Source organism: Pseudarthrobacter raffinosi (assembly GCF_023913835.1).
In the GTDB taxonomy this organism is placed as follows: domain Bacteria; phylum Actinomycetota; class Actinomycetes; order Actinomycetales; family Micrococcaceae; genus Arthrobacter; species Arthrobacter raffinosi.
The window spans coordinates 1-57,671 of the sequence record NZ_JAMXBG010000020.1; the positions used below are offsets into that span (position 1 = coordinate 1).

General features: G+C 65.5%; 49 protein-coding genes, 1 tRNA gene, 2 pseudogenes and 4 riboswitches (1 of these 56 running past the window's edge). Of the genes and pseudogenes, 31 read left to right on the forward strand and 21 right to left on the reverse strand.

The window, feature by feature from the left end; all coding sequences use genetic code 11:
* Positions 1-194: 194 nt before the first annotated feature.
* The 4 genes from NG697_RS17110 to NG697_RS17125 all read right to left on the reverse strand — a co-directional run bounded on the left by NG697_RS17110 (position 195) and on the right by NG697_RS17125 (position 5,380).
* Entirely contained in the window at positions 195-1,616 is a 1,422-nt protein-coding gene (locus NG697_RS17110) for a DUF4032 domain-containing protein (RefSeq protein WP_141139534.1), read from the reverse strand.
* A 124-nt stretch (positions 1,617-1,740) separates the two neighbouring features.
* A complete protein-coding gene (locus NG697_RS17115) occupies positions 1,741-2,823 on the reverse strand; it encodes an ABC transporter ATP-binding protein (RefSeq protein ID WP_056346563.1) in 1,083 nt (360 codons plus the stop codon).
* Between the two features lie 234 nt (positions 2,824-3,057).
* Complete coding sequence (gene otsB, locus NG697_RS17120) at positions 3,058-3,888, reverse strand: trehalose-phosphatase (RefSeq protein WP_252603758.1); 831 nt, start codon at positions 3,886-3,888, stop codon at positions 3,058-3,060.
* The gene (locus tag NG697_RS17125; protein WP_305884356.1) at positions 3,878-5,380 is read right to left on the reverse strand and encodes an alpha,alpha-trehalose-phosphate synthase (UDP-forming); all 1,503 of its coding nucleotides are present in this window, start codon (positions 5,378-5,380) and stop codon (positions 3,878-3,880) included. Before NG697_RS17125 ends, otsB begins: the two co-directional genes overlap by 11 nt.
* A gap of 179 nt (positions 5,381-5,559) precedes the next feature.
* Here NG697_RS17125 and NG697_RS17130 point away from each other — a divergent pair, with 179 nt between their 5' ends.
* The 4 genes and pseudogenes from NG697_RS17130 (at position 5,560) to NG697_RS17145 (ending at position 9,699) form a co-directional block, all read left to right on the forward strand.
* On the forward strand, positions 5,560-6,450 hold the full coding sequence (locus NG697_RS17130; RefSeq protein ID WP_252614758.1) for a DsbA family protein: 891 nt from the start codon (positions 5,560-5,562) through the stop codon (positions 6,448-6,450).
* Between the two features lie 151 nt (positions 6,451-6,601).
* A tRNA-Thr gene (locus NG697_RS17135) sits at positions 6,602-6,678 on the forward strand.
* 543 nt (positions 6,679-7,221) lie between these two features.
* Positions 7,222-8,267: pseudogene (locus tag NG697_RS17140) on the forward strand (SDR family oxidoreductase).
* Positions 8,268-8,472: 205 nt separating this feature from the next.
* Positions 8,473-9,699 (forward strand): glycosyl hydrolase, encoded by a 1,227-nt coding sequence (locus tag NG697_RS17145; RefSeq protein WP_252611427.1) that lies wholly within the window; start codon positions 8,473-8,475, stop codon positions 9,697-9,699.
* Positions 9,700-9,707: 8 nt separating this feature from the next.
* On the opposite strand, the gene NG697_RS17150 is transcribed toward NG697_RS17145, so the two are convergent.
* The 3 genes from NG697_RS17150 to NG697_RS17160 form a co-directional block, all read right to left on the reverse strand.
* The gene (locus NG697_RS17150; RefSeq protein ID WP_252603415.1) at positions 9,708-9,869 is read right to left on the reverse strand and encodes an LPXTG cell wall anchor domain-containing protein; all 162 of its coding nucleotides are present in this window, start codon (positions 9,867-9,869) and stop codon (positions 9,708-9,710) included.
* A gap of 11 nt (positions 9,870-9,880) precedes the next feature.
* A complete protein-coding gene (locus tag NG697_RS17155; RefSeq protein ID WP_252603418.1) occupies positions 9,881-11,071 on the reverse strand; it encodes a glycosyltransferase family 2 protein in 1,191 nt (396 codons plus the stop codon).
* Between the two features lie 64 nt (positions 11,072-11,135).
* Complete coding sequence (locus NG697_RS17160; RefSeq protein ID WP_252611425.1) at positions 11,136-11,312, reverse strand: hypothetical protein; 177 nt, start codon at positions 11,310-11,312, stop codon at positions 11,136-11,138.
* A gap of 88 nt (positions 11,313-11,400) precedes the next feature.
* Between NG697_RS17160 and NG697_RS17165 the strand changes: the two genes are divergently transcribed.
* Positions 11,401-11,703 (forward strand): DUF4193 domain-containing protein, encoded by a 303-nt coding sequence (locus NG697_RS17165; protein ID WP_104063859.1) that lies wholly within the window; start codon positions 11,401-11,403, stop codon positions 11,701-11,703.
* A 236-nt stretch (positions 11,704-11,939) separates the two neighbouring features.
* The gene (locus NG697_RS17170; RefSeq protein ID WP_252611421.1) at positions 11,940-12,488 is read left to right on the forward strand and encodes an AMIN-like domain-containing (lipo)protein; all 549 of its coding nucleotides are present in this window, start codon (positions 11,940-11,942) and stop codon (positions 12,486-12,488) included.
* A 112-nt stretch (positions 12,489-12,600) separates the two neighbouring features.
* On the opposite strand, the gene NG697_RS17175 is transcribed toward NG697_RS17170, so the two are convergent.
* Genes NG697_RS17175 through NG697_RS17185 form a run of 3 tightly spaced genes read right to left on the reverse strand, consistent with a single transcriptional unit; the run spans position 12,601 to position 16,338 of the window.
* Positions 12,601-14,163 (reverse strand): APC family permease, encoded by a 1,563-nt coding sequence (locus tag NG697_RS17175; RefSeq protein WP_252614760.1) that lies wholly within the window; start codon positions 14,161-14,163, stop codon positions 12,601-12,603.
* A gap of 13 nt (positions 14,164-14,176) precedes the next feature.
* Positions 14,177-15,202 (reverse strand): agmatine deiminase family protein, encoded by a 1,026-nt coding sequence (locus tag NG697_RS17180; protein WP_252614762.1) that lies wholly within the window; start codon positions 15,200-15,202, stop codon positions 14,177-14,179.
* On the reverse strand, positions 15,199-16,338 hold the full coding sequence (locus NG697_RS17185) for a nitrilase-related carbon-nitrogen hydrolase (protein WP_252614764.1): 1,140 nt from the start codon (positions 16,336-16,338) through the stop codon (positions 15,199-15,201). The genes NG697_RS17180 and NG697_RS17185 overlap by 4 nt, the downstream gene beginning before the upstream one ends.
* Before the next feature lie 212 nt (positions 16,339-16,550).
* Here NG697_RS17185 and NG697_RS17190 point away from each other — a divergent pair, with 212 nt between their 5' ends.
* Complete coding sequence (locus NG697_RS17190) at positions 16,551-17,030, forward strand: Dps family protein (RefSeq protein ID WP_252611414.1); 480 nt, start codon at positions 16,551-16,553, stop codon at positions 17,028-17,030.
* A 97-nt stretch (positions 17,031-17,127) separates the two neighbouring features.
* Here NG697_RS17190 and NG697_RS17195 read toward each other — a convergent pair whose 3' ends face one another.
* A complete protein-coding gene (locus tag NG697_RS17195) occupies positions 17,128-18,666 on the reverse strand; it encodes an MFS transporter (RefSeq protein ID WP_252611438.1) in 1,539 nt (512 codons plus the stop codon).
* 115 nt (positions 18,667-18,781) lie between these two features.
* Between NG697_RS17195 and NG697_RS17200 the strand changes: the two genes are divergently transcribed.
* The 5 genes from NG697_RS17200 to NG697_RS17220 all read left to right on the forward strand — a co-directional run bounded on the left by NG697_RS17200 (position 18,782) and on the right by NG697_RS17220 (position 26,847).
* Positions 18,782-19,321: a TetR/AcrR family transcriptional regulator gene (locus NG697_RS17200; RefSeq protein WP_252603436.1), complete on the forward strand. Its 540-nt coding sequence runs from the start codon at positions 18,782-18,784 to the stop codon at positions 19,319-19,321.
* Between the two features lie 180 nt (positions 19,322-19,501).
* Positions 19,502-19,599: riboswitch (glycine riboswitch) on the forward strand.
* A gap of 1 nt (position 19,600) precedes the next feature.
* Positions 19,601-19,746: riboswitch (glycine riboswitch) on the forward strand.
* A gap of 39 nt (positions 19,747-19,785) precedes the next feature.
* Positions 19,786-22,656 carry an aminomethyl-transferring glycine dehydrogenase gene (gene gcvP, locus NG697_RS17205; protein ID WP_256473060.1) on the forward strand — a complete coding sequence of 957 codons (2,871 nt, stop codon included), beginning with the start codon at positions 19,786-19,788 and terminating at the stop codon, positions 22,654-22,656.
* 187 nt (positions 22,657-22,843) lie between these two features.
* On the forward strand, positions 22,844-23,917 hold the full coding sequence (locus NG697_RS17210; protein WP_252614768.1) for a lipid II:glycine glycyltransferase FemX: 1,074 nt from the start codon (positions 22,844-22,846) through the stop codon (positions 23,915-23,917).
* A gap of 86 nt (positions 23,918-24,003) precedes the next feature.
* Positions 24,004-25,320 (forward strand): peptidoglycan bridge formation glycyltransferase FemA/FemB family protein, encoded by a 1,317-nt coding sequence (locus NG697_RS17215; protein WP_252614770.1) that lies wholly within the window; start codon positions 24,004-24,006, stop codon positions 25,318-25,320.
* Between the two features lie 39 nt (positions 25,321-25,359).
* On the forward strand, positions 25,360-26,847 hold the full coding sequence (locus NG697_RS17220) for a threonine/serine exporter family protein (protein ID WP_252611401.1): 1,488 nt from the start codon (positions 25,360-25,362) through the stop codon (positions 26,845-26,847).
* A gap of 22 nt (positions 26,848-26,869) precedes the next feature.
* Here NG697_RS17220 and NG697_RS17225 read toward each other — a convergent pair whose 3' ends face one another.
* Both NG697_RS17225 and NG697_RS17230 read right to left on the reverse strand, forming a co-directional pair.
* Positions 26,870-27,709 (reverse strand): siderophore-interacting protein, encoded by an 840-nt coding sequence (locus NG697_RS17225; protein ID WP_252614772.1) that lies wholly within the window; start codon positions 27,707-27,709, stop codon positions 26,870-26,872.
* Positions 27,710-27,723: 14 nt separating this feature from the next.
* The gene (locus NG697_RS17230; RefSeq protein ID WP_058929988.1) at positions 27,724-28,494 is read right to left on the reverse strand and encodes a uracil-DNA glycosylase; all 771 of its coding nucleotides are present in this window, start codon (positions 28,492-28,494) and stop codon (positions 27,724-27,726) included.
* 133 nt (positions 28,495-28,627) lie between these two features.
* On the opposite strand from NG697_RS17230, the gene NG697_RS17235 reads away from it, so the two are divergent.
* The 5 genes from NG697_RS17235 to groL all read left to right on the forward strand — a co-directional run bounded on the left by NG697_RS17235 (position 28,628) and on the right by groL (position 33,189).
* Positions 28,628-28,957: a DUF3263 domain-containing protein gene (locus tag NG697_RS17235; protein ID WP_374209945.1), complete on the forward strand. Its 330-nt coding sequence runs from the start codon at positions 28,628-28,630 to the stop codon at positions 28,955-28,957.
* Between the two features lie 51 nt (positions 28,958-29,008).
* Complete coding sequence (locus NG697_RS17240; protein WP_252611396.1) at positions 29,009-29,626, forward strand: LytR C-terminal domain-containing protein; 618 nt, start codon at positions 29,009-29,011, stop codon at positions 29,624-29,626.
* Positions 29,627-29,784: 158 nt separating this feature from the next.
* Complete coding sequence (locus tag NG697_RS17245; RefSeq protein ID WP_252602267.1) at positions 29,785-29,991, forward strand: cold-shock protein; 207 nt, start codon at positions 29,785-29,787, stop codon at positions 29,989-29,991.
* Between the two features lie 11 nt (positions 29,992-30,002).
* Entirely contained in the window at positions 30,003-31,268 is a 1,266-nt protein-coding gene (locus NG697_RS17250) for an ABC transporter substrate-binding protein (protein ID WP_252614774.1), read from the forward strand.
* Positions 31,269-31,560: 292 nt separating this feature from the next.
* Positions 31,561-33,189, forward strand: a complete 1,629-nt coding sequence (gene groL, locus NG697_RS17255; RefSeq protein WP_058929984.1) for a chaperonin GroEL — start codon at positions 31,561-31,563, stop codon at positions 33,187-33,189.
* A gap of 77 nt (positions 33,190-33,266) precedes the next feature.
* On the opposite strand, the pseudogene NG697_RS21425 reads toward groL, so the two are convergent.
* Positions 33,267-34,443, reverse strand: a pseudogene (locus NG697_RS21425) (ABC transporter substrate-binding protein).
* 210 nt (positions 34,444-34,653) lie between these two features.
* Here NG697_RS21425 and NG697_RS17275 point away from each other — a divergent pair.
* Positions 34,654-35,712, forward strand: coding sequence for an RNase H family protein (locus tag NG697_RS17275; protein WP_252614778.1), 1,059 nt, complete (start codon positions 34,654-34,656; stop codon positions 35,710-35,712).
* Between the two features lie 20 nt (positions 35,713-35,732).
* Here the strand turns inward: NG697_RS17275 and NG697_RS17280 are convergent, their stop codons facing one another.
* The 6 genes from NG697_RS17280 to NG697_RS17305 all read right to left on the reverse strand — a co-directional run bounded on the left by NG697_RS17280 (position 35,733) and on the right by NG697_RS17305 (position 42,897).
* Entirely contained in the window at positions 35,733-36,020 is a 288-nt protein-coding gene (locus NG697_RS17280) for a WXG100 family type VII secretion target (protein WP_058932786.1), read from the reverse strand.
* A gap of 109 nt (positions 36,021-36,129) precedes the next feature.
* Entirely contained in the window at positions 36,130-37,680 is a 1,551-nt protein-coding gene (locus NG697_RS17285; protein WP_252614780.1) for a sensor histidine kinase, read from the reverse strand.
* A 2-nt stretch (positions 37,681-37,682) separates the two neighbouring features.
* Positions 37,683-38,393 (reverse strand): response regulator transcription factor, encoded by a 711-nt coding sequence (locus NG697_RS17290; RefSeq protein WP_058929981.1) that lies wholly within the window; start codon positions 38,391-38,393, stop codon positions 37,683-37,685.
* A 113-nt stretch (positions 38,394-38,506) separates the two neighbouring features.
* The gene (locus NG697_RS17295) at positions 38,507-40,150 is read right to left on the reverse strand and encodes a DNA repair helicase XPB (RefSeq protein ID WP_252611387.1); all 1,644 of its coding nucleotides are present in this window, start codon (positions 40,148-40,150) and stop codon (positions 38,507-38,509) included.
* 13 nt (positions 40,151-40,163) lie between these two features.
* Complete coding sequence (locus tag NG697_RS17300; protein ID WP_252614782.1) at positions 40,164-42,653, reverse strand: helicase-associated domain-containing protein; 2,490 nt, start codon at positions 42,651-42,653, stop codon at positions 40,164-40,166.
* A gap of 10 nt (positions 42,654-42,663) precedes the next feature.
* On the reverse strand, positions 42,664-42,897 hold the full coding sequence (locus NG697_RS17305) for a hypothetical protein (protein WP_252614783.1): 234 nt from the start codon (positions 42,895-42,897) through the stop codon (positions 42,664-42,666).
* 246 nt (positions 42,898-43,143) lie between these two features.
* Between NG697_RS17305 and NG697_RS17310 the strand changes: the two genes are divergently transcribed.
* The 3 genes from NG697_RS17310 to NG697_RS17320 are packed head-to-tail and all read left to right on the forward strand — an operon-like array spanning position 43,144 to position 45,471.
* Positions 43,144-43,527: a cold-shock protein gene (locus NG697_RS17310; protein WP_056347308.1), complete on the forward strand. Its 384-nt coding sequence runs from the start codon at positions 43,144-43,146 to the stop codon at positions 43,525-43,527.
* Between the two features lie 9 nt (positions 43,528-43,536).
* A complete protein-coding gene (locus NG697_RS17315; protein ID WP_252602291.1) occupies positions 43,537-44,091 on the forward strand; it encodes a DUF3027 domain-containing protein in 555 nt (184 codons plus the stop codon).
* Positions 44,092-44,136: 45 nt separating this feature from the next.
* Positions 44,137-45,471: an MFS transporter gene (locus tag NG697_RS17320; protein ID WP_252614784.1), complete on the forward strand. Its 1,335-nt coding sequence runs from the start codon at positions 44,137-44,139 to the stop codon at positions 45,469-45,471.
* An 83-nt stretch (positions 45,472-45,554) separates the two neighbouring features.
* Here NG697_RS17320 and serC read toward each other — a convergent pair whose 3' ends face one another.
* Positions 45,555-46,685 (reverse strand): phosphoserine transaminase, encoded by a 1,131-nt coding sequence (gene serC / locus NG697_RS17325; RefSeq protein WP_252602297.1) that lies wholly within the window; start codon positions 46,683-46,685, stop codon positions 45,555-45,557.
* 277 nt (positions 46,686-46,962) lie between these two features.
* Here serC and NG697_RS17330 point away from each other — a divergent pair, with 277 nt between their 5' ends.
* The 10 genes from NG697_RS17330 to NG697_RS17375 form a co-directional block, all read left to right on the forward strand.
* Positions 46,963-47,658 carry an iron-dependent transcriptional repressor DtxR gene (locus NG697_RS17330; protein ID WP_252611379.1) on the forward strand — a complete coding sequence of 232 codons (696 nt, stop codon included), beginning with the start codon at positions 46,963-46,965 and terminating at the stop codon, positions 47,656-47,658.
* Positions 47,659-47,811: 153 nt separating this feature from the next.
* Positions 47,812-48,030, forward strand: a riboswitch (cyclic di-AMP (ydaO/yuaA leader).
* Positions 48,031-48,033: 3 nt separating this feature from the next.
* Entirely contained in the window at positions 48,034-48,858 is an 825-nt protein-coding gene (locus NG697_RS17335) for a M23 family metallopeptidase (protein ID WP_252614788.1), read from the forward strand.
* Positions 48,859-49,005: 147 nt separating this feature from the next.
* Positions 49,006-49,168: riboswitch (cyclic di-AMP (ydaO/yuaA leader) on the forward strand.
* A gap of 70 nt (positions 49,169-49,238) precedes the next feature.
* Complete coding sequence (locus NG697_RS17340) at positions 49,239-49,913, forward strand: C40 family peptidase (protein ID WP_252611436.1); 675 nt, start codon at positions 49,239-49,241, stop codon at positions 49,911-49,913.
* A 169-nt stretch (positions 49,914-50,082) separates the two neighbouring features.
* Entirely contained in the window at positions 50,083-50,829 is a 747-nt protein-coding gene (locus tag NG697_RS17345) for a C40 family peptidase (RefSeq protein WP_252602305.1), read from the forward strand.
* A gap of 236 nt (positions 50,830-51,065) precedes the next feature.
* The gene (locus tag NG697_RS17350) at positions 51,066-51,566 is read left to right on the forward strand and encodes an HNH endonuclease (protein ID WP_056346655.1); all 501 of its coding nucleotides are present in this window, start codon (positions 51,066-51,068) and stop codon (positions 51,564-51,566) included.
* Positions 51,567-51,628: 62 nt separating this feature from the next.
* A complete protein-coding gene (mobA, locus tag NG697_RS17355) occupies positions 51,629-52,339 on the forward strand; it encodes a molybdenum cofactor guanylyltransferase (protein ID WP_252614789.1) in 711 nt (236 codons plus the stop codon).
* Positions 52,336-52,629, forward strand: a complete 294-nt coding sequence (locus NG697_RS17360; RefSeq protein WP_252602308.1) for a DUF6457 domain-containing protein — start codon at positions 52,336-52,338, stop codon at positions 52,627-52,629. The genes mobA and NG697_RS17360 overlap by 4 nt, the downstream gene beginning before the upstream one ends.
* The gene (locus NG697_RS17365) at positions 52,595-54,031 is read left to right on the forward strand and encodes a molybdopterin molybdotransferase MoeA (protein ID WP_374209946.1); all 1,437 of its coding nucleotides are present in this window, start codon (positions 52,595-52,597) and stop codon (positions 54,029-54,031) included. The genes NG697_RS17360 and NG697_RS17365 overlap by 35 nt, the downstream gene beginning before the upstream one ends.
* A gap of 126 nt (positions 54,032-54,157) precedes the next feature.
* Positions 54,158-55,093 carry a formate dehydrogenase accessory sulfurtransferase FdhD gene (gene fdhD / locus NG697_RS17370; RefSeq protein ID WP_252611369.1) on the forward strand — a complete coding sequence of 312 codons (936 nt, stop codon included), beginning with the start codon at positions 54,158-54,160 and terminating at the stop codon, positions 55,091-55,093.
* A 139-nt stretch (positions 55,094-55,232) separates the two neighbouring features.
* Positions 55,233-57,671, forward strand: partial view of an alpha-mannosidase gene (locus tag NG697_RS17375; RefSeq protein WP_252614792.1) — the 5' portion only. The gene runs 597 nt beyond the window's last position; 2,439 of the gene's 3,036 nt are visible here — the first part of the coding sequence; its start codon is at positions 55,233-55,235; its stop codon lies off the right edge, out of view.

The following is a 57,671-nucleotide window of genomic DNA, read 5'->3' on the forward strand; positions in this document are numbered from 1 at the left end:
CGACCCCGGCCCACCCTCAACCTCGAAACCCCAGCCAACCGGCTGAACCAGCTGCTACAAGCGGCATAACCACCCAGCGTTGCTTCCACCAGTTGACTTTGCCGCGCTCATAACGACAGTTACTGCTACCTAGTTGGGGGTGTGTTAACACAGTTGTGCTGCCACCGCGGCCCGGCACCGGCTCCCGGTCCGCGTCAGTCGTCGACGTCAGGGTACTCTTCGATGGATTCGTCGGCGCCATAGCGGGAGGACTCCTCGGTTTCCACTTCGAGGATCTTCAGCATCGCAGTATCCGGGTTAAGCATGATGGCGGCTTCGTCCCGGCGGTGGCGCAGGACGGACTCGATGTAGGACTGCACTGCCTCGGCGAGCGGAATGTGGCGGGCCTGCTCCTCGGACATGTACCAGCGGTGCTCCAGCACCTCGTGGACCGCCTCCGCCGGCTCCAGCTTGCGGGACAGGTCGCGGGGGATCGAACGCACGATCGGCTCGAAGACCTGGCTGACCCACAGGTGCGCGCTGTATTCCTCGTCCATCCCCGGGTTGTTGTCCGCCCGGAAGGAGTCCATGTCATTGAGCAGGCGCCGTGCCTGGTTCTCCTGGGCGTCCAGTCCGGTCAGCCGCAGCAGCCGGCGCTGGTGGTGTCCGGCGTCGACCACCTTGGGCTGGAGCTGGATGGTGGAACCGTTCTGGGTGGTCTTGATGGCGTATTCCTCGACGTCGAACCCGAGCTCGTTGAGCTTCCGGATCCGGGCGGCCACGCGCCAGCGTTCGCCGATCTCGAAGGATTCCTTCTCGGTCAGTTCCGTCCACAGGCGCCGGTAGCTCTCCATGATGAGTTCGCTGGTGGCCACCGGGTCCACCTTTTCCTCGATCAGGCCGCCGTCCAGGAGGTCCATCAGCTCGCCGGCGATGTTGACTCGGGCAATCTCGAGATCGTACTCGCGCTGGCCGGTGGAAAGATCGGGATACAGCTCGCCGGTTTCGGCGTCCACCAGGTAGGCGGCGAACGCGCCCGCGTCACGGCGGAAGAGCGTATTGGAGAGCGAGACGTCGCCCCAGTAGAAGCCGATGAGGTGCAGCCGCACCATCAGCAGGGCCTGAGCATCGATGAGCCTGGTCAGTGTGTCCTTGCGCAGCATCTGCGAGAACAGGGCCCGGTACGGCATGGAGAATTTCAGGTGGCGGGTGACCAGGACGGGGTTCAAGGGCCGCCCATCCAGGGTGGTCCGGCCTGTGATGACTGCTACCGGGACAACGCACGGGACGTCCAGGCGGGCCAGCTTGCGGAGCATGTGGTACTCGTGGCGGGCCACATGCTCGGACGTTTCCTTGATGGCGATGACGGAGCCGCCCAGGTGCGCGAAACGCACAATGTGCCGCGAGATGCCGCGGGGGAGCGCTGCCAGGTTCTCGGCCGGCCAGTCCTCCAGGGCGATGTGCCAGGGTAGGTCCAGGAGTTCGGGATCCGCGGACGCCGCCGTGATGTTCAGCGAGCTGGAAGCGGCAAGGACCTTGTCATCCTTGGCGCTCGCTGCCTCGAAGCGCGGCAGTTTGCCGACCTGCGCGTAGTCCGTGGGCTCGTCGTGCCACTGTGCACTGTTTTCGTCGGTCATGGATCAATTCTTTCGTACAGAGGGGCGGCTGGCCTAAACATCGGGCTTAAACGCCGACGGCGGCCCGTCCAGTCAGGAGGGCCGCCGTCGGTTAGATGTCGAAAGGCTCGATCATCGGTGGGGACTAGTCGCCCAGGCGCAGACCGGTCTTGGTGTCAAACAGGTGCACGTGGCCCGACTGCGGACGGACGTAGATGGTGTCGCCCTTCAGCGGGGGACGGCGGCCGTCGACGCGTGCCACGATGTCGTGGTCCTTGCCGTCCAGCGTCGTGTGGCCGTAGACGTAGGCGTCGGCACCGAGTTCTTCAACAACGTCGACCTCGACCTGGAGACCCTCACCGTGAGAGGCCTGCTCAAGGTCCTCGGGGCGGCTGCCCAGGGTGACGGTGCTGCCGTGGGCCTCTTCGAGAATGTTGCGCGGCACGGGGTAAACCGTTCCGCCGAACTGAACGCCGCCGTCGACCACGGGCAGTTCGAGCAGGTTCATGGCCGGGGAGCCGATGAAGCCGGCAACAAAGACGTTCTTGGGCTTGTCGTAGAGGTTGCGCGGGGTGTCAACCTGCATCAGCAGGCCGTCCTTCAGCACAGCCACGCGGTCACCCATGGTCATGGCCTCGACCTGGTCGTGGGTGACGTAAACGGTGGTGACGCCGAGGCGGCGGGTCAGGGATGCGATCTGCGTACGCGTCTGGACACGGAGCTTGGCGTCCAGGTTGGAAAGCGGCTCATCCATGAGGAACACCTGCGGGTTACGCACGATGGCGCGGCCCATGGCAACACGCTGGCGCTGGCCACCGGAGAGTGCCTTCGGCTTGCGGTCCAGGTACGGCTCGAGGTCAAGAAGCTTGGCGGCCTCACGGACACGCTCGGCGCGCTCTTCCTTGGAGACGCCGGCGATCTTCAGCGCAAAGCCCATGTTGTCTGCAACCGTCATGTGCGGGTACAGCGCGTAGTTCTGGAAAACCATCGCGATGTCGCGGTCCTTCGGCGGAACATCGGTGACATCGCGGTCGCCAATAAGAATCCGGCCGGCGTTAACGTCCTCAAGGCCTGCGAGCATGCGCAAGGAGGTGGACTTACCGCAACCGGAGGGTCCTACGAGGACCAGAAATTCGCCATCGGCGATTTCGATGTTGAGCTTGTCAACAGCGGGCTTCTCTGTGCCCGGGTACAGACGCGTAGCGTTATCAAAAGTAACTGTAGCCACAGTTATCAATCCCTTCACCGGCAGGTACGTGCCGGACGATCCGTTGTGAATGGTTCATGTAATTCAGTTATCCACGGCATTGCAGCCGTGTACTCCCCGGCCGAAGCCGAGGAGTATCACGTGACGCCGCACGGTTCCTGTGCGCCACATCACAACCAAGAGTATGTCAGACGATTGGCGTATTGGTGCAAATGTTACGGAGGTCACATGTGAGGTTGGACATGTCCCCGAGGTTCAGTCACTGCCGGGCTCTTCTTCGGCCACCACCAGGCTCCGTTCCTGCAGGAGCGCTTCGAGCAGTTCGGCCACGTGGGCCGGTGCTTCCACCCGGAACTCGGCCTGGGTGAAGTCCAGACCCACCTTGACGCCCACATCGCCGGATTCCAGGCGTGCCAGGGCGTCCTCGTCCGTGACGTCGTCGCCGGCGAAGAGGACCGCAGTGGCCCCGGTGATCTGGCGCAGGAACGTCAGGCCCTCGCCCTTGGAGGCGTTGACTACCGATGTTTCCAGGACGCGTTTCCCGTTCTTCAGGAAAACGCCCTTGCGGTCCTGGAGAACGGAACGGGCCGCAGCCACCGCGTCCTCGGCAACATCGTCCGTGGCCAGCCGGGTATGCAGGACGACGCCCGCGGGCTTATCTTCGAGGAGCGTGCCCGGTGCCTGCTCAACGATCTCCTCGAGGACGCCTCGGACTTCGGCCAGCAGCAGGCGCTGGGCCTCGTCCAGCGTCAGCTCCGCGGAGCCGGGGCCCAGCCACGCCTCGGCGCCATGGCTGCCGATCAGCAACGTGTCCACCGGGGGCGAGGCGACCGCGCGCAGGCTGGCGAGGGCCCTGCCTGAGAGGAGTGCCGTCGTCGTGCGTGGAAGGGCGGCGAGCCCGGCGAAAGCGGCGGCCGAGCGCGGAAGCGGGCGGGCGTCGTCGGCGCGGTCAACCAGCGGGGAAATGGTGCCGTCGAAATCCATGGCCACCAGCAGGTGTTCCGTCTGGGCGATGCGCCGGGCGGCCTGCCGGAGTTCAGGGGACAAGGTGAGCGGGCCCTTGGCGGGCCGGGCGTCAGGAGTCATCGCGCACAACTTTCTCGTTCAGGGCGGCCAGGAAGTCAGCTGACCAATGGTCGACGTCGTGTTCCAGGATCTGCTTGCGCATGGACCGCATGCGGCGCGCGGCGTCTTTGGGAGGCAAATCGACGGCCCGCATGATGGTGTCCTTGAGACCGTCGATATCGTGCGGGTTCATCAGGAGCGCCTGCTTGAGCTGGTCCGCGGCGCCGGCGAACTCGCTGAGGACCAGCGCGCCGTCGTTGTCCTTGCGGGCAGTGACGTATTCCTTGGCCACGAGGTTCATGCCGTCCCGCAGTGCAGTCACGAGCATGACGTCGGCGGCGAGGTACAGCGCCACCATCTCCTCCACGGGGTAGCTGTGGTGCAGGTAGCGGACCGCCGTGTTCTGGATGGTGTCGTAGGTGCCGTTGATGTGGCCGACCGTGCCTTCGATCTCCTCGCGCAGGAGGCGGTACTGCTCAACCCGTTCGCGGCTGGGGCTGGCAACCTGGATCAGCGTAGCGTCGCCGACCGTCAGCTTGCCTTCGTTCAGGAGTTCCTCGAACGCCTTGAGCCGGTGCCGGATGCCCTTGGTGTAATCGAGCCGGTCCACGCCAAGGAGGATGGTTTTGGGGTTGCCGAGATCCTGGCGGATCTGGCGTGCACGCTCGATGATCTCGGGGTTGTGGGCCAGCTCGTTGATCTGGGCTACGTCGATGGAAATGGGGAAGGCCTGGGCCCTGGCGATGTGCGTGATTTCGCCGTCCTTCCCCTTCACATGCACCTGCTGCTGCTTGACGCTGGCGCCGAGGAACCGGCGGGCGGAGCGCATGAAGTTGCCGGCGTCGCTGGGGCGCTGGAAGCCCACGAGGTCTGCACCCATCAGGCCGTCAATGATGGCATGCCGCCACGGCAGCTGGGCGAAGATTTCCGGCGGGGGGAAGGGGATGTGGTTGAAGAACCCGATCCGCAGGTCCGGCCGCGCTTGGCGCAGCAGCCGCGGCACCAGCTGCAGCTGGTAGTCCTGGACCCACACCGTGGCGCTCTGGCCGGCATGGCGTACGACGGCGTCGGCGAACCTTTGGTTGACCCTGCGGTAGGCGTCCCACCAGGTTCTGTGGAACTCCGGCGGGGCGATGACGTCGTGGTATAGGGGCCACAGGGTGGCGTTGGAGAAACCCTCGTAGTAGAGCTCAACGTCGTCGTTGCTCAGCTGGACGGGCACGAGGTCCATGCCGCCGTGGCTGAAAGGCTCGACGGTTTCGTCCGGGGCGCCGTGCCAACCCACCCACGCGCCGTCGGTCTTGGTCATCATGGGTGCGAGGGCAGTCACCAGGCCGCCGGGGGAGCGGCGCCAGCCGGAGCCGTCGTCGCCGCTCTCACCTGGCGCGCAGCGGTCAACGGGCAGCCTGTTGGAGACAACCATAAAATCGTACGTGGCGGCCGTGCTGTGGCTGCTCGCGGCGGCGCCGGTTGCAGGTACAGCTGTTGGCTTTTCTTGGACGGGTGTTTGCATTGCGGCCCCCTGGGGTTGCTTGTGCCTTTAAGCCACCTTAATAGGATGGAATCTTCGGGGCTATTCGTCCGTTGGTTATTCGGGCGGAATAGTTGAAAGCGCAAGCTCTCAGGTTTGTCCCCTAAAATGGTGGAGTCGCCACAGAGTGGTCCCCCTATGTCGATCGACCCAAGGAACACATGAGCCCCGCAAATGAAATACGTAAGTCCAAGGCTGAGCGAACCTCGGAGGCGCGCGAGAAGGCACGCCTGATCCGTGAGGCGCAGCTGACGAAGGACAAGCGCAACAAGCTGCTGATCGGCTGGGGCATTGTGGTGGCCGTGGTGGCCATCCTTGTGGTGGTGGGGCTGGTGCTGACCACAACGATGCGGCAGAACGCCCCGATCGCTGACCAGGGGCCGACGCCGGCCAACGGTAACGTCAACGGTGGCATCACCTTGCTGGCCAATACCGACGTCGCGAAGCTGGAAGCAGCCACCGTTGACGCAGCCTCCGTGGGGGAGCCCCCGAAAACCGCGCCGGCTGAAGTGGTTGCCCCCGGTGCCGAAGCTGAGGCCGGAAAGCCGGTCAAGGTGGTCCTGTACGTTGACTTCATCTGCCCGGTTTGCAAGAACTTCGAGGCACAGTACAACGAGCAGCTGACGACGCTGCGCAACGACGGCAAGATCACGGTGGAATACCGGGGGCTCGGGTTCCTGGACAACCGGTCCTCCACGAACTACTCCTCCCGTGCAGCCAACGCCGCCGCGTGTGTTGTGAATGAGTCTCCGGAGAAGTACGCGGAGTTTGTGGACTCGCTGTTCGCCAACCAGCCTGCCGAAGGTACCGCCGGTCTTTCTGACGACAAGCTCAAGACCATGGCCACGGACATCGGCGCCAAGAACATTGACACGTGCATCGACGAGAAGACCTACCGCCCGTACGTGAAGTTCACAACCAAGCAGGCCGCGGCGATCGGCGTCACCGGCACGCCCACGGTGTTTGTGGACGGCCAGCAGTGGGGCAAGGGTGCCAGCGCGCAGACCCCGTTCCCTGAGTTCCTGCAGGCAGCGATCACCGCGAAGGGCTAAGTCCTACCACCCAGAGGATCTGCTTCCGGATCGATTCCGGAAGCAGGTCCTTTGTGTTGGCTCCGGTTCGCCCTTGCCGGCGTTTTTACGAGCGGGCGGACTTGGGCTAACCTTATCTAGCGCCGTTGCGGCGCACGCCCCTCGGGGGCGCGCCTCCTTAGCTCAGTTGGCCAGAGCACCGCTCTTGTAAAGCGGGGGTCGTCAGTTCGAATCTGACAGGAGGCTCCAGTTGTGGCTTTGACCTGCGGTTTTAATCCGGAGCCCATGACGCGAACGCGCGGATTCCGTGCAGGATTTGGACGTTTTCCGTCGGTTCTAATGCGCCCGCGGGGCTTGGTAAATGGCCTGGCCTGCAGTCCTACCCCCGATGCCTCATGCGGACTGTCTTTAACCCGAGAGCTGAAAGGGAGGGCCGCCGGAGACAGGCTGGGAATCTGGCTCCAACCGCCCGGAGGTCTTTCCTGTTTCTCAAGCATCCCACTGGTACGCCACCGGAGACAGCGGCGCGGAGGCCGGGTCGACGTGGTCGGATACGCCGGGGTGTAGGGACCTCAGACCGGTTTCTTGCCGCGACGCAACCGCGCGCTCTCACCTAACTACCGCCCCCAAATCTCTGTTGAGTTGCTCTGCAGCAGCTCGGGTGGGAGGAATATCTGCTGGGAGGGGTGGCTTGTCGCTATTAGGCCGACGTCGGCTTGACTGCAGCCGGGCCTGTAGCCTGACGGCCTGACCGACGCGCGGGCATGAACAGCACACACCAGGAGGAGCGCCATGACTATCGGCACAGGAACAACAGCGGGCACGCAACGGACGGCTCTCGTAGTGGGAGCCACCGGCATCGCCGGGTCCGCCCTCGTCGACCGCCTGGCGGGCGAGGGGTGGGCCGTTCTTGCCCTGTCCCGCAGGCCCGGAGCGGAGCGCCCCGGGGTACGGTGGCTCTCCGCAGACCTGACCTCGGCGGCATCGTTGGTCAGTGTGCTCGGGCCGGAGAATCCCTCGCATGTTTTCTTCACGGCGTGGTCAAGGCGTGGCACCGAGGAGGANTTCGGGGCAAGGACGTAGCACATGTTGCGCTGATGACCGGTCTCAAGCACTACCTCGGACCCTTCGAGGCGTACGCAGCCGGAGAGATGGCCGACACGCCCTTCCATGAGGAGGAGCCGCGCCTGCCGGTGCGGAACTTTTACTACGCGCAAGAGGATGAACTCTGGGCCGCTGCGGCGGAGCAAGGGTTCACGTGGTCTGTGCACCGAGCGCACACGGTGATCGGGCACGCGGTGGGCAACGCCATGAACATGGGTCTCACTCTCGCCGCCCAGGCGACCCTTTGCCGGGAGAGCGGGGAGCCTTTCGTCTTTCCGGGATCCGAGACGCAATGGAACGGTCTGACCGACATGACGGAGGCCGGCCTGCTCGCCGAGCACATGCTCTGGGCATCCACCACACGGAAGGCCGCTAACGAGGCCTTCAACATCGTCAACGGCGACGTGTTCCGCTGGCGCTGGATGTGGCCGAAGCTCGCGGCCTACTTCGGCGTGGAGTGGGAGGGGTACGAGGGGGAGCCCCGTCCCCTCGAGCAGTCCATGTCAGGGCGGGAAGACCAGTGGAGGGAGCTTGCCGGGCGCCATCACCTCAGCGAACCGGAGTTGGATCGCGTGGCGTCCTGGTGGCACACGGACAGTGACCTTGGGCGCGGCATTGAGGTAGTGACAGACATGGGCAAGAGTCGGGATGCCGGGTTCACCGGCTACAGGCGGACGCTGGACGCCTTCATTGCGCTCTTCGACCGATACCGGGCCGACAACCTCATTCCCTGATCGTGACGCTTCCGAAGAGGCAAATCTCTTCTCCTGGCCGCGACCCAGGACGCGGGAACCACCAGAGGCCCGTGAGTTCTCTCAAAAAATTTTCGAAAAAATCCGCTCTGATCGGCGCCGAGCCCTTAGGATCAGGAAAGTGCCGGTAGGCACCACCTGACCGGCGGATTTCCAACCGCCTTGCCGATTGCGGGGACCGATCGCCATGCTCAGAACGTTGAAATCTATCGCGGCAGCGGTTGGCCTGGGTCTGGCTTTGGGACTGATGCCGGCCCAGGCCGCCCAGGCAGCGCCTGCCACAGGCCGGATTTCCCTCAGCCCGGCCACTGGTTTGGCAGGATCCGCCGTCACAGTCAGCGGAACGGGGTTCAAAGCCTCCACCGCGGGGACTGTGATTGCCGGTGCCACGACTTTTCCCTTCAAAACGGCGGCTTCGGGTGCTTTCAGTACTTCGATCACCATCCCTTCCGCAGCCAAGGGATCGTTGACCATCACGGCCAAGACCTCTTCCATCCAGGCCTCGTCCGTGTTCACTGTGACCGCACCGGTCCCGACGCTCCCTCCGGTCAGCACGGCCGCGCTTCGGTTCGGGGTCGCCACTGCCAGCGGCCCGCTGGCCAGCGGCGAACTGGATGAAGTGGCGCAGCTGTCCGGCGAAAGCCCGTCCACCATTCTCTTCTACAAGGACTTCCTCCAGGCGCCTCCCATCGCCGAGATGAACTCCGTCCGGGCACGAGGCGCCGTCCCGCTCATCACCTGGGAACCTTGGGCCTGGGGCGGTGGAACGGAACAGCCGGGCTACTCCCTGGACCGAATTGCCGCCGGCGACTTTGACGCCCACATCACGCAGTGGGGCCAGGCACTTACTGCCTGGGGCCAGCCGGTCCAGCTCAGATTCGCCCACGAGATGAACGGAAACTGGTACCCGTGGGCCGAAGGCGTAAACGGCAATCAGCCCGGTGACTACGTAAATGCCTGGCGCCATGTTCACGACATTGTTGCTGCCACCGGTGCCGGCAACGTGTCCTGGGTCTGGAGCCCGAATGTCCCCTACTACGGTTCCACCGATCTCGCAGGTCTCTTTCCCGGCGTCGGATATGTGGATGTTGTAGCCCTCGACGGGTACAACTGGGGCACTTCCGCCTCATGGAGCGGCTGGATATCGCCGCAGGATCTCTTCGCTCCGGGAATAGCCCAGCTGCGTGCCCTGGCACCAGGAGTTCCCATCCTGATCAGCGAGACAGCTTCCAGCGAAGCCGGAGGCAACAAGGCTGCCTGGAACACTGAGCTCGTGTCTTATCTGGCGGCCCAGCCCGATGTCGTGGGCTTCGTGTGGTTCCACCTCCAGAAAGAAACCGACTGGCGCATCAACAGCAGCGCCACCTCCGCCTCAGCGTTCAAGTCCGCATTGCAGGCGCGCCGGACTCCCTGACCCGGGACTCAGGGACGTGCCTTGTTGTCCCGGCGGACCAGCCCCAGCAGGGCCACACCTATGAGCATCACGCCCAGCGCGGTTAGCAGTGCAGACATGACGTCCAAGCCGGTGTGCGCCAGCCCGGTTGCGCCCAGAGCGGCTCCGGAAGCGGGAAGAGCGGTGTTCATTCCGTACATTGTTAGTTGATTTCCTCGGCTGTGTATTGCGCTTCCCAGCGGTCTATCCGCCGCCGGGTGATCTTTGCGGTCAGGACTGCGCACCAGGAGGCCAGGAACCAGCCGGACCGCAGCCACATGAACAATTCCTGCGGGAAGAACGTGGCTGCTATCAGGACGTCCTTCCAGTCGCGGTGCGGAATCCGAAGCGCCCGTTTGATGTCCAGCGCCACGAACAGGATTGGCACCAGCCACCAGAACAGGACGAAGTGAAACACTCCCAACGAGAGTGACAGGACAATTACTGCGATCCACAGCAGCTTCAGGAACACGCCCAGCAGACCCATGGCCTGCTGGCCCCAGTCACGCAGGGTCAGCCGGTTAATTCCAAGGTCCAGCAGGTCTTCGACGGTGCCGACCTGCCATTTCATCCGCTGGCCCCACAGTGCTTTGACTGTCTTCATCGAGTCGGTGTAGGCGCGGACGTCCGGGGATACCTGGCAGATAAAACCCAGTTCGCGGATGCGATAGGTCAGTTCGAAGTCCTCGACCTGCGAGGTGTAGACCCACGGCCCTTCCCGGTCGTCCCGGGCCGCGATCTGCCGGAGGACGGCGTTATTGATGGCGCAGCCGGTTCCTGCCAGAACGCTGGTACGGCCCCGTCTCAGGGCCGTATCGGTCCACGTGGCGAATTCAGCCTTCTGCAGCCGGCTCAGAAATCCGGGGTCCTGCATCGTGAACTTCGACGACGAGCCACCGATGAGCGCGCCCTTTTCGGCGCTGAACTCCCGGCACCAGGCTTCGACGGCGTTCGGGGGCAGGACCGTATCCGCGTCCAGGCAGATGACCACGTCGGCGTCGAATGCGTACTTTGCCCAGGCCCGGTTCAGGGCCTCGGATTTGCGGTGTTGCAATCGTGGAAGCTCCATCACGGACACGGGGTACTTCCGCGCTTCCCAGGCCGTTGAATCGGTGCAGCCGTTGGGGATGACCACGATGAGGTCCGCGGGACGGGACTGGAGCATCAGGCCATCGAGGGTTGCCCCGATCGAGCTGGCCTCGTTGTAAGCGGGCACCAGCACGACTACGCGCAGGCCAAGTGATGCGGGGGTAGCATCGGCCGCATCGGATGCGACGCGGGCTGCCCGCCGGGTGGGATCAATGATAGACGAGCGCGTCACGTCGGCCGGGGGCAGGGACAGTGCGGCATCCATGGCGGCCTCCTCGGGTGGATTTGCAGACTCCAGTGGCCCGCGAATCCATCCTGCAGGCGCCTTCTCAGATTTCGCCCCCGGATACCGTCAAGGTTGCATCAATACCTTCTGGCCGCTCCCTGGACAGTTCCAACACAAATGTCCAGTGCCATTCGGCGTAATCCGCGAAACCGTGCTTGTCGAGAAAAGTCTCTACCTCGTCTGTAGCGGGCGAAGCGACGAAATCTGTCTGGTTGGCCACACTGTTGCCCAAGTAGCGGCATAATGACCTAAACTGCTTCACTGAGGCGCCTGAAATGGTGCCGTGCAGCGACGAAAGTGAACACGCCATGGCTACCGATTACGACGCTCCACGCAAGACTGACGACGAGGCTTCCGCCGAGTCGCTGGAGGCCCTGCAGGCATCCCGCAGCGGCAGTGCCCAGACGGCAGTCATCGACGTCGACGAGACCGACACCGCCGAAGGCATCGACCTTCCCGGCGCCGATCTCTCCGGCGAAGAGCTGACGGTCATTGTGGTTCCCGAACAGTCCGATGAGTTCACCTGCTCATCCTGCTTCCTGGTCCGGCACCGGTCCCAGATTGCACGCGAAAAGAACGGCCTGAAGTACTGCATCGAGTGCGAAGGCTGAACGGCCGACGGCGGCACTCCGGTGAGGTGCGCCGGCGTCGTTATTATGCATAACGGCAGGGTGCAGAAACGGTGTTAATAGCGTATCGATGGCCCCGTAAAGTGCTTTAGAATTACGCCCGCGTGACCGGAACCAAGGCCGATTAACGGTTCCGCGCCGAAGCGGCAACAACCCTTTTGAGTGGCCTTGGAGACTCCTACGCTTGAGCTACCTAATCACTCGAAGGGTGGCCCACAATGAAAAAGATTCATACGTGGCTGACGGTCATTTTGATGGCTGTCGGATTGGGTTTCCTGGCTCCGGGGCCCGCCTCGGCAACCACATCGTATTGCGGACTCGTATGGGGATCGCTGGCTGAATCAGACCCGGCCATGAGCACCGCATCCGTCACCAACGTCCGGACAGGGCAGCATTACTGCTTTGACCGGATGGTGGTTGATCTCAACGGCCCTGTTGCCGGCTACACGGTTCAGTACGTTCCGACCGTGGTCCAGGACGGTTCAGGTTTTGAAATCCCGATGCGGGGTGGCGCATTCCTCCAGGTAACTGTGAACGCACCGTCCTATGACAGCAATTACAACGTCACCTACAGCCCGGCGGCAAAGGCCGAACTGTCCGACGTATCGGGATACCAGACCTTCCGGCAGGTGGCCTACGCGGGCAGCTTCGAAGGCTACACGAGCATCGGACTGGGTGTCCGTGCCCGGCTCCCGTTCCGGGTCTTCACCCTGGACGGCCCCGGATCCGGATCGCGCATGGTGGTGGATGTAGCGCACTTCTGGTGACCCGCGGTTCGCTGCTGAACCGCAGTTGAGACAAGATCAGGAAACCAAAACGGCGCCCTGCTCCGGAGACTTTCCGGGCAGGGCGCCGTGCTGTGTGCTGTGGGTGGGGCAACTACTCCGGGACCACAAGTGCAGGAGTGTCCCGGCGGATGGTTTCGCCGCGGAAGAACCCCGGGCGTAGGCGTGCCATGATCACCATCAGCACAGCCCCGAGCGCTAGGATCCCGATGCCCAGGACAAACACCAGCCCAACCCCGAAGACCTCCGAACCGCTGCCGAACTCCGGCGCCCAGCTGTCCATGGCTGTCTGCAGGAAAACCACAAACAATCCGACGCCGCCCGCTACCGGGCAGAGCAGCCGCAGCATGAAGTAGCGGACGCTGCTGAACACGCTGTTCCGGAAGTACCAGGCGCAGGCGATGGCGGTCAGGCCGTAGTAGAAGCAGATCATCAGGCCGAGGGCCAGGATGGTGTCGTTCAGGACGTTTTCGCTGATCACATGCATCACCGCATAGAACCCAGCGGACAGGATGCCCGCCGCCACTGTTGCGAAGCCCGGCGTCGAGAAACGCTTGCTGATGTGGCTGAACGGCGCAGGCAGCGCACCGTAGTGGGCCATGGCCAGCAGGCTGCGCGACGGAGACGTGAACGTGGACTGCAGGGACGCAGCGGAACTGGACAGCACCGCGAGCGACATCAGGATGGCGAACGGCCCCATGATCGGCGAGGCCAGCGCCGTGAAGAGGTTCTCGTGGTTCTCAGCGTTGTTCAGGCCAATCCCGGTATCGCCGACGCCGGCGAACATCATGGTGGAAATGGTCACCAGCAGGTAGATCCCCAGGACAACGACGGCGGTGAGGGTGCCCGCCAGTCCAGCCGTCTTTTTGCCGTTGGCGGTTTCCTCATTCACCGTCAGGCAGACGTCCCAGCCCCAGTAGACAAAGATCGACAGCGAGATGCCGGCAGCGATCTGCCCGAACGTCTCGATCCTGGTGACGTCGAACCACTCCCAGCTGAACGGGATGGCCGTTTCCGACGTGGACCAGTTCGCGAACGCCATGCCCACGAAAAGCCCCAGGACCAGCAGCTGGAATCCGACGAGTCCGTACTGGACCAGCTTGGTGGTGTGCAGGCCGCGGTAGCTCACCCACACGGCGAGGGCCACGAACACGAAGCACGTCAGGACGTTCAACGGCTTATTGGCCGCGAGGTCCGCGAGTTCAGGCGCACCCGTCAGCTGCGACAGGAAGAGATAAAAGAAGTCGACGGCCACGCCCGCCAGGTTGGACAGGACGATGATGTTGGCGGCCAGCAGTCCCCAGCCGCCCATCCAGCCCACCCAGGGGCCAAACGCTTTGGTGACCCAGGTGAACGTGGTGCCGCTGTCCGGGGAATCGGCGTTGAGTTCCCGGTAGGCGAGTGACACCAGGATCATGGGGATGAACCCGATCAGGAAAATGACGGGCAGCTGGAGCCCCGCCTCATTAACCGTGGGGCCCAGGGCGCTGGTCAGCGTGTAGGCCGGTGCGATGGTGGAAATGCCAAGAACGACGACGGCGAGGAGGCCCAGCTGCCCGCCCTTCAGTCCTTTTGCGGTGATGCCGTGCGCCGAGCCGGCCGGGTCGGTCCCGGATGGCTGGCCTGCGGGGGTGTTCGTGCGGGTGGTTTGAGTCATTGTCCAGCGCTTTCTACGAGGCAGCAGGCTGCTGTTGGGTGATGCAGTGGATGCCGCCGCCGCGGGCGAACAGTTCACGGGCGTCGATGCCGACCACACGCCGGCCTGGGTAGGCCTCCGCCAGGATCTGCAGCGCCTTGTCATCGTTGGGGTCCCCGAAGGTACAGGCGATGACGCCGCCGTTGACCACGACGTGGTTGATGTAGCTGTAGTCGACAAAGCCTTCGTCATCCCAGAGCGCTTCAGGGGCGGGGACTTCGATGATGGTCCACTCCCGTCCGGCCGCGTCCCTGGTGGTGCGCAGGTGCTCGATGATGTCGCGGCTTACCTGGAAGTCCGGGTGGCGGGGGTCCTGCTGGGAATGCACCAGCAGTGTGCCGGGGGAGGGGATGGCGGCCACGATGTCCACGTGACCGCGCGTGCCGAACCGTTCCGAGTCGCGGGCGAGTCCGCGCGGGAGCCAGACCACCTGCGTGGCGCCGATGGTCCGGGCGAGCTCGGCTTCGACGTCGGCCCGGCTGAGTCCCGGGTTGCGGCCCGGATCCAGCTGCACGGTTTCGGTCACGAGCACGGTTCCCTGGCCGTCCACCTGGATGCCGCCGCCTTCGTTGACCAGCGCGGACACGATGTGCGTGGCGCCGGCGCGGCCTGAGACTTCGGCGGCGATCAGCGCGTCCTTGTCCCAGCGCGCCCAGTCCTGGGCGCCCCAGCCGTTGAAGACCCAGTCGACGGCGCCGAGGCTACCATCCCGGTCCAGCACGAACGTGGGGCCGGTGTCCCGCATCCACGCATCGTTGAGGGGGGCGGCAAGTACCTCGACGTTCCGGTTCAGATAGCGGGCGGCGATGCCGACGTCGTCGGGGTCCACCACCACGGTGACCGGCTCAAATTCGACGGCGGCGTTGGCCACCGCTGCCCAGGTGGACCGGGCAGCGTGGGCAGCTTCCTCCGTGTCACCCAGGGTGTAACCGCCGGTGGGAAAGGCCATCCACAGCCGCTCCTGCGGAGCGGTTTCGGCGGGCATGCGCCACGTGCTCATGCGGTCACCTGCTGACGGTTGATTGAGCCTGCGTGACTGGTGATTGAGCCGGCGTACCCGGTGATTGAGCCTGCGTGCCCGTTGATTGAGCCTGCGTGCCCGTTGATTGAGCCTGTCGAAATCCCTGGCTCTTCGCCGCCGAGCGGCTGGTCACGGCGTACGGGTTCCGTAAGCCGGCCGTAGGTATCGGGGCGGCGCGTGGACAGGAAGGGGAAGAGCGTCAGCCAGTCCCGCCGCTGGTCCAGGTCGAGGTCTGCCACCAGCACTGCGGAGGCGTCACGCGGGGCCTGCACGAGGACGCGGCCGTAGGGGTCGGAGATGAAGGAGGAGCCGTAGAAGTTCAGCGTTCCTTCACTGCCCCAGCGGTTGGGGGCGATCATAAAGAGCCCGTTGGCGATGCCGTTGCCCACAATGACCTGCTGCCACAGCGGCTGGGTGTCGAATTCCGGGTGGTCCGGCTCTGAGCCGATGGCGGTGGGGTAGACCAGGATCTCTGCGCCACCGAGGGAGTAGAGCCGGGCCACCTCCGGGAACCATTCGTCCCAGCAGGTGGGCATGCCCAGCCGGGCGCCGCCCAGTTGTGCCGGCGCGTGGACCTCGTAGGCATCCGCGGCCGCCGGCCCCTGGCGGAAGAACTTGTCTTCGTAGTAGCCGGCGGTGACCGGGATGTGGAGCTTGTGCGTGCGGGCGAGCAGTTCGCCCTCGGACGACACCAGGACGGCGGTGTTCAGCCCCAGGCCGTCGTCGCTGCCGTCCGGGTTCGGTGCCTGCTGGTACAGCGAGGCATGGACAGCCACGCCGTGGCGGCGGGCCGACTCGGCAGCAAACCGGAAGGTGGGTCCGGTGAGCAGGTCCTCAGCGATGTCCGACGGCCGGGGCCGCACCGCTCCAGGGCGCGTGGTGTCATTCTCCGGGCGCGTGTCCGCGGGGTAACGGGAGAGGGTGAGTTCGGGGAGGAATACCACCGTGGCACCGAGCCTGGCTGCGCGGCCGATTCCTTCATCGAGTTCCGCCTGCAGGACGGCAGCGTCTGCATGCCAGCGGTGCTGCACAACGCCCACCCGAAGGGCAGGGCGGACGGACGGCGTTGTCCGGGCCAGGGACGTGGGTGAGTCGAGGCAGGAAATTTCAATCATGTGCTTACTTCCAGTGAGACGACCGTCACTAAATGAATGACGTTCATTTAGTATGGAGGGTGGACGGCTTTCGCGCAATGGTTTAAATGAATTCCGTTCTTTTATCTCGCTCCGTGAGATTAGTAAGCTCACTGAGAAATTTGCTTCCGGCCTGCCGCGATCGATCCCACGGCTGATAGCGTCGGGACTACTGGACCAATCGAGGAGGATTCATGAAAGCTTCACCGACGCTGACCAATAACCTGCAGGCCGTACTTGCGGACCTGATTGAGCTGCACATCCAGGGCAAGCAGGCCCACTGGAACATTGTGGGGAACAACTTCCGGGACCTTCACCTGCAGCTGGACGAAATCGTGGATGCCGCCCGGCAGTTCGCGGATGACATGGCCGAGCGGATGCGCGCCCTTCATGCCCTGCCGGACGGCCGCAGTGCCACCGTGGCCAAGTCCACCAGCCTCGCGCAGTTCCCCGAAGGCCTCATCAACACGAAGGACGCCATCGAGCGGATCGTTGCCGCGCTTGAGGCTGCCGTGGGCACCATGCGCAAGGTCCATGACGAAGTGGACGAAGAGGATCCCACCACCGCGGACCTGCTCCATGAATTCATCGCCAAGCTGGAACAGTACGCGTGGATGGTGAACGCCGAGACCATGAAGGCCTCCGCCAGCGTCACCGCCCCTGACGCCAAGTAGTCGCCGGCCCATAGTGAGGCCACAGGCGCCCGGCGCAGGAAGGACTTCCTGCGCCGGGCGTTTATTGTGCGCTCGCCGGCTTGCCGGAGACGGGCCCCTAGTCTGCCGTCGGAACTTTCCGGAGTACGACGGCGGCAAGGACTGACGCGCTCGCCATCAGTACCAGCGCAATTGCCGCAGTGGTGTGGACGCCCGAATCAAACGCCAGGCGTGCTGCGCCGCGGAGCGCTTCCGCCAGTGGAGCAGGCAGGCCGGCGGCCAGTTCCACGGCGCCCGCCAGAGTTTCACCCGCGAGGTGTACTGCAGTGCCCGACGCCATTTCCTCCACCCCGGCCGGAAGTCGGAGATTGTGCTGGTAGGAAGCGGTCAGGATGGAGCCCAGCATCGCCGTCCCCAGCAGGGACCCCACCTCATAGCCCGTTTCGGAGATGGCGGCCGCCGCTCCTGACTTCTCCGCTGGAACGGAGCCCAGGATGAGGTCATTGGAAATGGTTTCCGCTGTGCCCACGCCCAGGGCAAGGATCAGCAGCGCGGCCAGCAGGAGGGCCGGGCCGGAGCCGTGGTCACCGAAGACCACGATTCCGTACCCGGTGGCGCTCAGGGCCAGGCCACCCGCCACCACAAAGCCCGGACGCACCTTCCGGACCAGCGGCACCACTGCCAGCCCAGCCAGCACTGTTGCCACCAGGGCCGGGATCATGGCAATTCCGGCGGCCGACGGCGTCATTCCGTCCAGGAGCTGCAGGTGCTGGGCGAGGAACAGGATGAAGCCGTTGAAGGAGAACAGGGCCAGCACGTTTGCCGTGATGGCAGTGCTGAAGACCCGGTTGCCGAACAGTGATATGTCCAGCAGGGGGCTGGCCAGCCGCTGCTGGCGGCGTACAAAGACGACGCCCATGGCCAGGCCAAAGGCAACAAGACCCACAGGAGCGGCCCCGAAACCATCGGTCGCCAGCTCCTTGATGCCATACACAACGGGCACCATTACCAGCAGGGACAGGACGATGCTGGGCACGTCCACCCGCCCGGGGCGCGGATCTTTTGATTCCGGGATGAAGGCAGGGCCGAACGCCAGCAGGGGCAGCATGATGGGCACGGCGACCAGCAGGATCGCGCCCCACCAGAACTGCTCCACCAGCCACCCGCCGAAGATGGGACCCAGGGCGGCGCCGCCGGAGAAGCCGGCAGCCCAAATGGCCACGGCCAGCCGACGCCGGTTTGGGTCCGGAAAAATGTTGCGGATCAGCGACAGGGTGGAGGGCATCAGCATGGCGCCGAAGAACCCCAGCATTGCCCGGCCCGCTATCAGCCACTCTGCGCTGGGGGCAAAGGCTGTTGCTGCTGAGACCGCGGCGAAGCCAACGCTGCCGGTCAGCAGCAGCCGTCGGCGCCCGATCCGGTCACCCAGGCTGCCCATGGCAACCAGCAAGCCGGCAAGCACCAGGGGATAGGCGTCCACAATCCACAGCAGCTGGACTCCGGTGGTTTCCAGGCTGCTCGCGATGGCCGGAAGTGCAAACGTCAACGCAGTGTTGTCCACCGCAACCAGGAGCACCGGAAACATCAGCAGGGCCAGCGCGAGCCAGTCGCGCCAGGGCGCCTTGACGGGCCCTGACGGCCTGAGGTCGGCTGCCATGGTGGATGTGCTTCGGGTGTTCTGGTTGGACTGTGTGGACAACGTCATATCAATAACTATACCGTCCAGACGGTATAGTTAAGAAACGGGGCCCGGAGCGTGCATGATTGAAGCCATGGCCAGAAATCCCGTCGCACGCGATGCAGTCCTCGACGCTTTTGAAGAACTCCTGATCGATGTGGGGGAGCGGGCTGCCACTTTGGACGCGGTGGCCAGGCGGGCCGGCGTATCCAAGGGCGGGTTGCTCTACCACTTCCCCAACAAGGAAGCGCTGATCGCTGCGGTGCTGGAGCGGCTGGACCGACTGGCCGTCGAGGACCTCGCGCTGATGGCCGCAGCAGCCGAAGGTGCGGCGGCCTACTTCATCCGTTCCTCGCTCTGGTCCGACTCGCCTATGGACCGCTCCTTCGTGGCCGCCACCCGGCTGGCTGAAGTGGCCCATGAAGAGGCCCGCCGCCGCTTTGCCGCCATCCAGCAGCAATGGTTGGACCTGATCGCGGCCGACGTCGGCACGGCCGTGGCGAAAGCCGTGCTGTACATGGGGGACGGGCTGTATTTCAACGCCATGTGGGAAAGCGGTACCACCGGGGACAGCCGGGGCAGGCATGGAGACATTGAGGAGCTCCTCGCTGCCGTGGAGCGGCTTCGCGGCTGATTCTGCTCAATCATTCGGCCAGCCTTCTGGTGCAGCCCGCGTCCATCCGGGCGCGCTGGAGCTCCACACCGGAATGATTGAGCAGAATCCGCCGACCTCATTTGCCCGGTGGCCCGGGGCGTAGGAGAATTGGACCGCGTGGCGACCATCTGCGGCCGCCACAAAATCTGAATATGCCTTTGATCTGCGGCGGGAGAGTTCTGTTAGTAGGTACAACAGGCGCCGTAGGAGCAAATCCTCCCCAGGAATCTCTCAGGCCCACGTACCGCCGCGGCCAGGCAACTCTGGAAAGTGGCAGGCCGTCCGCCTGAAGCGTCCCGGATCACTCCGGAATGTCAGGACCGCTGTGCCCACCGACGGTGCAAGCGCAGCCTAGCGGAAGCAGGCTGCGCGGAAACTCTCAGGTCCCAGACAGAGTGGGGAGGAACCCGAGTCGATGTGGCGCACCCTGCGCCGCCTTAGTAATGGAGTTCCTTGTGAGTGTTAATTCGGCCTCGGCCACTTTCGTTGACCGGCATATTGGCGCCCGCCGCCAGGCCGATATCGACTCCATGCTCAAGGCCGTCGGCTACGGCACTGTGGACGCGCTGGTGGATACGGCCGTTCCCAACGGCATCCGGCAGGATGTGGCACTCCGCCTTAAGGACGCCCTCAGCGAGGTTGAGGTCCTTGCGGAGCTGCGGAAGCTCGCGGCGAAGAACAAGACGGCTGTCCAGATGATCGGCCAGGGTTACTACGACACCGTGACGCCCGCGGTCATCCGCCGGAACATCCTCGAGGCCCCGGCCTGGTACACCGCGTACACGCCGTACCAGCCGGAGATTTCGCAGGGCCGCCTGGAGGCGCTGCTGAACTTCCAGACCATGGTCCAGGACCTGGTGGGCCTGCCGATCGCGAACGCGTCGCTGCTGGATGAAGCCACCGCGGTGGCCGAGGCTGTGCTGATGATGCGCCGGGCGAACAAGAACAAGGAGGCCCGGGACGGCAAGACGGTCCTGGATGCCGATTGCCTGCCGCAGACCATCGCGATTGTGAAGGGCCGCGCCGAAGCCCTGGGCTTTGAGGTGGAGGTCGCTGACCTGTCCAAGGGCCTGCCCGACGGCGTTATCAACGGGATTGTGCTGCAGCAGCCGGGCGTCTCGGGCCGGGTCTTCAACCACGCCGACGTGATCGAGGCTGCCAAGGAGCGCGGCGCGCTCGTCACGGTCGCTGCCGACCTTTTGGCGCTGACGCTGATCACGCCTCCGGGGGAGCAGGGCGCGGACATCGCCGTCGGCTCGACCCAGCGTTTTGGTGTGCCGTTGTTCTTCGGCGGCCCGCACGCCGCCTACATGGCGGTGGCGAAGGGCCTGGAGCGGTCCATGCCGGGCCGCCTCGTCGGTGTCTCCAAGGACGACGCCGGGACCCCCGCGTACCGCCTGGCGCTGCAGACCCGTGAGCAGCACATCCGCCGTGAGAAGGCCACGTCCAACATCTGCACCGCGCAGGCACTGCTGGCCATCGTTTCCTCGTTCTACGCCGTGTACCACGGCCCCGACGGCCTCAAGGCAATCGCCGAGACCACCCACAGCCACGCTGCAACCATCGCCGCATCGCTCAAGGCGGCCGGCCTGGACGTTCTGCACACAAGCTTCTTCGATACCGTCACGGTTTCCGTGCCCGGCAAGGCTGCGGCCATTGTTGCCGCAGCGGAAGCCCAGGGCATCAACCTGCGCCACATCGACGGCGACACCATCGGCGTTTCCGCCGATGAAACCACAACCCCGGCCATCGTCGCCGGCGTGCTGGACGTCTTTGGTGCCGCCGCGGTGGACGCAACCGCCGGCACTGACACGGAGTTCGCGCTGGATGCCGCCGTCGAACGTTCCTCCGGTTACCTGCAGCACCCGGTGTTCAACACGCACCGTTCCGAGACCCAGCTGCTGCGCTACATCCGCAGGCTGAGCGACCGGGACCTGGCGCTGGACCGCACCATGATTCCGCTGGGTTCCTGCACCATGAAGCTGAACGCCACGGCAGAGATGGAAGCCATTTCCTGGCCGGAGTTCGCCTCGATCCACCCGTTCGCCCCGGATTCCCAGACCGTGGGCTGGCGCGAACTCATCACCGATCTCGAAGACCAGCTGACCGAGATCACGGGCTACGACCAGGTGTCCCTGCAGCCGAATGCCGGGTCCCAGGGCGAGCTCGCCGGCCTGCTGGCCATCCGCGGCTACCACCTGTCCCGCGGCGATGACCAGCGCACGGTCTGCCTGATTCCGGCTTCGGCGCACGGCACTAACGCCGCCTCCGCTGTCCTGGCGGGCATGAGGGTCGTTGTGGTTGCCACCGCCGCGGACGGCAGCATCGACCACGCTGACCTGAATGCCAAGATCGAGGCGAACAAGGACGCCCTTTCGGCGATCATGATCACCTACCCGTCCACGCACGGTGTCTACGACGCCGATGTCCGTGAGGTGTGCGATTCGGTGCACGCTGCAGGCGGCCAGGTTTATGTGGACGGCGCCAACCTGAACGCGCTCGTTGGCCTGGCGCAGCCGGGCAAGTTCGGCGGCGACGTCTCGCACCTGAACCTGCACAAGACTTTCTGCATCCCGCATGGCGGCGGCGGACCCGGCGTTGGCCCGGTCGCGGCGAAGGCCCACCTGGCGCCGTTTATGCCGGGTAACGCAGCCACGTGGACCGAAGGCAATGACGTCCCGATCTCTGCCTCACGGTTCGGTTCTGCCGGTGTCCTGCCCATCTCCTGGGCGTATGTGAAGCTGATGGGTGGCGAGGGCCTGACCGAGGCCACGAAGTCGGCGCTGCTGGCGGCGAACTACGTGGCGGCCCGCCTGAATGAGTACTTCCCGGTTCTCTACACCGGCGAGGGTGGGCTGGTGGCGCACGAGTGCATCCTGGACCTCCGCGGGCTGACGGCGAAGACCGGCGTCACCGCGGAGGACGTGGCCAAGCGCCTCATCGACTACGGTTTCCACGCCCCCACCCTCGCGTTCCCGGTGGCGGGCACGCTGATGGTGGAGCCCACCGAGTCCGAGGACCTGGTGGAGATCGACCGGTTCATCGACGCGATGATCACCATCCGCAAGGAAATCGACCAGGTGGCCAACGGCGACTTCACTGTCGAGAACAGCCCGCTGCGCCACGCACCCCACACCGCGTCCGCCGTCGTATCTTCCGACTGGACCCGTCAGTACCCGCGTGAGCAGGCCGCCTTCCCCGTCCACCACCTCAAGCAGGACAAGTACTTCCCGCCCGTCGGCCGCATCGACGGCGCAGCCGGGGACCGCAACCTGATCTGCTCCTGCCCGCCGCTCTCCGAGTTCGAAGACTAGAGTCCGGGCCCGGCAGACCGGAGTTTTCACGCGTGCTGCGCCCCACCGGCTCCCTAACCTCGCAAGCTCGGCCAGGGAACCCTGCCGGCGTGGGCCCAGAGCAGGCAGAGGATGCCGGGGACCTGCCGCCCCAACCGGAGGCTTTAGACTTGTGGCTACGCAACCCCTGAGATTGGACACGGCCCCCTTGCGAGAATTCACCGCCCGCTTTGCCACAGCGGAGGAAATTGAGAACTGGGACAAGCACGTCACGGCCAACCCGAACGGCGGCAACATGTTGCAGTCCGCTGCCTACGCGTCCGTGAAGAACGGCAGCGGCTGGACCGCCCGTTTCCTGGTCCTGGAGTCTGCCGGGACTGCCAGCTACAACCTGGTGCTGGAGAAGAAATTCCCGGTGCTGGGCCGCCTGTGGTACCTGATCAAAGGTCCTGACCTGGGTGCCGTCGAGGACCTGAAGCCGGTCTTGGACGCGTGCGCTGTATTCGCCCGGAGCCGGAAGCTCAATGTCTTCACCATCAAGATTGAACCGGACATCGTGAGCACCCCGGAAGCCCGGGCACAGCTCGCCGCCGCCGGCCTGGTGAAGGCCCCTAACATCCAGTCCAATGACTCCACGGCGCTCCTGGACATCGCGGCACCGGAGAACGAGGTGTTCCGGTCCATCTCCTCCCGCGCCCGCAACGCGATCCGCCGGGCAGAGCGCGAAGGCTGCGCCGTGGTGCAGCAGGAGCCAGGCCCGGAAACGTACCGGGCGCTGTATGACCTAATGGCGGACACCGTCAACGCCAAGGGTTCCATGCCGTTGCGCAGCCTCGAGTACTACACTCAGTTCTGGGACGAATTCTGCACGCGCGGCCAGGGCAGCTTCTTCTTCGTTTACGAAGACGGCAAACCCAGTGTGGGCGCCTTTGTGATCAACTACGGATCCAAGGCAACCTACAAGGACGGCGGCTCCACGCAGAACAGGAAGCAGTACGGCGATTCGCACCTGGTCCAGTGGCAGGCCATCCGGAGAATGCAGGAACTCGGCTGCACCGAGTACGACTTCTGCGGCACGCCGCCCTCCGGCCTGATCAAGGACAAGACCCACCACCTGTACGGCATGGGCATGTTCAAAACGAGCTTCACTAAGATGGTGACGGACTTCGTCGGCTGCTACGACTACGTGCTGTCGCCCGTCAGGCACACCCTGTGGGTCAAGGGCGCGGAACGGGTCTTCCGCCGGCTTGAAACCGCACGCACCGGCCAGCAGTTCTACTGACCGCCCACCAGCCACTCTCACCATCCACACCACGAAGGCCAGCGCCTGCCCCAGTCGGCAGCCCAGCCATAGATGAGGTTATTTCCGTGAATCCAACCAAGGCCGGAGCCGGACTCGAGCTCAGCGTCCTCAGCGATGCCGAGTTTGAGTCCTTCTCCCTCAAGCATCCGCAAAACAACTTCATCCAGTCCGCTGACTTCACCCGTTTCCAGCGTGCCCGCGGTCAGTCAGTGGAACTGTTCGGTGTAAGGCGCGACGGCGACCTGGTCGCTGCCGGGAAACTGAACTTCACCACCAACCGCTGGGGCTACAAGGTGTGCGAGTGCGCCAAGGGCCCCCTCCTGGACTACACAGACTCCGCACTGGTGCGTGACGTCGTCGGACTCCTTAAGGAACGCGCCGCGGAACGCAAGGCTGCCGAACTCCGGATTTCCCCGAACCTGACGTACATCGCCCGCGATGCCGACGGCGCCGAACACCCCGAGATCGTGGACAACAGGCCGCTCGTGGCGGAACTGGCGGGCCTGGGTCTTGAACACCAAGGCTCGGACATGAACTTCACCAACGTGAACTGGATGTTCATCAAGCAGCTCGACGGCATCACGGACGCCGAGGAGCTCATCATGGGCACCAGCTACCGGACACGGAAGGCCATCCGGAAGGCTGAAAAGAACGGCGTGTTCCTGGAGCAGGCCACCCTTGAGACCCTCGACGAGTTCTACTATGCGCTGAGCACGGCGGGGGACGAGAGGGGCTTCTTCTATCGGGAACGCGAATACTACGACCAGCTCCTGCGGACCACCTCGGCCGAGTTCACCAAACTCATGATGGCCAAGATCGACATCCCCGCGTACCGGAAGTCCATCACCGAACGGCTGGAAGCGGAATCCGCGTCCGCAGCCGAACTCCGCCGTGAAGTGGAAGAGACCGGCAGCAAAAAGAAGGCCAACCGCCTCAAAGTGGTCCAGGACCTCGTGGACAGCTACGAGCGCAGCCTCAAGGACATCGAGCGGTTCCCGGACTCGGTGGGAGTGGCAACAGTAGCCGCCATCCACTTCGTCTGCTTCGGCGACGAGGTGGTCTGCGTCATCGGCGGCACCAAGCAGGACTACATCTACTTCAACGGCGCCACCTCGCTGTACTGGGGGATGCTGCTGCACGCGCTGGACAAGGGCTACTCGCGCTACAACTTCTACGGCACCTTCGGCATCCAGGGAGAGGACGAAGAAGGCCACGGCGGCTACGAGTTCAAGAAGGGCTTCGGCGGCGACGTGGTCCAGCTGCTGGGTGACTTCGTGATGCCGGTGCGGCCGGTAGCCTTCCAGGCCAACCGCCTGTTCCGAGCGGCCATCGCGGCGGCGCGCACCCTGCTGGGCAAACTGCCACTGAAGCGCCAGGCCTAACACCAAACCACGAACTGCCAGAAAGGGAGGAGCACCAAGGTGAACGATCGACCTGAAAACCCAAGGCGCAGGCCTCCCACCGACGGTCTGCCCAAAACAGAGCCTCTCACCCCCTCCCAAATCCACCAGGATGCGGCGGCGAAGAGGATGCTGCGGCGCCTGGTGCGGGGGGAGAACCCGCCGACGGCGCCACTGAGCATTGTGGACAGGCTCGCCGGAAGCCCCTACGCCAACCCCATGATCCAGGTGGGAGGCGTGGACACGTCCGCACGCAAGACCCTGGACTTTTCCCTGCACCTGGCCGAGACCATGTTCCGGTACGGGGCAGGAGCCCTGGAAGTGGAGACGAGCATTATTGCCGTCACCGCGGCGCTGGGGCTGAAAAACATCGAAGTGGACATCACCAACCAGTCGGTGGCCATCAACTATGCGCCCAAGGACCAGACGCCCATCTCGCTGCTTCGGGTTGTGCGGTCCTGGACCAACAACTATGCCGGGCTGGCCAAAGTACACCGGCTGGTGACGGACATCGTGGCCGGGGGAGTGGGGCGCGATGAAGCCATCCGCCGGCTGGACGAGGCCATCACCAGCCCCAAACCGTTCCCGCGCTGGATGGTCACCATAGCGTTCGGCGTGTTCGCCGCAGTCTTTGTGGGTGTGCTCGGCGGCGGGCCGGTGTCCTCGGGCATTGCCTTCGTGGCCAACATCGGTGTCAGCCTGCTCGCCCGCCAGCTGGGCCGGTGGCGGGTTCCGGACTTCTTTACGACGGCGGCATGCTCCTTCGGCGTTACACTCACCGCGCTGCTGTTGTGGCGCTTTGAACTCACCAACGCCCCGGCGATTGTGGTGGTGGGCGGCATCCTCCTGCTGCTGCCCACCGGGCGCCTGGTCTCCTCGGTCCAGGATGCCATCAACGGGTTCCCCGTGACCGCAGCGGGCCGGTTTCTGTCCACCTTGCTGACCTTTGGTGCGATTGTGGCCGGGATCGCGGTGGCCTTTGTGGTGGGCGCGATGACCGGAATGCAGCCCATTAGCGTTACCCAGACATTCCCGCCAGCCTACGACCTCTGGGTCCTGGTGATCTTTATTGCCGTCGCCGTGATGGCCATCGGCGTGACGGAGCAGACCTCCTGGGAGCTGCTGCTGCCTACCGCGGGCGTGGGCGTCGTGGGCTACCTTGTGCTGCTGGGTGCCGCGTCCCTCGGCGTCGGTGACCGGTTCTCCCCGGCGCTCGCCGCCGTTGTGATTGGCCTGCTGGCGCGGGTGGTGGCGTTGAAGATGGGCGCACCGCAGCTGGTGGTGGCCGTCCCGGCGGCCCTGATCCTGCTGCCCGGGCTGACCATTTTCCGCTCGATGTATGTGCTGACCATCGAGGAATCCGAAATCCTCCTCGGCGCTGGCGGCATGCTCAACGCCGGCGCGATCGTCCTGGGCACAGCGGCCGGCATTGTCCTCGGCGACACCCTGGCCCGGCCGTTGACGGGCAGCCTGGCCAGCAACGAACGGCGACGCGCCCGGCGCCGCTAGGTACAGCTCAGATCTTCCCTGCTTAGATCTTCCCCATGGGCAGTTTCTTCTCCGCCTGAAAGTCGTCCTCCACCCGGCCCTGGGCCCAGTAGCCGGACAGCGAAACCTGGCTCCGTTCCAGGCCGCGCTGGACGAAAAACACGTCCCGCAGGCTCTTCATGTAGCCGCGCTCGCCATGGGCAAAAACGTCAACGCGGCCAGTGGGCCATTCGGCGTCGGCCACCGCTGAGACGAGGAGGTCCCCGGCGCCTGCCGGCGCGCCGTGGCGGCGCAGCCAGGTCACCTTAACGCCCGCCGGGGACGCGAGGGGCTGGATGTCGGCGTCGCTGTCCACCTCGATATACGCCAGGCCTGTCGCTTCCGCCGGCAGCGATTCGATGGCGGCGGCGATCGCAGGAAGTGCGGCTTCATCGCCGGCAAAGAGGTACCAGTCAGCGTCAGGCGCCGGGTTGTAGGCGCCGCCCGGGCCGGTGAAGGTGAAGGTGTCCCCGGGCTTGGCGGCAGCCGCCCAAGGGCCGGCCAGCCCTTCGTCGCCGTGGATCACAAAGTCGATGGCGAGTTCCTGGGCCTCGGTGTCCACCCAGCGGACCGTGTAGGTGCGGGTGAAGGGCCACTGCTCGCGGGGCATGGTTTCGCGGATGGTCCACAGGTCCAGGGGCTGGGCATAGTCAACGCCGGGCTGCGGGAAGACGATTTTGATGTAGCGGTCCACGAAGGTGTTGTTCACGTAGGCGGCAAAACCTTCGCCGCCGGCCACGATCCTGACCATGTATGGCGAGAGTTCTTCCCGTCGGATGACCGTGAGATCGATCTGCGGACGTGTTTTTTTCGTGGCGTTGGTGGCGGCCGGAAGAGTGCTCATAAGGCAAGCCTAAGCTAAGGGACCGGAGGGAGTTCCCAGGTTACGCCAGGGCATCCCTGGTCCTGCAGCAGTTGGTTGATGGTGCTGAAGGGCCGGGAGCCGAAGAATCCGCGCGACGCCGACAGCGGGCTGGGGTGGGCGCTGGACACGACCGCCGCGCCGGGCAGGAGGGGCCGGACGCTCTCCGCGTCCTTGCCCCACAGCACCGCCACCAGCGGCGACGGCCCGCCGTCGGAAGTGCGCCGGCTGGCCACCGCGGTGACTGCCGCCGTCGTGATGGCCTCCCAGCCTTTGCCCCGGTGGGAGCCGGCTGCCCCGGCGCGGACGCTCATGACCCGGTTAAGCAGCAGGACCCCTTGGCTTGCCCAGGCGGACAGGTCGCCGTGGACGCGCGCCGGAAGGCCGAGGTCAGACTCCAGCTCACGGTAGATATTCGCGAGGCTCCGCGGGATGGGGCGGGTCCGCCCGTCAACGGCAAAGGACAGGCCGATCGCGTGGCCCGGCGTGGGGTAGGGGTCTTGGCCCACTACCAGGACCTTCACGCCAGCCAGCGGCTGCCGGAAGGCGCGCAGAACGTTCGACGGCGCCGGCAGCACGCGGTGGCCCGCGGCAACTTCGGCAGCCAGGAAGCCCAGGACGCCGCGCAGCTCACTCTCTACGGGGCCCAGCGCCTCCGCCCAGTCGGCAGCCATCAGCTCACTGAGCGGCAAGGCGGCCATCTCGGCAAAGCCAACGGCCTCCGCCGGGTCCGCCGTCAGTTCGAACAGCGCGTCAGATTCAAACACGCTCCCATTCTCGCAGGGTTGCCTGATGCTGCGGTCGGGGCGCAAATGACAACCGTGTTATTCACGCCGTAGCATGGGGAGGAGATTTAGTAACTTGACCGGTGATTCAGCGAGACCAGCGAAGGGGTGTGCCGTGGCGGAACCTCCTCGGGAATATATGCCGGAGCCGGAGGAGCGCGGTTCTTTGCTGGCTGACTTTACCCTCCGTGACTCCCCGTTGAGCGAGCGCGACCAGCAAATGCTGGCACTCGAGCGGCAGTGGTGGAAGTACGCCGGGGCCAAGGAACAGGCCATCAGGGAGCTGTTCGATCTGTCCGCAACGCACTACTACCAGCTGCTCAACGCCCTCATCGACACCGAGGCTGCACTGGCCCACGACCCCATGTTGATCAAGAGATTGCGTAGACTACGTACGTCGCGTCACCGGGCACGCACTGCACGACGCCTGGGTTCCGACGCCTGACCACGCTCGTGCTGAGCAATCAGCAGCAATCAACAAGGACGTCTCCCCACCATGACCAAATACGCTCGGGATGAATTCGACAAGGTTCCGGAGTCCGCCTCGCGGCAAGGCGTCCACCGTGCGGCCTCGGCGCCTGCCCGCCGCAAGCTGTGGCCCATCCTCGCGGTGGGGATTGTGGCATTGGCCATTGGAGTGGTGTCCTTCCTGATCCTTCCCAAGCTCGGGTTCACCCAGGCCGGCAGTGAAGCCTCCACCAGCCTGGAATCAACCGCGGCCCCCGAGGCAAGCGCGGCACCGTCGGCCACCGCTGAAGCCTCCACGGACCCGGAGCCCTCTAATAGCCCTGACGCCGAGCCCAGCGCTTCGCCCAGTAACATTCCCTCCGCGGTTGTGCTGGACAAGACCCAGGGCGTGGCCATCTACAACGCCTCCGGTAAGGCCGGGCTCGCCGGACGCATCAGCTCTATGGTCCAGGCCGATGGCTGGACGCTGGGCCAGGTGGGGAACTGGGGCGGCGCTCCGCAGCAAACATCCGCGATCTTCTACTCGGGCCCGGCGCAGAAAGCCAACGCCGAAGCAGTCTCCGAACTCCTGAACATCCCTACTCTGGTGGAGAGCCAGGACTTCCAGGTGCCGTTGGTTGTTGTCCTGGGGCCGGGCTACCAGTAGCGTCTCGCGGTCACGCCTGAGTAACTTTTGGGCCCCGGAGCGGCCGTGTGGTTCGGCCCGCCGGATGGCTTGTCGCTAGAGTGATTTCAGGCTTCGGTCCGTAACAAGCGGCACACTTCCGACAGGGACCGACGGCACGACGGAAAAGAGTGGACATCATGGCATTGGGAACGGTTAAGTGGTTCAACGCCGAAAAGGGCTACGGCTTTATTACGGTGGACGGCTCCGGGGACGATGTCTTTGTGCACTGGTCGGCCATTGAGGGCGAAGGTTACCGGGCCCTGGATGAGGGCCAGCGCGTGGAGCTTGAAGTCGGTGAAGGCGAGAAGGGCCCGCAGGCAGAAAACGTCCGGCCCACGCAGTGATCTCCCGCAGCTTGCGTTCAACAATCGTCCGCACAGCCACGGGGGCGGCCGTCCTGCTGGCCCTGGCCGGCTGTGCCGGGGCAGGCGGCAACGCCCGCGTTGAATCCGCTGAAGCGTCCGGTGACGGCACGCTGCGGATCGGGCTGATCCAGGACAGCGCAGGGGGGCAGGCCTTCCTCAACGACTCGCAGCTCGCTGCGGCCCAACTGGCCATCAAGGAAATCAATGCGGCCGGCGGTCACAAGGGCAGGCTTGTTGACCTGGTGGTAGGCGCCGGTGAAGGCGCCGATGCCCAGGCCAGGAATCTGGCCTCAGCCAAGGTTGATGCAGTGATCGGTCCCACGGATTCGAGTCACGCCGCTGCCGCCATCGACGTCCTCTCGGCTGCGCGGGTCCCGCTCGTCTCGCCGGCCAACTCCGCTGCCGGCCTGTCCCGCTTCAAGAGCGGCGGCTACTACTTCAGGACGGCGGCCGCGGACGTTGCACAGGCCTCGGTGCTGGTGAAACTGGCCAAGGACGGCGGCGCCAAGGGCCTTGCCGTGGTCTACCAGGACTCTAGCTACGGAAAGGACGTTTCGGTCGCGGTGACCGGCGCCGCCAAGAACGCCGGCCTGGAGACTGTCTCCACCACCGCCTTCAAGCCCGGCGACGCCGGGAACGCGGCAGCTGCTGCCAAGGCTGCCACGCCTGACGCCGTGGTGCTCATCGCCAGGGGCGATGCCCAGGGCGCCATCGCCGAGCTCAATAACGCTGGGATCTCGGGCAAGAGCATCATCCTGAGCGACGGCGCCTTCGCCCAATACGGTTCGGGGGTGGGATCCAAGGCCCTCGACGGCGCCCGTGCAGTGGTGCCAGGCCTGCTGCCGTCCGCGGACTTCCAAGCACGGCTTGTTTCGGTCAACCCTGCATTGAAAGACCTTTCGTTCGCCGCCGAGACCTACGACGCCGTGAACCTCGCGACCCTGGCGGCAGCGAAGGCTGACGACGATGCCGGCCGCTCCATCGCCGCCAACCTGATCGCCGTGTCCGGCGGGACAGTTGGCGGGCAGCCCGCCGCGAAGGCCTCTGGCCCGGCCACCAAGCCGTGCCTGTCCTACACCGAGTGCCTCGCTGTCCTGAAGACCGGGGCAGGCATTAATTACGACGGCGAATCGGGGCCGGTTGCCTTCGATTCCAACGGTGACATCACCACTGCCAATTACATGGTGTTCACGTACGGCGCGGACAACAAGGCAGTGCTCAGCGGCCGTGAGGCTGCGGGCCGGGCCGCAGGCTGATCGCCAATGGCGAACGGGTCGCCCTGACAGGGCGATTTGCGGGGTCTTTCGCTTGCACTCTCACCTAGGGAGTGCTAATTATTGAGTTAGCACTCTTACGTACCGACTGCTAAAGCAACGTCCGGTTTTTCCGGCAGCGGAGCTTGGCGGCGGGTCGTGGAGCGAGAGAAATACCTAGCTGGAGTGAGATCCCCAGCCGCGGCATACAGAGGCCGCCGGTGAAGGATCGTCCGTCGCGGGCACTGCAGTGAGGTTCATTCTTAACGACTGTCCCGAAAGGACTACTGCCGTTATGGCCAAGATCATTGCATTTGATGAAGAGGCACGCCGCGGTCTTGAGCGGGGCCTGAACATCCTCGCCGACGCCGTCAAGGTCACCCTCGGCCCGCGTGGACGCAACGTCGTCCTCGAAAAGAAGTGGGGCGCCCCCACGATCACCAACGATGGTGTTTCCATCGCCAAGGAGATCGAACTGGACGACCCTTACGAAAAGATCGGCGCTGAGCTGGTCAAGGAAGTTGCCAAGAAGACGGACGACGTCGCTGGCGACGGCACCACCACGGCTACCGTGCTGGCGCAGGCCCTGGTCAAGGAAGGCCTGCGCAACGTCGCGGCCGGCGCTGACCCGCTGTCCCTCAAGCGCGGTATCGAGAAGGCTGTCGCGGCCGTCACGGTTGAACTGCTGGCCTCGGCCAAGGAAATCGAAACCAAGGAAGAGATTGCGGCTACTGCCTCCATCTCCGCCGGTGACGACGAAATCGGCGCCCTGATCGCTGAAGCCCTGGACAAGGTGGGCAAAGAAGGCGTCATCACCGTCGAGGAGTCCAACACCTTCGGCCTGGAGCTCGAGCTCACCGAAGGCATGCGCTTCGACAAGGGTTACATCTCCGCTTACTTCGTTACTGATACTGAGCGCCAGGAAACGGTCCTTGAGGACCCGTACATCCTGATCGTCAACTCCAAGATCTCCAACGTCAAGGAACTGGTTGCTGTCCTGGAAAAGGTCATGCAGTCCAACAAGCCGCTGCTGATCATTGCCGAGGACATCGAGGGCGAGGCCCTGGCCACCCTGATCGTCAACAAGATCCGTGGCACCTTCAAGTCCGTTGCCGTCAAGGCTCCGGGCTTCGGCGACCGCCGCAAGGCCCAGCTGGCCGACATCGCTGTACTCACCGGTGGCCAGGTCATCGCCGAGGAAGTCGGACTCAAGCTGGAGACCGCCGGACTGGAACTCCTGGGACGCGCCCGCAAGGTTGTTGTCACCAAGGACGAGACCACCATCGTTGAAGGTGCCGGCGACGCCGACCAGATCGCTGGCCGCGTTTCCCAGATCCGTGCCGAGATCGAAAACTCCGATTCGGACTACGACCGCGAGAAGCTGCAGGAACGCCTGGCCAAGCTGGCCGGCGGCGTTGCAGTCATCAAGGCCGGTGCCGCAACCGAAGTTGAGCTCAAGGAACGCAAGCACCGCATTGAGGACGCTGTCCGCAACGCGAAGGCTGCTGTTGAAGAAGGCATCGTCGCCGGTGGCGGCGTTGCACTGATCCAGGCCGGCGCCAAGGCGTTCGCGAACCTGAACCTGACAGGTGACGAAGCAACCGGTGCGAACATCGTCCGCGTTGCCATCGACGCCCCGCTGAAGCAGATCGCCTTCAACGCTGGCCTCGAGCCTGGCGTTGTTGTCGACAAGGTCCGCGGCCTGCCTGCAGGCCACGGCCTGAACGCAGCAACCGGCGAATACGTCGACCTGCTGGCTGCCGGCATCAACGACCCGGTCAAGGTAACCCGCTCTGCCCTGCAGAACGCGGCTTCCATTGCCGGTCTGTTCCTCACCACCGAGGCCGTAGTGGCCGACAAGCCGGAGAAGAACGCTCCGGCCATGGGTGGCGGCGACGACATGGGCGGCATGGGCGGCTTCTAGTCCCCAGCGCCCGGACTACGTTCCGCGCAAACCATAATGCGGCCCCCTCCACTGGAGGGGGCCGCATTTGTTTGGCGCTACTTGCGGGCCGTGGCCAGCATCCCTTCGACTTCCTTCTTGAACGCGTCGGCGGCCGCCTGCGGAGTCATCCGGTCGTACAGGACTTCGTCGGTGAACCGCTTGATGACGTTCTGGACGCTGCCGGCACCCACCGGCGGGACGGGAGGCGCGCCGGCGATGTCCGGCGCAATGACCTTCAGGAAGGCCACCACAGTGGTGGCTGCCGGCTTGAGGGCCGGGGTGATGCCCTCGACGATCTCAGAGTTGCTGGGGACTCCGCGGTCTGTCATAAGGATGGCGCCTGCGGGGCGCGGAGCATCTTGATGCTGCTGCCCGTGGTGGTTTCCAGTGATCCCAGCTGGTTGGTCCACCACCAGGCCATGCCCACCCGGTTCGTGCCGAACAGGCTCTCCTCAAGGCCTGCGCCGGAGTCCTCGGTGGCCACCGTGGCCGGCGGACTTGCCTGGGAATCGCGCTGTTCCTTCAGCCGTTCCCAGAACGCAGCGGCCGTAGCGGTGTCGGAGTCCAGTTTCCCGTCCTGGGAGTAGAGGTCCTCGCCGTGCTGCCGAAGCCAGATGATGAGGTCCGCCTCGTTGCTGCCATAGGCCGCGCCGTAGCTCTTCCCGTCACCGGCCGCGCTGAGTTTCGCGGCGGTGTCCAGTCGTCCCAGGTCCAGGTGGTGTCGTCGGGGACAGGCACGTTTGCTGCCTCGAAGACCTTGGTGTTCGCCATGATGACGTAGGCGTTCTTTCCGGTGCTCAACCCGTACTGTGCGTTGTCGTATTGGCCGGACGCCAGTGATTCCTTGTCCAGCTTGGAGGTGTCGATCCCGCCCTGTTTGGCCAGGTCCAGCAGCGCCCCGCGGCCACCGTACTCGGCGATGTATTTCTGGTCCATCTGGATGACATCCGGTGCGTCATTGGCAGCGGTCGTGGTGGCCAGTTTGTCCCAGTAGCTGGCCCATTCGCCCGGCTCGGATTCGATCTTGATGTTGGGATGTTCCGCCTCGAACGCGTCGATGACTCTCTCTGTTTGCGCGTTGAGGTACTCATTGCCCCACCAGGCGAACCGCAGGGTGACTTCGCTGTTTTCGCTGGAGCCGGCGGGTGCACCGCAGCCTGTGGCGAGCAGTGAGACAGCGACGGCGACTGCGCCGAACTGGAATCTCCTGCGGCTAATGGCCCGAATCTTCATTGACGTGCCGTCCTCAAAAGGGTGGAGGTCCACCCCGCGCGTGTCCCGTGGCGGCGTCGGTGCCGGTGGGGAAGCTTCGACTGAGAAAGCGCTTTCCCGGCCAGGATTCGGATTCTGCCGCGCTTCGACTTCGGCGTCAAGGCTTTTCGGTAAGCGGTTTCCCGAGCGCTGGCTGAACCGGTTGTCGGCGCTGTCTGGCAGGATGGTTAGGTGACAATTACTGCAGCGGCCGACGGTTCGGCTTTAGGAAATCCCGGCCCGGCCGGTTGGGCCTGGTATGTGAACGACGACTGCTGGCGCGCCGGGGGATGGCCGCACGGCACCAACAACCAGGGCGAGCTGATGGCCGTCCTGGATCTGTTCCGTGCCACCGCCCACGTCCCGGAGGAGGACCTGAGGGTCCTGTGCGACAGCCAGTACGTGATCAACTCCATCACAAAGTGGATGCCGGGCTGGAAACGCAAGGGCTGGCGGAAGGCCGACGGCAAACCCGTCCTGAACGTTGAGCTGCTCAAGGAACTTGACCGGGAAATCGCCGGCCGGAAATACACGTTCGAATGGGTCAAGGGCCACGCAGGCCACGACCTCAATGAGGCAGCCGATGTCCGCGCGCGTGCAGCCGCCACCGCGTACCAGCAGGGTGTGGCAGCGCGTTCAGGCCCGGGCTTCGCGGGAGCCCCGGCAGCGGTTGGCCCAGCAGCTGATAGCCGGGTTGCCGTCAGCCCTGGGGCAGGCGCCGCACTGACCAGCCCCGGCGCCGCCACTGCAGCCAGCCTTCAGGCCGCCACCACAGCCGGCGGTGCTGGCTTCGACAGTCAGGTCTCGTACGGCCAGGACCTTTTCAACCAAGGCCCCTACGAGGAGCCGGACCTCTTCAGTGAGCTGGAGAGCGACTCCTTCATCCCGTCGGAGTCCGCCGGGGCCGAGATGAGCCCCGAAGCGATCGTCGAGGCCCTCGAACGCGAGTTGTCGGGCCCCGACATCCGTGGGGACATCGGCCGCACCGGCGTCCTCCTGCACCCTGATTTTATGGAGATCGGAACCTCGGGCAGGGTATGGACCCGTGACGCCACGATGATGGCATTGGAAGAGGAACCGGGGCAGCACACTGAACTGGAGATCCTGGGTGCGGACCGCATCGGCACCAGCGCGATCCTGCTGACGTGTCGAAGCTACTCGCGCTTAGGCACGGCTCTCCATAGCTCACTGTGGGTCTTGGACGGCAACAGATGGCGGCTCCGATTCCGCCAGGGGACGCCGGAGGCGTAGGGGCCATTTCGGCTGGGGACTCAGCTGAAGCGCTGGGTGTTGCCCTGCTCGGCCTGGGCGTAGGTGGACGCTGCTGATGCCAGGGCCATGTTGATGGATGCCAGCGATGCCTCCACCTTGCCCTGGGTGAGTGTCCACTCGGTCACCAGGGCCTGGAAGTTGTTGGCAGCCGAGCCCCGCCAGGTGGACTGCAGTTCGTCCAGGCCGCGCTTCATGGTCTGGACGTCCGAGCTGATCCGGTCCACAGTTGCTTTGACGTTGGCCGACTTCAGCTGAAGGAGTTCGGTGTCGACGGAAATGATGCTCATGGCTTGCTGCCTCTCGAAGTAGTGGGACAGCATGTGCTGCCCGCCCGGCTGCTCCGGGCCACTACCGCGAGCCTACGGACGGGCACTGCCCGCACGCCACGCTCCATGGCTATATGTGGATAACCTTGCCATCTCCGTGGCCTCCGTCCACAGGATCGCCATCCTGCGTGGCGGGTGGGCCCGGGTGGGCTTCCGCCAGGTGGTCATCGCCGGCGTGAGCCTCATCGGTGGCGTCGTCCCGGACCGGCAGGCTGACCACCAGCGTGGCCCCGCCGCCGTCGGTCTTTTCCACCCTGACGGACCCGCCGTGCGATCCGACGATGGCCGCGACAATCGCGAGCCCCAGGCCGCTGCCGCCGGTCTCGCGCGTCCGGGACGTGTCCGCGCGGTAGAAACGCTCGAACACCTTGGACGCGTCCTCTTCGAAGATGCCAGGGCCGTGGTCACGGACCTCGATCACGGCGAGCGGCTGCCCGCCGTCGGAGGTCCGGACCCCGACGGCTAGTTCGATCGGGCTGCCGTCCGGGGTGTAGCGCAGGGCGTTCCCCACGAGGTTCCCCACCACCTGCCGCAGTTTTGCTTCGTCACCGAGCACCGGCGCGGGGGCGGCCGGATCGTCACCAAGGCCGGTCAGGGAGATGGGGCGCGAGCGGTCGCTCGCCTGCGTGTCCACCACCGCATCGTGGGCAACCAGCTGCAGGTCCACGGGCTTTTGCTGGAGCGGGCGCTGTTCGTCCAGGCGCGCCAGCAGGAGGAGGTCCTCCACCATAGAGCCCATCCGTTTGGCTTCGCTTTCGATCCGCCCCATGGCCGTGGCCACGTCCTCGTCGGTGGCCAGCGCGCCATGGCGGTAGAGCTCGGAGAAACCCCTGATGGTCACGAGCGGGGTACGCAGCTCGTGGGAGGCGTCGGCCGCGAACCGGCGCATTCTGCCTTCGGAGGCTGTCCTGGCGGCGAAGGCCGTCTCGATATGCGCCAGCATGGCGTTCAGCGAGCTGCCGAGCCGCCCCACTTCAGTGCCGGGATTTTCGACGTCCACACGCCTGGAAAGGTCGCCCGCGGCGATGGCGGCTGCGGTCTTTTCCACCTTGGCCAGCGGACGGAATGACCGGGATACGGTCCAGCTGGCGATCAGGGAGGCCAGCAGCAGGGTGAGCAGGCCGACGCCGGTGACCACCAGGGTGGCGTGCTTGAGGACGTCATCCACGCTTTGCAGCGGCAAGCCTATGACAACGACGGCGGGACGGCCGACATAGAGCACGGTCACCGCGACCACCCGCCAGTTCTGGCCGTCGGTGCCCCTGACCTGGTACGGGAGGGTGCCCCGGTTCTGGGCGTCCTCAACGGAGATGGTTGCGATGTCGGGGTGGTCATCCGGATCGCCGCCCAACAGCTGGGGGTTCTCACCGGGGGTGTAAAGGATCAGCGAGTAGTCAGTGGGGACCATCGGGTTGGTGGGTGCCTGCAACTGGGTGAACGAGCGCTGCTTGCTGGCGAGGTCGACGGCGGCGTACAGCTTGTCATCCACCTGCGCCTGGAGGTAGCTGTGCAGCAGCGTGAGGGTGCCGGCGCCGGTTGAGGTCAGCGCAACAATCAGCAGTGCCATAATCATGGCCACCAGCTGGGACCTCAACGAGGCCGATTTCCACCGCTGCAGCAAGGTCAGCGCTTCTCTGCCGTCCGGAGCACGTAGCCGACTCCGCGTTTGGTCTGGATCAGTGCCGGTGCGTCCGGATCAATGTCCACCTTGCGCCGGAGGTAGGAGATGTAGGACTCCACGATCGAGGCGTCGCCGTTGAAGTTGTACTCCCACACGTGGTCCAGGATCTGGGATTTCGACAGCACGCGGTTGGGGTTCAGCATGAGGTACCGGAGGAGCTTGAATTCCGTGGGGGACAGTTCGATCACGGTGCCGCCGCGGCGCACTTCGTGGGCGTCGTCGTCGAGCTCCAGGTCGTCCACACGGATCACGGCGTCGTCGTCGAGCAGGGGCTGCGTGCGGCGCAGGACGGCACGGATGCGGGCTACTACCTCGTCCAGGCTGAACGGCTTGGTGACGTAGTCATCCCCGCCTACGGTGAGGCCGGTGACCTTGTCCTCCGTGTCATCCTTCGCCGTGAGGAACAGGACCGGAAAATGCTTACCCGAAGCCCGCAGCTTGCGGGTGACGGTGAAGCCATCCATGTCCGGCAGCATCACGTCCAGCACCGCCAGATCGGGCGCGTGGAGCTCGGCGGCGGCCAGCGCGTCACGGCCGTTGGCGGCAGAGACCACCTCGAAGCCTGCGAAGCGGAGCGAGGTGGACAGCAGCTCGCGGATGTTGGGTTCGTCATCAACAACTAGCAGCTTGGCTTCTGGGCCGGTCTTCTTCATGCTCCCATCATGCTCCCAGAAGCTGTGAGTTTTCTGGATGGATGGTGGGTGTTCCATGGGGAGCCCGCCGGGCATGGCCATCCCCCTCGCCGGACAGGAACAGCGGGTGGCCGTTAGGCGGCGCCGACATCCTTGGCGTCCATGATCCGGTAAGCATAGCCCTGCTCTGCCAGGAAGCGCTGCCGCTTGGCCGCGAAATCCTGGTCCAGGGTGTCCCGGGCCACCAGCGAGTAGAAGCGGGCCGCCCGGCCGTCCTTCTTGGGGCGGAGCAACCGGCCCAGCCGCTGGGCTTCCTCCTGCCGCGACCCAAAGGAACCGGAGACCTGGATGGCCACCGAGGCCTCGGGCAGGTCGATGGAGAAGTTGGCCACCTTGGAAACCACCAGCGTGTTCACGTCGCCGGCCCGGAATGCATCGAAGAGCTTCTGCCGTTCCTTGACGGACGTATCGCCCTTGATGACGGGAGCATGCAGGCGCTCGCCGATCTCGTCCAGCTGGTCAATGTATTGCCCGATCACCAGCAGCTGCTCGCCCTGGTGCCGGGCCACCAGCTGTTCCACGATCAGGGTCTTGGACTCGGACGTGGCGCACAGCCGGTACTTGTCGGCGTCCTCGGCCATGGCATAGGCCACGCGTTCGTCCCGGGGCAGGTCAATGCGGACCTCCACACAGTCCGCGGGGGCGATGTAGCCCTGGGCTTCGATGTCCTTCCACGGCGCGTCGTACCGCTTGGGCCCGATGAGGCTGAAGACCTCGCCTTCGCGGCCGTCCTCGCGGACCAGGGTGGCGGTGAGGCCCAGCCGGCGGCGGGCCTGCAGGTCCGCGGTCATCCGGAAGATCGGCGCCGGCAGGAGGTGCACTTCGTCATAGATGATCAGGCCCCAGTCGTGGCCGTCCACCAGCTCCAGGTGCGGGTACAGGCCGCCGCGTTTGGTGGTGAGGACCTGGTACGTGGCGATGGTGACCGGGCGGACCTCTTTGACCGCGCCCGAGTACTCGCCGATTTCGTCCTCCGTCAGGGACGTCCGTTTGAGCAGCTCGTCCTTCCACTGCCGGGCTGCCACCGTGTTGGTCACCAGGATGAGGGTTGTGGTGGAGCTCGTGGCCATGGCCGCGGCACCCACCAGCGTCTTCCCGGCCCCGCAGGGCAGCACCACCACGCCGCTGCCGCCGGCCCAGAAATTCTCGGTGGCGAGCTGCTGGTACGGGCGGAGCTTCCAGCCGTTCTCGTTCAGGGCGATCAGGTGGGGTGTGCCGTCCACGTAGCCGGCCAGATCCTCCGCCGGCCACCCGATTTTCAGGAGCAGCTGCTTGAGCTGGCCGCGCTGTGAGGAGTGGACCACAATGGTTTCGCCGTCGATCCGCGGCCCCAGCAGGGGCTGTATTTTTTTGGCCCGGATGACCTCCTCCAACACCGGGTAGTCGTCCGTGCGCATCACCAGGCCGTGCTGGGGGTCCTTCTCCAGCCGCAGCCGCCCGTACCGGGACATGGTCTCTTCGACGTCGATCAGCAGCGAATGCGGCACGGGGAACCGCGAGTATTTGAGCAGGGTGTCCAGGACCTTCTCCGCGTCCAGGCCGGCGGCGCGTGCGTTCCACAGGCCCAGGGGCGTCAGGCGGTAGCTGTGCATGTGCTCCGGGGCGCGTTCGAGCTCGGCGAAGGGGGCGATGGCATGGCGCGCCTCGGTGGCCAGTTCGTGGTCCACTTCTAGCAGGATGGTTTTGTCACTTTGGACGATCAGCGGGCCGTCGTTCACGCGGGGCAGTCCTTCACTGGCGCAGTTCTTCTGCGGCCTCAATGTCGATAATGCGGTGGATGGAGAGCACGCGCTCGGTTTCCTTGGCAGGATCGAAGACCCTGACGCGTCCGCCGTTTACGGAAAGGGGAACAACTGTCTCCAGGCAGGAATTCCCCTGGCTGTCCACCACGTTCATGCTCACGCGCTGCTTGAGCCGGATAGCCCGTTGCAGCGTCTCCAGCCCAAGCTGGGTGGCAGCTTCGCCGGAGCCAGCCACGGGGCCTGCGTGGTTTCCGGAGGCTTCAGCCCGCCTGTTCCGCAGGACGGCCAGCTGCGCGGCGACGTCGTCCTCGGCGGGTGCGGTCCGCGGCGCCGTGTAGACGGGGCGGGCGCTGCCGGGAACATTGTTAGTGCGGCGGAGCCGGACCACTCCGGGCTCGGCCTGGTCCACCGACGGCGAGAGGCCCAGTCCGCGCAGGACCTGGGCTGTTTCCCGCGGCGGAGCGGTGGAAATCAGTACCGTCGGCGCAATCCGGGCCAGCCCCAGGCCGGCCGCTTTCGACTCCGCCGCCAGCTCCAGCACCGTTGCCTCATCATCGCTTTGGATAAAGCTGGCGGCCGTTCCCACCCGGAGCCGGCCGTGCCGGGACGCAGTGTCCTCCACCAGGTATTCCAAAGGTTGGGGCACGGCCGTGGCCGAATGCTCACGCAGGAACTCCAACAGGCTCGACGCATCATGCCCGGCGTCCAGCGCGCGCCGGACCGAGTTGGCGGAGAACCGGTAGATAGTGGCGGGCCCCTGCCCCTCGGCGTCGGCCATCACCAGTAGCTTTTCGGCCAGCTCCGGAGCCAGGTAGCCCGGGGCAACTGCGGTCAGGTCCGCTTGGAGCAAGACGTGGTTCAGTGCCGCAGGCAGATGCTCGCCCAGGATGCCCAAGGCTTCGTCCGGGTTGTCTTCGGCAATGGCGCTACCCAGTTGGCTCAACGCACCGGACCCGATCAATCCCAGCAGCTCCGCTTCAGCCAGCACACCCCTGATCAGGGAACTGAACCGCCGGGCCATCCGCGGCTGCGTCCATTCAGCCCGCTGGAGGACTGCCGCGGCATCCAGGACCGGTGCCGTGCCGTCAGCAGCGGCAGCCTCCTGGGTGAGCTCCTCCAGGATTTCCAGGATCCGCTTCCTGACCACCGGGGCGTCCGGCCGCTGCGCCTCGGCCGAAAGGGCATTAACGGTGTTCCCGGCCAGGGCACGGTGCGCGGCGGGGACGCCGCCGGGGCCGTTAACCGGCTGACCCACCAGTGAAGGCACACGCTCGCTCGCGAGCCAGGCGTTGACCAGCCACAGCCACTGCTCCTGGCGGGGGAGGGCCAGCCACTCCAGCTGCGGGGGCTGCATCCAGGAGGACGAGTCCACATCAAGGCGCAACAGGCCGGCGAGGGCGCTGAGTTCCAGCAGCAGGCCCGCCCGGTGCTGGTCGATGCGAAGCGTCTCGGCCAGCCGCTTCATTTCCCGGACACCTACGCCGCCGCTGCGCAGCGTGGCCAGCGGCTGTTCGCGGACGGCGTGGAGGAGGTCACCCACCAGCCGGAGGGTTTCGGCGATGGCGCCCAGCGCCGCGTTCCGGCGAAGCGCAGCGGTGGTGCTGCCCAGCTCCGGAACCGGCGGGGACAGGGAGAAGTCATTGATGATAGCGCCGCCACGCAGCGACAATCCCACGCTATGCGGCAATTCCACATGCGCGGCGTCCAGGGGGACCAGCAGGCCCCGGGCCAGGAGCCAGTCAACGGGCCCGACGTCGGCGCCCTGGTTCGAGACCGACGCTTTCCGTTGCGCCTGGGGGACGGCACCCATGGCCCAGTTGCGGAATTTGGCGAGCAACGCCGTCGTGCGTTCCGGGGCTCCGGCCAAAGCCTCGCCGAGTGCCTCGGGCGAGGATGTCCAATGCTGCAGCGCGAGGGCTGCCTCCATGGGGGTGGTGGCGTTCTGGATGGAGACGCCGCTGCGGCGCAGCTCGGCAACGAGCTGGACTGCCCGCTGGGCAAACGCGGGCTGGAGCCTGACCAGCTCGGTGTAGCTGCGCCCCAGCCCCGCAGGATAGATTCCCACCACGTCCTTGAGGCTTCCCACCGGCAGGTAGTAGCGCTGGCGGTGGCCCGAAACCGCCGTTCCATGCGGCGGCTCTGCCCGGTGCACCAAAGCCAGTTCCTGGAGCGAGGCCAGGATGCGTTCCAGTGCCGCCACCGTGGACCCTGCAATGAGTTTCCGGACGCCCGCCGCCGAGGCGCTGTGTTCGGTGTCCGTGTTGGTACACAGATGCAGCGTTTCCAGCACCTGCATCTGTGGCCTGTTAAGCCGCTCGAGCGCGCGCTGGACGCTGACCCGCGCACTTGCCCGCGCGGCCAGGGCGGAAAAGTCAGGAACGGCGGGTGACATAAGGTCCGGCCGCGCTGCAAAGAGCGCCCGCAACGAGTCATCGCTGCGTGCTTCCAGTTCTTTGCTGAGCGCGCGAATAAGGGACATCAGTCCAACGTTACCGTCCGCCGGACTTTCCTGCCCGGCGCCGGCCCGCCACGCTGTCCAGCACCAGGAAAAGCATCAGCAGGAACGCCACAGGCAACCCGAACAGGGCAGTGGCAGTGACCCAGGCCGGAGCAGCGGAGCCTGCGAAGGCCAGTGCCATGACGGCTCCCACCGCCACGAGGGAAAGCATGGCAACAACCGCTGCGCAGATCATCAGTGGGCGCCGGTATCGCGAGGGTGTCATGCAGGCAACGCTAACAGCCGGGCGGCCGGTGGTGGCGCCACAGGCGGCCGTGAGCGGCGGGCACACAGCCGCAGGCAGGCGGCAGGACGAAGGGTGCGTGAAAGCAGGATTCCGGCTCCCGGCAGGATAACCTTGAGGAACAGACCAACACGGTCCGTCGCTGTCATACCCTGAACCCGCACATCAGTGCGGATGCGGTGACTGCCGGCCGTGTCAGAAGACGTCAGAACGAAGAAGGTTGATTACGTGCCTACCGGCAAGGTCAAGTGGTATGACAAGGAAAAAGGTTTCGGATTCCTCGCAGGCGAGGACGGCCAGGAAGTCTTCCTGCCCAAATCATCGCTGCCCGAAGGTATTACAGAGCTGAAGGCCGGCACCCGGGTTGAGTTCGGCGTTGCCGACGGCCGCAAGGGTGCACAGGCCCTGGGCCTGCGCGTCCTGGACAAGACGCCGTCCATCGCCAAGGCCAAGCGGCCCAGCGCCCGGGACCTCGCACCGCTGGTCCAGGACCTGGTCAGCGTGCTGGACAACCTCTCCGGAACCCTGTCCGCGGGCAAGTACCCGGAAGGCAACAAGGGCAAGGCCATCGCGGCTGCCCTGCGTAAGGTTGCCGACGAGCTGGACGTTTAGGTCTTGGCCATGAACGCGGAAGCTGAACAGCCGGACACCACAACAGCGGAGAAAGCGGGCGCCAAGGCCGAGGCCAAGCGCCGCGCCGGCGTGCCCGTGTGGCGTACCGGAAAGCCGGATGCCTTCCTCGCTGTTGCCGTTGGCGAGGCGCGAACCGCCCTCGAAGGCATCACGGCGGCGTCGGACATCGGTGCGCACCTGGCTGCCAAAAGTGAGGGCGACCGCCTGGTCACCCACCTCTTCGAATCAAGAATGGCCGGCTACCACGGCTGGCAGTGGTACGCGGTCCTGACCAGGAACTCCCGCTCCAAGGTGGTCACGGTCAGCGAGCTTGGCCTCCTGCCGTCGGAGGACTCCATCCTCTCCCCGGAGTGGGTGCCGTGGGCCGAGCGCGTCCGCCCCGAGGACGCACAGGCGGCAGAGGAAGAGGAGCCGCGCGCTGCTGAGGCTTCCGCTGCGGAGCCGGACACTTCGCACGCCGAGGCTGAAACTCCCGGGTCCGAAGACCCGGACGAAGAATCCGAAGACTCCGAAGACGACGACCCCGCCGGCGAGGCTGACTAAGCAGTTGCTAATGCGCAGGGTTGAGAACTAAGAAGGCCGGCTTTGATGTCCACCTTCAAATCCCTGCACATCCTCAACTACCGGATCTGGTTCCTCGGCGCGCTGGTTTCCAACATCGGAACCTGGATGCAGCGGACGGCCCAGGACTGGCTGGTGTTTGACCATCTCACCGATCACGACGCCGGGGCCATGGGCATCACCATGGCGCTGCAGCTGGGGCCGCAGCTTTTCCTGGCGCCGGTCGCCGGCCTCGTGGCGGACCGGTACAGCCGCCGGCAGCTGCTCATCATCACCCAGTCAATGATGGCCCTCCTGAGCACCGGCCTGGGCATCCTCGTGGTGCTCGGCGCCGGCCAGCTGTGGCACGTCTACGGCTTCGCCCTGCTGCTGGGCATGGTCTCCGCCCTCGATGCCCCGGTGCGGCAGACCTTTGTTTCTGAACTGGTGCGGGACGACTACCTGCCCAACGCCGTGGCCCTGAACAGCGCCTCGTTCAATGTCGCCCGGATGATCGGGCCCGCCGTGGCCGGCGTCCTCACCGTAGCGGTAGGTCCCGGCTGGGTGTTCCTGATCAACACCTTCACGTTCCTGGCCATGCTTCTGAGCCTGTGGAAGATCCCCGCCGCGTCACTGCGCCAGCTTCCCCGGGCGGCTCCGGGTAAGGGCCGAATCCGGGAGGGGCTGCGCTATGTGCGGTTCCGGCCGGACATCGTGGTGGTCCTGGTGGCCGTGTTCATTGTGGGAACACTCGGCCTTAACTTCGTGCTGTTTATCGCCGCGATGGTGGGCACGGAATTCGGGCTGGACGCCAGCGCGTTCGGGCTCATGAATTCCATCATGGCCATCGGTTCCGTGGCAGGCGCGCTGCTCTCCGCCGGCCGCGGCAAGCCCCGCTTGCGGATGATCTTCGGCGCCGCGGCCGCCTTTGGGGTGACCTCGGGACTGGCCGCGCTTGCCCCGGACTACTTCTGGTTCGGCGTGGCGCTGGTGCCGGTGGGCCTGTTCGCAATCACCATGATGACCAGTGCCAACGGCTACGTCCAGACCACCACCGATCCCGTGATGCGGGGCAGGGTCATGGCCCTGTATATGGCCATCTTTATGGGCGGCACACCCATCGGCGCCCCGTTGGTGGGATGGGTGGCCAACGTCGCCGGCCCCCGGTGGTCGCTTTCCGTCGCGGCCGCCTCCGGGATCATCGCCGCCGTGATCGGAATGATCTGGATCATCCGCGCCCAGCGGCTCCGGCTCACCTTCAACCGGCGGGCCCGCGGCCTCCGGTACTTCGGCGTCGTCTCCCACCTGGGCGTCCAACAACCGGGGGACAACGCAAACGGCGCCGCCCGGGACGAAAACCCGGACGACGCCGTCGGACGCTGACAACCGGCGTCACCACAAGACAGCGCGAACGGACACTTGGGGCCCTGGTTCCTGGGCCCCAAGTGTCCGTTCGCGCGGGTGCGCTACTTGCGCAGCTCGCCCACCACATAGTCGATGCTTGCCAGCAGCGCGGAGACGTCAGCCGGCTCGATGGCAACAAACGTGGCGATCCGGAGCTGGTTGCGGCCCAGCTTGCGGTACGGCTCGGTGTCCACGACCCCGTTGGCGCGGAGCACCTTGGCGATCGCGGCGGCGTCGATCGAGTCGTCGAAGTCGATGGTGGCGATGACGTTGGAACGGTCCTCCGCCTTGGCCACGAACGGCGTGGCGTACTCGGAGGCCTCGGCCCAGGAGTAGATCCGGCCGGCGGAGTCAGCGGTGCGGGCGGACGCGAAGTCCAGGCCGCCGTTGGCGTTCAGCCACTGCACCTGCGCGTCGAGGGTCACCAGGGTGGAGAGCGACGGCGTGTTGTACGTCTGGTTCAGCTTGGAGTTGTCAATGGCGGTCTGGAGGTCCAGGAAATCGGGGATCCAGCGACCACTGGCCTTGACCCGGGCGGCGCGTTCCAGCGCGGCGGGGGAGAAGAGCCCCAGCCACAGGCCGCCGTCGGACGCGAAGTTTTTCTGCGGGGCGAAGTAGTAGACATCGGCCTCGGAGACGTCCACGTCCAGGCCCCCGGCTGCGGAGGTGGCGTCCACCAGGACCAGGGAACCGGCGTCGGCGCCCGCGACGCGCTTGACCGGAGCCGCGACACCCGTGGAGGTTTCGTTCTGCGGCCAGGCATAGACATCCACGCCAGCCTCGGCGGCCGATACCGGGCGCGTGCCGGGCTCGGACTTGATGATGGAGGAGGCGTCCAGGAACGGGGCCTTGTTGGTGGCTGAGGCGAATTTGGAGCCGAACTCGCCGAAGGACAGGTGCTGGGCCTTCTTTTCCGCCAGGCCGAAGCTGGCGACGTCCCAGAAAGCGGTGGAGCCGCCGACGCCGAGGACCACTTCGTAGCCTTCGGGGGCGCGGAAGAACTGGCTGAGGCCTTCACGGACGGAGCCCACGAGGTTCTTGACCGGAGCCTGGCGGTGGGAGGTGCCCAGGATGGTCTTGGACGCCGCTGAGAGCGCTTCGAGCTGCTCCGGCCTGACCTTGGAGGGTCCTGCGCCGAACCGTCCATCCTTTGGCAGGAGGTCGGCGGGAATAGTGATGCTGGTTTCGCTCACGGGGGCTCCAATTTCGGCATGGACGTGGCTCACGTCCGGGCGGTGGGGTGGCCGGTAGTCGGCGGTGACTGCATAAGGACCTCCTTTATTCTGCCTGAACCCTCGATTGGGCGGGGAACCGGGGCCGTCATAGTCCGGCCAATGAGACCGTTTGTCCCCGCCCGGGCATTATCCAGACAAATTCAAAATAGGCTAAGCTTTTTAGCGGACCTCGCCGCTGAGCGGGACGCGATACGGTGGGACAACGCAAGGTACTGCGCTCGAGGAGCTGAGCTGGATGACGGATCTGATCGATACTACGGAGATGTATCTTCGGACCATTTTGGAGCTTGAAGAAGAGAACATCGTTGCTCTTCGCGCACGCATCGCCGAACGGCTGCGGCATTCCGGACCCACGGTGTCCCAAACCATCGGCCGAATGGAACGGGACGGACTGGTCGTGGTCTCCGGAGACCGCCACCTGGAGCTCACGGAAGCCGGGCGGAAACGCGCTACGGAAGTGATGCGCAAGCACAGGCTCGCGGAACGGCTCCTGGCGGATGTGATTGGCCTGGACTGGGCCTATGTCCACGATGAAGCGTGCCGCTGGGAACACGTGATGAGTGAACGCGTTGAGCAGCGCATCTACGAGTTACTTAACCACCCCACCGAGTCTCCATACGGCAACCCCATCCCCGGACTGGCTGCCCTGGGCGGACCCGCGCCTGCGCTGCCCGACGCCGGTGTGATTAATCTCCTTGATGCGATGCAGGGCTACGGGCCGGCGTCGAACGTGACGGTCAGCCGGCTGGCTGAACCCATCCAGGTGGAACCTGAGCTGCTGGTCCAGCTGGACGAAGGCGGGATCAGGCCCGGTGCCTCGGTGTCCTTGGAGCGCGTGGGGGAGTACATTTCCGTGCGGGTTCCGGGAATCGAAGGGGCGCTCGAGCTGCCCCCGGAAGTGGCATCCCACGTCTTCGTTTCCGTCCGCTGACGGGACGGCGGTCCGCAGCGTGGGGCCGCGCCATAGCGCAGTGACCCAGGTTCCGCAAAGATAACGGAATTGTTACTGTCCAAGTTAATCACCTATAGTTGTAACTCAGCGTCGATACAAAAGCGTTACCTGATCCGGAGCCGAGCTCTGCCAGCGGATCAGGTGCATCAGTCACCAACTGGCAGAGGCGGGGAAACCACAACCGGCAGTCGTAAGACTGCCTTGGGGTGAAGTCCGTCAGCAGCAAGCCTCTTCCAGCGAAGGATCCTCACGGGATATCTCTGCGCCAAGTGCTTGTCACGGCGGACCGGGTCTTTGAACTCTCTGACCCGAATCCGACAGCTAACTTCGCAGGCTATCCAGAGAGGAACATTCTTGACCACGCAATACTCCAGGGGCCGCCGTCGCGCGGTGGGTCCCGCCTCGGCGCCCAGAGTGGCCGAGGATTTCACCGCGGAGAGGCCCCGCGACCCACAGCGGGACGCCCGCCGCCGCCGGGGACCCTTCCGGCAGATGACGGATTTCGCCGCCGCCAGTGGCCTCGGCCAGAAGGCCGGCATCGCCTTGGCAGCAACAGGCCTGGTTCTCACCGTGACGGTTCCTGTGACCGGCCCCGTGATGGCCACTCCGGCACCCGGCCAGGCCGCATCGGCCGTTTCCGCTGCTCCGCAGCCCGAAGTTACCGCCGAAGCCGCCGCCCAAATTGATTTCAGCCGCTCGTCCGTGGTTACCCAGGGTGATCCCGACGGCAAACTGAAGCAGCTGCTGAGCGCACAGTCCGCGGGATCCATTACCCGCGCGGCCTCTGCCGGAAGCCTCGGCTCGCCGCTGGCCCAGCTGGCTACAGTCTCCCCGTTCGGATTCCGGGTCAGCCCCATTACCGGCGGCTCCGGAGACTTCCACCGTGGCCAGGACTTCGTGGCACAGTGCGGAACCTCTGTCCTGGCTGCCGCCAGCGGCACCGTCACCTTCGCCGGCTGGCACCAGTACGGCGGCGGCAACCGCGTGGTGGTGGATCACGGCAATGGCCTAGAAACCACGTACAACCACCTCTCCTCCGCCAGCGTCAAGGTAGGCCAGACAGTCAGCCGCGGCGACGTGGTTGCCCTGAGCGGCACCACGGGCGCGTCCACGGGCTGCCACCTCCACTTCGAGGTCCAGGTCAATGGCGAAGTCGTTGACCCCACGGGCTGGCTCTGACCAAATGATGGCCAACTCTCGAATCGCAGCGACGTGCCGTGACCTGAATGTGACATTGGCTCGGAACTCCTGTAACGTCTAAAGCGCGTCAACTTTTCCGAAGTTGACGTTCTTGAGTGGATTGCCTAGCTCTGCCACCGCTCAAGGTCCGTTCGCATGACATCGTCTGGCAGGGGCGGGGGAACCAATTTTGGTCTTCGATTCTGAAGGCCTTGGGGTTAAGTCGCAAAGCTTCCACTGTGAAGCAGCGTGGCCGGGTGACTCCCATCCGAATCCGACAGCTCACCTCGCAGGCATTGGGAGAGGCTACCTTCGTGTCTTCACGCCATACTTCTGCGCGTCACCGCGCACAACCGGTTCGCACCAACCCCTTGGGCGCCGTGTCCAAGGCGGTCAGTGCCAATGCCGGGACCGTAGGTCGCCAGGCTGCTGTTATCGCAGCTGCATCAGGTCTGATCCTGAGCATGGGGCTTCCGGCCAACGCCGCGGATACCACCGCCGGCGTTTCCGCCTCCACCGAGTCCGGTTCCGCGCAGACGGCACTTGCCGTAACAGCGGCGCCCACGGCTACCGTTTCCTTCGAGCGCCCCGTGATCAAGACCACGCCGGCACCGAAGGTTGAGACGGTCCGTGCGCAGTCCACGGCCTCCGAAACCGGGGCTCAGGGTGCTGCCGCAACCGAGGCCGCGGCCTCCAAGCTCGCGGACAAGGTTTCCTCTGCGGCAGGATCGGGCCTGGCAGCTATCGCCTACACCGGCATCGGCCGCCCGTACGTATGGGGCGGCACCACTCCCAACGGCTGGGACTGCTCGGGCTTCACCCAGTGGGTCTACGCCCAGGCCGGCATCAGCATTCCCCGCGTCAATGCGTGGACTGCCATGACGCCCACGTCCACACCGTCTCCCGGTGACCTGGTCATGCAGAACGGCGGCGCCCACGTTGGCATTTACGTTGGCAACGGCATGATGATCGGCGCGCTGAACCCGTCACAGGGAACCCTGCTGCACTCTGTGGCTTCCACGGGCACTTCCTCGTTCTTCACGCTGGCCCCGTAGTTCCTGCAATCCAGTTCCTGCAGCCCTGTGCTGCTGGAACCGTTTCTTCGCTGGAAACTTTTCGCGAAATCCCCGTTCGGGGCGTGCCGGCGTACCCCCAAGATGCCGGCGCGTCCAAAGCCCTTGGGCTGCCCACGCGGTCCTGAGGAAAACGAAAGAGAGAAAATTAATGACTACACGTGCAACTGTTGCACGGCACCGCGCCGAGGTCGCCAAGACCAACTCGCTGGCTGTCATTGCCAAGGCTGTCGGCGACAACGCCGGCGGCATGGGCCGTCAGGCTGCGGTTATCGCTGCTGCTTCCGGCCTTGTCCTGACCAGTGGTATCGCTGCGAACGCGGCTGACACCGGCGTCCAGCGTGAAGCTGCGTCCGCTTCGAACCTTGAGGCTGAGGTTTTCGCCCCGGCCATCATTTCGGCTGCTTCCACCATTGCCATCTCCTACGAGAAGCCCGCAGTGACCACCACGCCGGCTCCCATTGAGGCTCCCGCGCCTGTTGTTGAAGCTCCGGCTCCGGCCAAGGCCGCGGCCACCCTCACGGTAGCGTCGGCGACTCCGGCCGCTCCGAAGGCGCCGGTCTCCGCCAGCGGCAAGGGCCAGGCCATCCTGTCCGCAGCCTATGCACAGCTCGGCGTCAGCCAGGACTGCACCATGCTGGTCACCAACGCGCTGGCTGCCGTGGGGATCAACTTCCGCGACTGGCCTGCAGGCTACCTGTCCCTCGGTCAGACCGTCAGCGCCGCCGAGGCCCAGCCCGGCGATCTGTTGTACTACGCCGACGGCGGCGCGGGCGTTGCCCACATTGCCGTCTACGCTGGCAACGGCCAGGCCGTGCACGGGGGCTACAACGGCAACCAGACCGTTGTGTTCAGCGCCAATGTCGGCTCCGGCCCCGTTTACATCCGCGTGTCCTAGCACCAGAGTCAGCATTCGAAGGACCCTCGCCTCACGGCGGGGGTCCTTCGCTGTCTGCGGGCTGCTGCCCTGATCCGGAGAGATGCACGAATCCGACACGTGACGGCGGCCGCTTCTGCGATTAGCTGATCCCGGGATTCTTTGTTTACTCTTGTGGTGTCGATCCATAGCCCGGATATGCCGGGGGCAGCCGGCCCTCGTGCCCCTGACGGGTGCGGCCACAAAGAGGTACGTGCATGCGCACTCTCGTTCTGAATGCTGGATATGAACCGCTGGCGGTAGTCACCTTCCGCCGGGCGCTGGTGCTTGTGCTCACGGGCAAGGCCAGTGTCATTGCCGAGGGCGATGATCCTGTGGTGGGACCGCAGGAGATCCTGGGCCGCCCGTCCGTGATTCTCCTGAACCGCTACATCCGCCCCAGATACAACCAGAGCACCGCAGTCAGCCGCCGCGGAGTCCTGCGGCGGGACGGCCACCGCTGCGCGTATTGCGGCAAGGGTGCCCACACCATCGACCATGTGCAGCCCAAATCACGTGGCGGCGCCGACTCCTGGGAGAACCTGGTGGCCGCGTGCCTCCGCTGCAACAACACCAAGGGTGACCACACGCCGGCTGAAATGGGCTGGAAGCTCAGGTTTGATCCGGAACCGCCGCATGGCACCATCTGGCAGATCAAGGAACTTGAGAAGCCCACGCCGGCTTGGGATCCGTTCCTGCTGCCTGAACGGGCCGCCTGAATCCAGTCGCTCCGCAAGTCCAGCCCGCGCAGTATTCCAGCCCGCGCGGTTAAGCTGGGAGGGTGGACGCTGACCCCCTCGACTTCGATGCCGTCATCCTCGCCGGCGGCCGTTCGTCGCGGCTCGGTGGCGTGCCCAAGCAGAGTCTGACGTACGACGGCGCCTCCCTCTTGCGCCGCTCCGCCGCCGCTGCGAGGGGAGCCCGGGCCGCCGTCGTGGTTGGTCCGGACACCGGGGAGGTGCCGGCCGGCGAAATCCCTGCCGGATTTCTCCGCTGCCGCGAAGAACCCCCCTTTAGCGGACCGGGGGCGGCCATCGCGGCCGGGCTCGCGGCCCTGGCCGCTGCGGGTGGCAGCCGCCCCGGGCTGACGCTGGTGCTGGCCTGCGACATGCCCAACGTAGGGCAGGCGGTGGCGGTGCTGAAGGCTACTTTGCGTGCGCGAGGACCCACCGCCGGAGCGCCCACGGGCTTGGGACCGGACGGCGTAGTGGCCGTCTCGGAGGATGGCCGCCGTCAGCCGTTGGTCGGTTTTTATAGCACGGCCGCGCTACAACGTTCCGTGGCGGAACTGGAAAGCACAGGACGCTTAATCAACGGGTCGGTGAGGGCACTCCTTGCTAGTCTGGACGTGCAGCTTGTCGCCGTTCCGGCCGGCTCCACGGCAGACGTGGACACCTGGGACGATGCCGCCGCACTTGGAGTGGCCGGCCCGGATCCCCTAACCGGGCTCCGGGGCAACACTGCCGCAGACGATTTGGGAGGCAGAGCGTGAAAAGCCAGGACGAGACGCTGGAAGAATGGTGCAGGTCCTTGCTCCAGGCGTATGAACTGGAGGACGTCCAGATCGACGTCAACACCATCCTGTCGCTGGCCGGCGTGGCAGCCCACTCAGTGGTCCGCCCCGCCGCCCCGCTCACCACCTTTATTGCCGGTTTCGCCGCCGGCCTGGCTGCGGGATCGGGGCAGGCCACCAACGCCGCCGCCATGACCGCTGCCATGGACCGTGCCCGCACCCTGGCTGCTGACTATGACGCCGAATCCGCCGGGACCCCCGTCGAATGAATCCCGTTCAGTGACCGCCGCCCCCGGCGACGCATCCGAAAATCCCGAGCAGCAGACAGCCCCGGCAAAGCACCTTGCCCATACCTGGGATGAGGCGCGCAGGGCCGCTTTTGATATCGCCACGCCGATTCCGCCGGGCCGGGTTCCCCTGGGCCAAGCCCTGGGCAGGGTCCTGGCCGGCGACATCACTGCGTTGCACGACATGCCGCACTACGCGTCGTCTGCGATGGACGGATGGGCCGTCAACGGCAGCGGTCCGTGGATCGTGGCAGAGGCAGGCCAGCGGCTGGCACCCCACCAGGCCAGCCCCATCGTCACCGGCGGACTGATCCCGCCCGGCGCCAAAGCGGTCCTGCGCAGCGAAAGCGCCGTGCTTGGAACGGACGACGACGGCCTGCCGCTTCTGATGACCGGCGGCGGCGCCCGCCCCGGCGAGCCCGGGAACGGCCAGCACATCAGGAAGGCCGGCGAGGAAGCCGCCGCGGGAGAGGTGCTGGTCAAGGCCGGCGTAACACTGAACCCGGCCCATCTGGCGGTCGCAGCCCTGGCCGGGCACGATGACCTGCTGGTCCAGGGCAAGCCGGTGGTTAAGCTCCTGCTGACCGGCTCCGAAGTTGTGGCCCACGGGCTGCCGGTCCCCGGACAGGTCCGGGACACCTTCGGTCCGCAGCTCGCGGCCGTAGTGGAAATGCTCGGCGGTATTAACGGCGGCCAGGAGCGGATCGGCGATTCCTACGCTGAGTGGTTGGACGGCCTGGCCGACCTCCCGCCCGAGGTGCCGGACCCCTCCGCGCTGCCTGCCGACGTCGTGATCACCACCGGCGGTACTGGCGTCTCGGACACCGACCACCTCCGCCGGGCTGTGGCGGAACTGGGCGGGCGGCTGGTCATCGACGGCATCGCCATGCGCCCCGGCCATCCGGCTGTCCTGGCCGAGCTCCCCGACGGTCGCTTTGTCCTGGGGCTCCCCGGAAACCCGCTGGCCGCCATGATGGCACTGTCCACGGTGGGCGAACCGCTGCTGGCGGCGCTGGGCCACGGCACCATGCCGCCGGTGCAGGAGGTCCCGTGCGGGACCACCCTCGAGCCTGAGCCGGGCCGGACCAGGCTGATGCCGTTCCGGCTTCTGTACGGGATGGCTTCACCGGCCAAGCACACGGGTCCCGGGATGATGCGCGGACTGGCGTCGGCGCACGGTGTGATGGTTGTTCCGCCGCATGGCGTGCAGCTGGGCGAACCAGTCCCGGCGTTCGCTTTGCCGTGGGGGCCGCCGGTGCCCGCGCCCGCGCAGCCGGGTACCAAGCCCAAGGGCCGGCCCGCCGCTAAGCCGGCCACCCGGGCAGCTGGCAAGGACGCTGCGAAGCCTGCCGGTCCGGTGGACTGGAGTGCCCTGCTGGGGTAGGCGCCGTGCTGCGGAACCACGTACGCCACAGCCCGGCCAGTGGTGCAATGATGGACCTATGAACAGCGCCAGCCGGCAGGTCCGGAACGTCCACGGGGCCCTTCAAGACAGTCTGGCGGTTCGCTGATGGGGCGCGTGACGCAGCGCCGCAAGGTGCACAAGTATGTTTTGGATGGCTCGCCCAATGCCCTTGAGTTCCCGGTCCGCCACCGCGAGGACGTCCTCGCCGTCGAAGAGCCGCTGGAAATCCGGATCGGTGCACTGTCATTCTCGGTGACCATGCGGACGCCCGGGGACGACTTTGACCTGGTGGCCGGCTTCCTGGTGTCCGAGGGGATCATCTGGGCTCCGGAGCAGCTGGTGTCGTTGCGGTTCTGCGCCGGCGAGGACGAAGACGGCGTCCAAACGTTCAATGTGGTGGAAGCCCAGCTGCGGCCCGACGTCGAACTCCCTGCAAAGGGTCGGAACGTCTTCACGTCCAGCTCCTGCGGTATCTGCGGCACGGACTCGATCGAGGCAGTGCGCAAGTCCTCCCATTTCAGCCCGGCGGCGGATCCATTGACCGTGCCCGCCCATGTGCTGGCATCACTGCCCGGGCGGCTCCGCGAAGCGCAGGACGTTTTTGACGTCACCGGCGGAGTGCACGCCGCGGGCCTCTTCCGCATAACGGACGACGGCGGCGTGCAGCTTTTGTGCCTGCGCGAGGATGTGGGGCGCCACAACGCCGTGGACAAGGTAGTTGGCTGGGCCCTGCGGGAGCGGTTGCTTCCGCTAACCGGGCTGGTCCTGCAGGTCTCGGGCCGCGCATCGTTTGAACTCGTCCAGAAGGCAGCGTTGGCGGGCATTCCCGTACTGGCGGCGGTGAGTGCGCCGTCGAGCCTTGCTGTGGAGCTGGCGGAGGCCAGCGGCATGACCCTGGCAGGATTCAGCCGGGGCACCAGCCTGAATATCTATGCCGGACAGGGCAGGATTACGCTGCCCGCCGCGCAGGTTCCCGCGCAGGTTCCGGAGCCGGTTCGCGGGGAGGACGCGGCCGAGTTAAGCGCGAACGCGCCGGGATAAAACGGCCCCAGCACCCTTCGGCGAAGATTTCCGGTGACGCTTGGCTATTGAGCTACTAGCCGGTAGATTTTATCCATCGATTGGACGCGTTTTGGTCCGGATTCGAGTACTCCAGTTCAAGCACCTAAGAGGGTTTACATTGCATGACGACCGCCGGATCACCGAAGTCCGCGTGGACCGGTTTGTCCGCGAGCGGATCATTCCCGCTGTTTACGCCCGCACTGTTCCGCTGAACCTGACCAGCTGGGATGCGCCCGGCGAACCGGTGTCCGTGATGGATGCACTGCGGAATCACTTCGAGCCGCAGGAACACGGTGCTGCCTGGGGCAAGCCGTGGGGGACCAAGTGGCTGCGCCTGCAGGGCGACGTCCCGGAGGCCTGGGGCACCGGCCCGGACACCGCCGTCGAAATCGTGGTGGACCTTGGCTTCATCAACGAAGCCCCCGGATTCCAGTGCGAGGGAATCGCCTGGCGCCCGGACGGCACCATCATCAAAGCTATTTCGCCCCGGAACCAGTACATTCCCCTGAAACTCCTGGGCAGCGGCATGTCCGTTGACTTCTACGTTGAAGCGGCCGCCAACCCGGACATGGCGCAGGGCTGGACCTTTGCCGCCACACCCTACGGGGACAAGGCAACAGCAGGCACGGCGCCGCAGTACCGGCTGGGCAGGATCGCCATCGCCGAACTCAACCAGACGGTCTGGGAACTCCAGCAGGACATCTGGACCCTCGCCGGGCTGATGCACGAACTCCCCCCGGAGCAGCCGCGGCGCCATGAGATCCTCCGCGCGCTGGAGCGCATGATGGACCAGATGGATCCCGACGACGTCCCCGGCACCGCCGCAGCCGGGCGGGCAACCCTGGCCGAAGTTTTGTCCAGGCCCGCCTACGCTTCCGCCCATCAATTGGTGGCAACGGGTCACGCGCACATTGATTCGGCATGGCTCTGGCCGGTGCGCGAAACCATCCGCAAATGTGCCCGGACGTTCTCCAACGTGGTGGCGCTGATGGATGAGGATCCGGGCTTTGTGTTCTCCTGCTCCTCGGCTCAGCAGCTGGCCTGGATGAAGGAGTTCTACCCCGAGCTTTTCGGCCGGATCCGGGAAAAGGTCAAGGCCGGGCAGTTCGTCCCGGTGGGCGGCATGTGGGTTGAGTCGGACACCAATATGCCCGGCGGCGAGGCAATGGCCCGGCAATTCATTGAGGGCAAGAACTTCTTCCTCGACGAGTTCGGCGTCGAATGCCGCGAAGCGTGGCTCCCGGATTCCTTCGGCTACTCCGCGGCCCTGCCGCAGATCGTCAAGGCGGCGGGCAGCCGCTGGTTCCTCACGCAGAAGATCTCGTGGAACCAGGTCAACCGCATGCCGCACCATACCTTCAACTGGGAGGGCATCGACGGCACCCGGCTGTTCACGCACTTCCCGCCCGTTGACACCTACAACGCCGAGCTCAGCGGACGCGAACTGGCGCACGCCGAGCGGAACTTCCGCGACCACGGGCGCGGCAACACCTCGCTCGTCCCGTTCGGCTACGGCGACGGAGGAGGCGGGCCTACGCGGGAAATGCTGGCTGCCGCCAGCCGCACCGCCGACCTCGAAGGCTCGCCCAAGATCCGCGTGGGTTCCGCCGAGAGTTTCTTTACCCAGGCGGAGGAAGAGTATTCCTCCCTGCCTGTCTGGGTGGGGGAGATGTACCTGGAACTCCACCGCGGCACGTACACCAGCCAGGCGCAGACCAAACGCGGCAACCGGCGCAGCGAACACCTGCTCCGCGAGGCCGAACTCTGGTGCGCCACGGCTGCTGTCCGCGGCGCCGGCTCCTTCGAGAACCCGGCGGCGGAGCTGAAGCGGCTCTGGCGGCTGGTGCTCCTGCAGCAGTTCCACGACATCCTGCCCGGCAGCTCCATCGCCTGGGTCCACCAGGACGCGGAACGTAATTACGCCGCGATCAGTGCCAGCCTCGAAAACCTCATAGCGCAGGCAGCGGCCGCGCTCCTCGGCGAGGGGTCGCGGACCTTCCTGCTCAACGCCGCACCGCACGCGCGCAACGGCGTTCCTGCCTTGGCTGCCGCAGAGCTTTCGCCGACCGGCCAGCCGGTCCAGGCGACCGCTCTGGATGGCGGTTACGTGCTGGACAACGGCATCATCCGGGCCGTCCTGGATGCGGATGGCCTGCTGGCCTCCCTCGCCGACTACGCCACGGGACGCGAAGCCATCGCTCCCGGAGCGCGCGGCAACCTGCTGGAACTGCACCGGGACACGCCCAACGAGTGGGACGCCTGGGACATCGATGAGTTCTACCGCCGCAACGTCACCGCCCTCACGGCGGCCCAGGCCATTCGGGTGGAGCACACCGGAACCAGTGCCGTTGTGGTGGTGGACCGGGTCGCCGGCTCGTCACCGCTCACCCAGCGGATCACGCTGGACGCCGGCAGCGGCTCCCTCACCATCACCATAGCCGTTGAGTGGCAGGAGAGCGAGAAGCTGCTCAAGCTGGGCTTCCCGCTGGACGTCAGGGCGGACCGATCCGCCTCGGAGACCCAGTTCGGCCATGTCTTCCGCCCCACCCATGTCAAC

Coding starts and splice junctions, on each gene's coding strand:
- otsB (WP_252603758.1), bottom strand. CDS start 3,888: ATGACTCCTGACGCCCGGCCCGCCAAGGGCCCGCTCACCTTGTCCCCT.
- NG697_RS17290 (WP_058929981.1), bottom strand. CDS start 38,393: ATGAAGAAGACCGGCCCAGAAGCCAAGCTGCTAGTTGTTGATGACGAA.
- NG697_RS17330 (WP_252611379.1), top strand. CDS start 46,963: ATGACGGATCTGATCGATACTACGGAGATGTATCTTCGGACCATTTTG.
- NG697_RS17345 (WP_252602305.1), top strand. CDS start 50,083: ATGACTACACGTGCAACTGTTGCACGGCACCGCGCCGAGGTCGCCAAG.
- NG697_RS17165 (WP_104063859.1), top strand. CDS start 11,401: ATGGCTACCGATTACGACGCTCCACGCAAGACTGACGACGAGGCTTCC.
- fdhD (WP_252611369.1), top strand. CDS start 54,158: ATGGGGCGCGTGACGCAGCGCCGCAAGGTGCACAAGTATGTTTTGGAT.
- NG697_RS17110 (WP_141139534.1), bottom strand. CDS start 1,616: ATGACCGACGAAAACAGTGCACAGTGGCACGACGAGCCCACGGACTAC.
- NG697_RS17190 (WP_252611414.1), top strand. CDS start 16,551: ATGAAAGCTTCACCGACGCTGACCAATAACCTGCAGGCCGTACTTGCG.
- NG697_RS17170 (WP_252611421.1), top strand. CDS start 11,940: ATGAAAAAGATTCATACGTGGCTGACGGTCATTTTGATGGCTGTCGGA.
- NG697_RS17225 (WP_252614772.1), bottom strand. CDS start 27,709: ATGAGCACTCTTCCGGCCGCCACCAACGCCACGAAAAAAACACGTCCG.
- NG697_RS17145 (WP_252611427.1), top strand. CDS start 8,473: ATGCTCAGAACGTTGAAATCTATCGCGGCAGCGGTTGGCCTGGGTCTG.
- NG697_RS17315 (WP_252602291.1), top strand. CDS start 43,537: ATGAACGCGGAAGCTGAACAGCCGGACACCACAACAGCGGAGAAAGCG.
- NG697_RS17240 (WP_252611396.1), top strand. CDS start 29,009: ATGACCAAATACGCTCGGGATGAATTCGACAAGGTTCCGGAGTCCGCC.
- NG697_RS17180 (WP_252614762.1), bottom strand. CDS start 15,202: ATGAGCACGTGGCGCATGCCCGCCGAAACCGCTCCGCAGGAGCGGCTG.
- groL (WP_058929984.1), top strand. CDS start 31,561: ATGGCCAAGATCATTGCATTTGATGAAGAGGCACGCCGCGGTCTTGAG.
- NG697_RS17245 (WP_252602267.1), top strand. CDS start 29,785: ATGGCATTGGGAACGGTTAAGTGGTTCAACGCCGAAAAGGGCTACGGC.
- NG697_RS17150 (WP_252603415.1), bottom strand. CDS start 9,869: ATGAACACCGCTCTTCCCGCTTCCGGAGCCGCTCTGGGCGCAACCGGG.
- NG697_RS17130 (WP_252614758.1), top strand. CDS start 5,560: ATGAGCCCCGCAAATGAAATACGTAAGTCCAAGGCTGAGCGAACCTCG.
- NG697_RS17300 (WP_252614782.1), bottom strand. CDS start 42,653: ATGTCCCTTATTCGCGCGCTCAGCAAAGAACTGGAAGCACGCAGCGAT.
- NG697_RS17125 (WP_305884356.1), bottom strand. CDS start 5,380: ATGCAAACACCCGTCCAAGAAAAGCCAACAGCTGTACCTGCAACCGGC.
- NG697_RS17195 (WP_252611438.1), bottom strand. CDS start 18,666: ATGGCAGCCGACCTCAGGCCGTCAGGGCCCGTCAAGGCGCCCTGGCGC.
- gcvP (WP_256473060.1), top strand. CDS start 19,786: ATGGAGTTCCTTGTGAGTGTTAATTCGGCCTCGGCCACTTTCGTTGAC.
- NG697_RS17320 (WP_252614784.1), top strand. CDS start 44,137: ATGTCCACCTTCAAATCCCTGCACATCCTCAACTACCGGATCTGGTTC.
- NG697_RS17350 (WP_056346655.1), top strand. CDS start 51,066: ATGCGCACTCTCGTTCTGAATGCTGGATATGAACCGCTGGCGGTAGTC.
- NG697_RS17200 (WP_252603436.1), top strand. CDS start 18,782: ATGGCCAGAAATCCCGTCGCACGCGATGCAGTCCTCGACGCTTTTGAA.
- NG697_RS17305 (WP_252614783.1), bottom strand. CDS start 42,897: ATGACACCCTCGCGATACCGGCGCCCACTGATGATCTGCGCAGCGGTT.
- NG697_RS17280 (WP_058932786.1), bottom strand. CDS start 36,020: ATGAGCATCATTTCCGTCGACACCGAACTCCTTCAGCTGAAGTCGGCC.
- NG697_RS17365 (WP_374209946.1), top strand. CDS start 52,595: ATGACGCCGAATCCGCCGGGACCCCCGTCGAATGAATCCCGTTCAGTG.
- NG697_RS17155 (WP_252603418.1), bottom strand. CDS start 11,071: ATGGATGCCGCACTGTCCCTGCCCCCGGCCGACGTGACGCGCTCGTCT.
- NG697_RS17175 (WP_252614760.1), bottom strand. CDS start 14,163: ATGACTCAAACCACCCGCACGAACACCCCCGCAGGCCAGCCATCCGGG.
- NG697_RS17185 (WP_252614764.1), bottom strand. CDS start 16,338: ATGATTGAAATTTCCTGCCTCGACTCACCCACGTCCCTGGCCCGGACA.